The sequence below is a fragment of the Vulgatibacter sp. genome, assembly GCF_041687135.1.
Lineage (GTDB): Bacteria > Myxococcota > Myxococcia > Myxococcales > Vulgatibacteraceae > JAWLCN01.
This window is the reverse complement of the sequence record NZ_JAWLCN010000014.1, coordinates 1-55,132: the sequence shown is the minus strand read 5'-3', so window position 1 is coordinate 55,132 and position 55,132 is coordinate 1. Positions and strand designations below refer to the sequence as shown.

Here is a 55,132-nt window from a genome sequence, read left to right as displayed (position 1 = left end):
ATCAGGCGCAAGCTCTTCGGGACCGATGGCGTCCGCGGCGTTGCGAACGTCTACCCGATGACGGCGGAGATCGCGCTGCAGCTCGGGCGCGCGCTGGCCTATTCGATCCGGAACGGCAAGCACCGCCACCGGGTGGTGATCGGCAAGGACACGCGGCTCTCGGGCTACATGCTCGAAGGCGCGCTGATGAGCGGTCTCTGCTCGATGGGCGTGGATGCGCTGTTGGTGGGGCCGATGCCGACGCCCGGCATCTCCTACCTCGTCCAGTCGATGCGCGCGGACGCCGGCGCGGTGATCAGCGCCTCCCACAATCCCTACCAGGACAACGGGATCAAATTCTTCGGTCGCGACGGCTTCAAGCTGCCCGACGAGACCGAGGCGCAGCTCGAGTCGCTGATCTTCGATCAGGCGATCGATCACCTGCGCCCCACCGCCACCAAGGTGGGCAAGGCCTTCCGCATCGACGACGCCGGTGGCCGCTACGTGGTCTACCTCAAGTCGATCTTCCCCAAGGAGCTCACGCTCGAGGGGGTAACCGTCGTGCTCGATTGCGCCAACGGCGCCGCCTATAAGGTGGCGCCGATGGTCTTCGAGGAGCTCGGCGCCAAGGTCATCCGCCTCGGCGTGAGCCCCGACGGCAAGAACATCAACCAGGGCGCCGGCGCGCTCCACCCCGAGCGCATGTGCAAGGCGGTGGTGAAGCACGGCGCGCAGCTGGGCCTCGCCCTCGACGGCGACGCCGACCGCCTGATCGTCTGCGACGAGAAGGGCAACGTCGTCGACGGCGACGCGATCATGGCGATCTGCGGCCGCCACCTGCTGGCGAAGCGGCAGCTCGCGAAGAAGACCGTGGTCGCCACGGTGATGAGCAACATGGGCCTCGACCTCGCGATGAGCGAGGTGGGCGGCAAGGTGGTCCGCACCGCGGTGGGCGATCGCTACGTGGTAGAGCGCATGCGCAAGCAGGGGCTCAACTTCGGCGGCGAGCAGTCCGGCCACCTGATCTTCCTCGATCACGCCACCACCGGCGACGGCATGGTGGCGGGCCTCTCGCTGCTGGCGGTGATGCTCCAGGCCGGCAAGCCGATGAGCGAGCTCGCCTCCTGCTTCAGCCCGGTGCCGCAGACGCTGCTCAACGTGAAGGTGAAGGAGCGGCGCGAGCTCGACGAGCTGCCCACCGTGCTCAAGACGATCAAGGGCGTGGAGCTGAAGCTCGGCACCGACGGTCGCGTGCTGGTGCGCTTCTCCGGCACGGAGGCCAAGGCCCGGGTGCTGGTCGAGGGGCCGGACGCCAGGCGGAACCAGAGCTACGCGCAGGAGATCGGCGAGGCGCTCACCAGGGCGCTGGAATAGCCCGAGCGCACCTGCGTGACGAGAACGAAGCGCCGCCCGCCTCCGCGTGGCGGCGCTTTGCATATTGGCCCTCAGGGGCCGCTGCGCCAGAGGCCGGCGGTGGGGCCTGCTGCCCAGAGCGCGCCGTCCGGCGTGAAGTGGAAGCGCCAGGCGTCCTCCTCCCGGGCGCCCTGCGGCAGCATCGTCTGCAGGGGCACCCAGCTCACGCCCACACGCTCGTAGAAGACATTGCCCATGCGGCCGAGGAGCGTACCGTCGCCCGCCACCAGCTCGCTCGGCTCCGGGCCGAAGGGTCCGTAGCTCCACGCCGCCGCCCCCGGCGCCAGGTGGTAGGTGCCCTCACGCGTACGGGCCCAGGCGGTGCCGTCCGCGCTGAAGATGAGCTGCTCGACCGCAGGCGGTGGGCCACCGCTACCGATGGTCCCCAGCGCGACCCACGACCCGAGGTCTGGATCCCACCGGAGCACGGCGCCTTCTCCGTCGAGCAGGAGCAGCTCTCCCTGCGGTCCGGCGGCGATCTCGGCTACCTGCTGCACAGCGCCCAGCGGCTCCCACGCCCCGTCGCGGCGGCGAAGGACCTGGCCGTTCTGCGCCACGACGGGATCCCCGGCGCTGTCGATGGCGAGTGCCTGGAAGGGATGGTCGCTAGCTGCCGGGATGCGCAGGTGATCCGGCGCAGCGCCGATGCCGAAAGCGTCGCTGCTGGTGGAGAGCCACGTGGTTCCGTCGCCGGCTACGGCGGCCTTTGTCACCGCACCGTCCACCACCCCGGGGGCATAGGGCGCGAAGCGGCCCCCTTCGTCGGCGAGGAAGAGGTTGCCCCGGCCATGGACGACAAGCTCGCGTTGCTGCAGCCGACGAGCAGCCGCCCCTGCAGATCGGTGAGGAGATCGGGCGGGGGCAGACCACGATCGGCAAAGGGCCTCCACCCTTCGTAGGGTGGATCGAGGCGATGACCCGTCCCGGAAATCACCGTGCCATCGCGGCGGACGTCGAAATACCCGAGGCCGGTCAGGGCTTCCGCGACCGGGGTGAAGGTGCCGGCCGCATCGGAGTGGAGCTGCCCGGTTGCGTGCCCGCCTGCAGAGGCGAAGAGCACGCCACCGGGACCGACCGCCAGGTTGCTCACCGTTTGGTCGAGGCCCGTGGAGCGATCGGTCCAGGTCCCTTCGTCTGCAGCGAGCTCCCAGACCCCGGGTCCCCAGGCGAAGACACGATCGCCGCTGGCGAGCAGGTTCACGTCCGCCTGCACCGGCGAGGGGAGCGGGATCCACGCCTCGGAGGGCGCACGCCAACCCCAGGTCGTCGTCGACCGATCCGCCTCGCGCCCCGTGACGACGAGGCTTCCGTCCGCGCGTTGTGCTGCGGCCCAGGGGACGAAGCCCGCCGGGAGCAGCGGGCCCACCGGATCCCAGGTGCGGCCCGCCGCACCACGCCGCAAGACCCGGCCGACGCCGTTCTCCTCGGAGAGGAGCAACACGCTGCCATCCTCGTTTTCGAATGAGCGCCCCTCCGGCGGCAGCGCTTCGGCGATCCATGTGCCGTTGCCTTCGTCCCAGCACCACATCGCGGTCTGGTTGGAGACGAAACACGGCTGTGCCCCGGGGCCCGACGTGAGCCAGGGGTTCTCGAGCGAGGGCGCAGGCGCCACCGCCTCCCAGCTCGCGTCCGCCTCGTTCCAGCGGAGCAAGCCCTTGTCGAACCAGGAGAGCGCCCAGAGGGTGTCGTCCGGTGCGAGCCAATACCGGTAGGCGCTGGTCCCCGCCTGCCGGATGAAGGGGGGAAGCGAGCGCACCGCGGGCGCTGCAATCACTTCCACCTGCACCTCGTCGGAGAGGCCGTTCGCCTCGGAGACCCGGAGGGTGTACCGACCCGGCAGATCCTTGGAGAAACGTACCGCCTTGCCCGCTGGGTCTTCGGCCACGCCGTCGTTCCAGCGATAGACGTCGGGGTAGCCCGGCCGCAGGTTGGCCACGCGGAAGCGTTGCTCCACCCCTGCCACCAGCACCGCACCCCGCGGCTCGATCCGGGGCGTGACGGGGTCGGTTTCCACCCGGACCTCGGCGGAGGCGCTGGCGAAAGCGTTCCCTGCGTAGAGGACGAACCGAGTCCAACCGTCGACGCGGACGTTCAGCGACTGGCGGCCCGCGACGTCGATCGCCGCGCCCGTCGGTCCCGGGCGGCCATCCGGCCCCGGCGCGTAGTGGGGCGTGATGCGGAGCGCGAGCGGCGCGGCGCCGCGCACCGCCCAGCTGAGCTGGACCTCGTCACCGGGCTCCACGTCCCAATCGTCGACGGTGAAGGAGAGGATCTCCGGCGCTCCCTGGTCGGCGACGCGGTGGAGAAGAAGCGTCGCGACGCCCTCGTTGCCCGCGGCATCGAGGGCGCCGACGCGAACCGCGTTGGGGCCGAGCTGGAGCGGTACCTCGAGCTCCAGGGGAACCTCCTCGCCAGGCGGGATCCGCAACGGCTGCGGGGCGCCGTCGTTCACGGCCCAGTGGACGGCAACGACGCCGACCTCGTCCGTGAGCAGCGCCTGCAGCGGGGTGGACGAGGTGGTGAAGGCATCGCCATCCGCCGGGCGAAGGATCTCGACGAGGGGCGGCGTCGTGTCGGGCTGCGGCTGCGCCGAACCGCCGCCACCGCCGGCGCCACCCGCACCACCGGCGCCAGCCCCCTGCACGGCAGCCGGTTGGGTCCCGCCGCAGGCTGCGAGGGCGATGATCCATGCGAAGACGAGCGCCAGCTTCTTCATCGATGCCTCGTATCGGTGTGGTTGCTGCAGTCCCCGCAAGCCCAGCGCTGCCGCCCGGGCCGAACGATTGCATCTCGTCCTTGCATGTCGCCCGTGCAGCCGCCGGATCAGAAGAGGCTCGCCTGCAGCGGCGGGTAGGTCGGCACCAGGCCCCGGGGCAGCAGGTTGGGGTGGCGCTGGTGGGGCAGGGCGGTCCGGGGATCGATCGCGTGGACCACCTCCACCCCCCGGAGCACGAGCGCGTCGCAGAGCAGCAGCCGGTGGCAGCCTGCAGGCGCCGCCTCGGCACACATGAAGGCGGTCGGCAGCCTGCCCCCCAGCTCGATCAGCCGCTCGATCCCGGCGGCGAAGGCGGGGGTCGCCATCCACGCGGCGTAGCCCCGCATCGCCGGCTCCTTGAGCCCCGCGACCTCCGGCAGGTCGGCCTCCGCCCGCCCGCCGCCGAGGCTGTCGCCCATCCACTCGTAGGCGAAGCCCTCCGCCCGCATCGCCGCCGCGAAGGGCTGCCGGTTGAACCAGGGCTGCCTGCCGCTGGCGGGGATCGCCCGGACGTCGATGACCCCGCGGATGCCGTGGGCCCGGAGGAGCTCGAAAAAGAGGGGCAGGGTGCGCGTCGAGTGACCGATGCTGAAGAGGCGCATGGCCGGCACCCTACCATCCGGCCGCCTGCCCGACCCCGGGGAAAGGTTTGCCCGGGCGCGCTGGGAGACCGTATAAACACGCTGGGATTCTGCTCGAACGGAGTCGACGGACGTGATGCCCGAGCATGAAGGTCGAATCGTGCGGGAGGACGGCTTCACCGCCGTGGGGGGCATCCGCATCCACTACGAGGCGTGGGGTGCGGGAGATCCCGTGGTGCTCGTCCATGGACTGGGCGCCTCGGCCGCTGCCTGGCGCCGGGTGGCGCCCCAGCTCGCCGAGGCGGGCTACCGCGTCCTCGCGCTGGACCTGAAGGGCTGTGGCCTCTCCGCCAGGCCCCCCGGGGACTATTCGCGCAAGGCGCTCGCGGCGCTGGTCTGCGGCTTCATGGACAACCTCGGCGTGCGCCGCGCCCGCGCGGTGGTGGGCCACTCGATGGGCGGCGCCATCGCCCTCGAGATCGCCGCCACCCGCCCCGAGCGCACCGACCTCGTGGCGGTGATCGACGGGCAGGGGATCGCGAGCCAGCCCTGGCTCCTCCAGGCCGCCGCGCCGATGACGCCGCTGGTGGGAACCCTCGCCTCCAGCGTCACCGCCCTGAGTCCGGTGGCGCCGCGGCGCTTCTTCGCCCGCATCTACCTCAAGCGGATCTTCTGCGATCCCGCCGCGGTGACCGAGGAGCTGGTGGAGACCTACGCCGCCTCCGCCGACGCCGGCTACCAGCGCGCGATGTTCGCGATGCTCCAGCACATCGGCAATACCGACGACCTCGCCCGGGCGATCCGCACCTTGCAGGCGCCGGCGCTCCTCGTCTGGGGCAAGCAGGATCCGGTCTGCCCGGTGGCCCTCGGCCAGGAGCTCTACGGGGCGCTCCCCGACGCCGAGCTCCACACCCTCGACTTCTGCGGCCACTGCCCGCCGGAGGAGAGGCCCGCCGAGACTGCGAGCCTCCTCGTCGACTTCTTCGCCCGCCGCGGACCGCGGCCCGCACGTCGCGAGGAGGGCCGGGGCGGGGACCTGAACCGGCAGCTCGCCTCGCTCCATCTCTCTGCCTCCGAGCTGGCGGAGGCGACCCGTGAGGCGGAGCAGCGCCTCGAGAAGGCGAGCCGCGCAGCCCGGCCGCGCAAGAGCAGGAAGCGCGGGCCCGGCGGCGAGAACCTCCACTGAAATCGCCTGCGGGGCCCCGCTGCCCCGTGGGAGGGGACACATCGATGGCTTTGGCACCTTGCCGGCTCGGCGTGAACGTCGACCACGTGGCGACGATCCGCCAGGCGCGGCGCGCGACCTACCCCGATCCCGTCGCTGCCGCGACCTTCTCCGAGCTCGGCGGCGCCGACCAGATCACCGTGCACCTGCGCGAGGATCGGCGGCACATCCAGGATCGCGACGTGCGGGTGCTCAAGGAGACCTGCCGCACCCTCCTCAACCTCGAGATGGGCGCCACCGAGGAGATGGTGGGGATCGCGCTGGAGTTGAAGCCCGATCTCGTCACCCTCGTTCCGGAGAAGCGCGAGGAGCTCACGACCGAGGGCGGTCTCGACGTGGCCGGCGCCCGCGCCCACCTCGCGAAGGCGGTGGAGCGGCTCCGCGCTGCTGGGATCGAGGTCTCGATGTTCATCGATCCCGATCGCGCGCAGGTCGACGCCACGAACGCGGTCGGCGCCGACCGCGTCGAGTTCCACACCGGCCGCTACTGCGACCTGCCCCACCCCGAGCGGGCCGAGGCATTCGCCCGGCTGCAGCAGGCCTGCACCCACGCGAAGACCGCGGGGCTCGTGGTCGCAGCGGGACACGGTCTCAACTACGAGAACGTCATCCCCGTCGCTGCGATCCCCGAGATGGAGGAGCTGAACATCGGGCACGCCATCGTGGCGCGGGCGGTGCTCGTCGGCATGGAGCGCGCGGTGCGCGACATGGTCGAGCTGATCCGCTTCGCGCGCAGGTGAAGACGATGCGCGTGCTGGACGCAGCAGAGGCCCGCGAGGTCGACGCGGCGGCGATCGAGACGTTCGGCATCCCGGGCTTGCTCTTGATGGAGCACGCGGCCCGCGCCGTTGCCGACGCGGTGCGCGAGTGGCTCGCGCCGCGCGGCAGGGTGGTGGTGGTGGCAGGCGCCGGCAACAACGCCGGCGACGGCTACGCCGCGGCGCGGCTTCTCCAGGTGGCGGCGGCGTCCGTGCGGATCGTCTCGCTCGTGGAGCAGGAGCGACTGCGGGGCGACGCAGCCACCAACGCCGGGATCTGGGAGCGGCTCGGCGGCACGACGGAGGATTTCTCCGAGCAGGCGCTCGACGACGTCGGCCCTGGCGACGTGGTCGTCGACGCGATCTTCGGCACGGGCCTGCGCCGCGAGCCGGAAGGGGATTTCGCCGCGGCGATCGACGCGGTGAACCACGCCCGCAGCCGCGGCGCCCGGGTGGTGGCGGTGGATCTGCCCAGCGGCCTCTCCGCCGACACCGGCGTGCCGCCCGGCGCCGTGGTGCAGGCGGACTGCACCGTGACCTTCGGGACGCTGAAGCGCGGCCACGTCCTCCAGCCCGGCGCCGATCTCTCCGGCGAGGTGCGGGTCGCCGACATCTCCATCCCGCCGGATGCGCTGCTGGGGATCGGGCCGCCGGTTCGGCTCCTCGACAAGGCCTTCGTGCAGGGGCTCGTGCCTCGGCGCAGCGCCGATTCGCACAAGGGCAACTACGGCCACTGCCTGGTGATCGCGGGATCGTCCGGCAAGAGCGGCGCCGCCGCTCTCGCCGTGCGGGGGGCACTCGTCGGCGGCGCCGGGCTGGTCAGCGTCGCCTCGCGCCCCGAGGTGATCCCGCAGGTCCTCGGCCACGCGATGGAGGCGATGGGGATCGCGCTCCCGGGCGACGGCCCGCTCGGCCTCACCGACGTCGACGCGCTCCTCGAGGCGGCGCAGGGCAAGGCCGCGATCCTCGCGGGCCCGGGGATTCCCCGTGGCGAGGAGACCGGCGCCCTGGTGGCGCGGCTCCTCGCCGAGGCCGCCTGCCCGGTGGTCCTCGACGCCGACGCGCTCAACGCGGTGGCCAAAGCGACCGACTGCTTCCTCGATGCGAACACCGAGGTGGTGATCACCCCGCATCCCGGCGAGATGGCGCGCCTCGCCGGGATCCCGACGGCGGCGGTGCAGGCCGATCGGATCGGCGTGGCGCAGCGTTTCGCCAGGGGGCACCGCTGCACCGTGGTGCTCAAGGGCGCGCGCACGGTGATCGCCGATCCGGACGGCGCGGTGGCGATCTGCCCCACGGGCAACGCGGGGATGGCGACCGGCGGCAGCGGTGACGTGCTCGGGGGACTGGTGGCGGCGCTGCTCGCGCAGGGGCTCGCAGCCTTCGCTGCGGCGCGGGCCGGTGTCTACGTGCACGGCCTCGCTGGCGACAGGCGCGCAGCGGCGCGGGGCGAGATGGGCCTCGTCGCCGGCGACATCCTCGACGGCATCGCAGAGGTGTGGGCCACGTGGAAACGGTGAAGGCGAGCTTGCGCTTCTCCAGCCCGCAGCAGACGCGGGCCTTCGGCGCGAAGCTCGCGTCCCTGCTCCGGCCCGGCGATTTCGTCGGGCTCCAGGGCGACCTCGGCGCAGGCAAGACGCTGCTGGTGCGGTCGATCGCCGAGGGGGCGGGCGTGCCGAGCGAGCAGATCGCTTCGCCGACCTTCGCCATCGTCCATCCCTACACGGGCGGGCGGATCCCGCTCCACCACGCCGATCTCTACCGGATCGCCGACTACGACGAGCTCTACGCCACCGGCTTCCTCGATCTGGTCGGCGCGGGATCGGCGATGCTGGTCGAGTGGATCGACAACGTGCCCGACGCCGCGCCGCGCGAATGGCTGCGGATCGATCTGCGCCACGCGGGGCTGCGCACCCGCGAGATGGATCTCACCGGCTACGGGGCGCGGGGCGCAGCGCTGGTGGCGGCGCTCACCGCGGCTTAGGCGGCAGACGAGTCGCTGCGCTTCCGCCAATTGCCGAGTTGGAAGCGATGGAGGCGCATCTGTGCGTCCACGCCCACGATGCCGTCCACCGGCACCTCGATCCAGGCGTCCTCGAGGGAGACCCGCTCCGAGGCGATCAGCATGTGGTTGACCTCGGTGCCGGGCGCAGCAGGCGGCGCCTCGCAGGTGGGGCCGAAGCGCGCGCAGGTGCCGCGCTCGGGGCAGCGGGTCTTGTGCGTGGAATACCAGAGGGTGCGGCCCCGCCGGATCGCGAGCATCAAGCTGCCGTTGCCCACGAGGAAGGTGGTGGCCGAGGGCACCGCCGCGTCGGGGTCGGTGATGGCGCTCACCGTTCGCACCGTCTCCGCCAGGGCGCGGGCCGCGGTGGCGAGGGGCACGTCGCTCGTCGGATCGGGGGTGAGCCGCGCCAGCCTGCTGAGGAAGATGCCGAAGCAGCGCGCGCTGTCCGTGTCGCCGATCACCACGTGGGCGAAGGCGGCGTCGATCTCCTGCTCGATCCGCGCCTGGTGGCGGGCGAAGTCGGTCACCGTCCCGTTGTGGGCGAAGAGCCACGGGCCCCAGCGGAAGGGATGGGCGTTGTCGAGGGTGACGGGGCCGACGCTCGCCTTGCGGATGTGGGCGAGCACCGCGTGGGAGCTCACCATCTCCGCGTGGCGGGTGAAGGCCTCCTCGGCGTAGGCGGCGCCGGCGCCGCGGACCAGCTGCGGGGCGGCTCCGTCGTCGCCCCACCAGCCGATCCCCCAGCCGTCGGGGTGTTCACGGCTCTGGACCTGCAGCGCGTTGTTCTCGCGCACCAGGGAGCGATGGACGGCGGAAGGGCCTTGCGATCGAAATCCGAATAAGCGGCACATCTTTCTGCCCAACACGGTAACACCGCCGATCTCTCCCGCGAAGAGCAGGGGGACCCGCGTGAGTCTGTGCGCCCGTGGGGGAGGCAGGCAGGCGTGCGTTCACCTGGTGTGTCAATCATCCGGCGGGCGGACGCCGCGGGCCCGCGGGAAGGACGCCGCGGATCTCGCCGGCGAGGGAGCGGAGCGCGGCGCCGAGGGGGGAGCGCCTGCGCCAGGCCATCGCCAGGGTCCGGTGCGGGACCGGGGGCGCGAAGGGGCGCACGCAGAGCCCCCCGTGTTTCGCCTCGGCCTCCACCGCGATCGCCGGCAGGAGCGTGACGCCGAGGCCGGCGCCGACCATCTGCACGAGGGTGGCGAGGCTGGTGGCGCGGACGTCCGACTCGTCCACGGTCGCCCGGGAGCAGATGGCAAGGGCCTGCTCCCGCAGGCAGTGCCCGTCGTCGAGGAGGAGGATCCGCTCGCCTGCGAGCGACTCGGTGCGGAGCCTGCCGCGCCCCTTCGCCAGGGGATGGCCCGGGGCGGTGGCGAGCACGAAGGGGTCGGCGCCCACCGCCTCGTAGTCGAGGTCGCCGAGATCGGCCTCCAGCGCGAGCAGGGCGCCGTCGAGGGAGCCCTTCGCCAGGCCCTCCACCAGCGTCGGGGTCTTCTCCTCGATCCAGATCACGGTGAGCCGGGGGAAGGCCCTGCGCAGCGCCGGCGCCGCCAGCGGCAGCAGGTAGGGCGCGAGGGTGGGGATGACGCCGATCCGCAGGGTGCCCGCCAGTGGATCGACGAAGCGCCGGGCGGCTTCGGCGAGATCCCCGGTCTCGATCAGGATCCGGCGGGCCCGGGCCACGAGCTCCTGCCCGGCAGCGGTGAGGAGGACCCCGCGGCGGTCGCGTTCGAAGAGGCGCACGCCGAGCGCCCCTTCCGCCTCCGCGATCTGCGCGCTCAAGGAGGGCTGGGAGACGGCGCAGCGCGCTGCAGCGCCGCGGAACGAGGCCTCCTCCGCAACGGCGACCACGTATTGGAGCTGGCGAAGGGTGACCGGCAGGGGAGCGAAACGCATGATAGCTGCATCCTATCGAAGTCATTCGAATGATGTCATCGACGGAAGGGCAGGACGGACGCAAGGTCTCGGTTGTGAGAGAGGGAGGTGGACCGTCTTTCGAGACGGTCCGGGAAGGAATGGAAGCCATGGGTCTCGCAGCCATCGCCGGTATCAGCTCGGGGGCGCTGCACGCCATCGCCGGTCCGGATCACGTGCTCAGCCTCGCGCCGCTCTCGGTGGGGCGGAAGCGGGGCGCCTGGCGGATCGGGCTGCTCTGGGGCCTCGGCCACGCGCTGGGGACCGCCGCTGCAGCGGTGATCCTCTTCCTCGCGGTCTCCGCCGCAGACCTCCACGGCGTCGATTCGTGGGCGGAAGGGATCGCGGGGCTGGCGCTGATCGGCATGGGGATCTGGGGCCTGGTGCGCCGCCACCGCGCGCACCGTGGCTGCGAGGGCGCGATCACCGGCAGGAGCATCTGCACCGTCGGCCTCATCCACGGCTGCACCGGCGCCGCGGCGCTGCTCATGCTGCTCCCCGCTGCGGTGGCCGAGTCGGATCTGGTGCGCCTCGTCTTCCTCGGTGGCTTCTCGCTCGGCAGCACCCTCGCCATGGCGGGGCTCACCGCCGCGATGGCGGCGATGGCCGCACGCCGCGGCAGCCTGGGCGCCCTTCTCCGCGGCAGGCTGCCGGCGCTGGCCTCGGTGGGCTCGATGGCCCTCGGCTCCTTCTGGATCGCCGGGGCGCTCTGACCGATCAGCCGCAGCGCGCCGGCAGGTGGTCGGCGCGGTGCACGACCCTGCCGCCGATCACCACCACCCGCGCATGCGAGGCGGCCATGTGCCAGGCGAGGTGCTCCACCGAGCTCGCGCCGTGGACCACGAGATCCGCGCGGCGTCCCGGCGCGATCTGCCCCCGATCCTCGAGCCCGAGCGCAGCGGCGCCGCCGGCGGTGGCGGCGTAGAACGCCTCCGCGGCGGAGAGCCCGTTGCCGAGGCAGGCGAGGGAGAGCGCGAGCGAGTAGCTCTCGCTCATCGCGCTGCCCGGGTTGCAATTGCTCCCCAGCGCGAGGCGCACGCCGGCGTCGGCCAGGGCGCGCCCCGGCGCGTAGCGCGGGCATTTGAGGTAGAGGGTGGAGACCGGCAGGAGCGTCGCCGTCACACCTGCGGCGGCCATCGCCTCGATCCCCGCCGGCGTGATCTCCTCGAGGTGGTCGGCGGTGGCGGCGCCGAGCTCCGCCGCCAGCTCCGCGCCGCCACCGGCGGTGAGCTGATCGACGTGGAGCCGCACGCCGAGGCCGTGGGCCTTCGCGGCCTTCGCCACCTGCCGCGCTTCGTCGGGGGTGAAGGCGCCCTTCTCCACGAAGACGTCGACGAAGCGGGCGAGACCCTCCTCCACCACGACGGGGAGGAGCTCGGAGAGCATCCGCTCGATCCACGCGGAGCGATCGCCTGCATCCGGCGGCAGCGCGTGGAGGGGAAGGGCGGTGCCGACGAGGCCGATCGGCTGCACGCGTCCCAGGGCACGGACGGCCCGCAGCATCTTCAGCTCGTCGGCAACCGTGAGGCCGTAGCCGCTCTTCACCTCGCAGGTGGTGACACCCTCGGAAAGCAGCCTCGCGAGACGCTGCGCGGCGCCCTGGACCAGCTCCTCCTCGCTGGCGGCGCGGGTGGCCCGCACCGTGGCGAGGATCCCGCCGCCGGCAGCGAGCAGCTCCTGGTAGCTGGCCCCTGCGCAGCGCAGCGAGAATTCGCGGGCCCTGTCGCCGGCGAAGACCACGTGGGTGTGGGCGTCGACGTAGCCCGGCGCCACGAGGCCCCCGGCAGCGTCGATCACCTCGCCACCAGGCAGCAGCTCGACCGATCGATCGAGATCGGCTTCGGGGCCGACCCAGACGATCGAGCCCTCCCGCACGGCGACGGCGCCATCGGGGATCGGGGCGAGGGCGGCGTCGCCGCCGGACGTGCCGGTGCAGGTGATCACCTGCCCGGCGCCACGGAGGATGAGATCGGCGGAAATCACAGGGGCCTTCTACCAAGCCCGCGGCGAAAAATGGATCCCTCCGATAGCGGCAGGTAGCGTTCGCGCGATTGGAGGGCCGCCATGCGCCGCATCGTTTCGCTTCTCGCCATCCTGCTCCTCGTGCTGCCCGTTGGTGCCGGCGCGCAGCTGGGCAACACCCGGGCGCTGCCGAGCGGCTTCCTCTACGTGGGCACCGGCCCGGGCTTCAATTTCGGCGGGCATTCGCTGCCGCGGGCGCTCTACATGGACGCGCTCACCGCCGGTTACGTCTTCTCGAACGGCCTCGACCTCTCCTATTCGCTCTCGGGGATGAACTGGTTCCCCGACGAGAACGACTGGTCGATCACCATGAACCGCTTCGCGGTGGGCTGGCGGCCCTTCATGCGGGACCCGCTCCCGATGATCCAGCCCTACCTCCAGGCCGGCGGCAGCGTCGGCGGCGAGGGGCGCTGGGTCTGCGAGCCGGAGCCGGAGTGTGATCCCTCCCGCAACTCGTGCCGTGACGTCTGCGGCAGGTCGAATTGGGTGGGCGGCTTCTTCGCCGGCGGCGGCTTCGACGTCACCTCGCGGCTCTTCGACGTGGGCAACCAGCAGGTGCTCTTCTACGTCGGCACCCAGCTCCGCTACGAATACGTCGGCAGCCGCTACCACATGGGCGTGATCACCTTCCCGATCGGCCTCAAGCTGCTCTGATCGGGATCAGAAGCTCCAGGTGAAGCCGCCGAGGTATTGCTCCTGCAGGGCGCCGGTGGCGAGGTCCCAGCCCACCGAGGCGTAGCCGTCCAGGGACAGCGACTCGAGCAGGTGGAGCTGCACCAGCGGCAGCGAGCGATCGGCCAGGGTGAGCGCGGAGCCGACCAGCAGCGTCACCCCGGGGCGGGTCGCGTCGATGCGCCAGCCGTCGCTGGCGAAGCGCTGCCCGGCGTTCGCCCCGATGGCGATCGTCGCCACCTCCCCGAGGGTGAGCGTGTAGCCCGCCTGCAGCTGCGGCCGCCAGGCGGCGAAGGCGCTGGTGCCGCCGCGGCTCCAGCTCACCGCAGACTGGATTGCCGCGCCGGCGATCACGCTCTGCCTGCCGCCGAACCAGCGCCTGCCGTCGAAGCTGGCGATGGGCAGCAGCTTGCCGAACCCGCCCTCCGCGGACGACGAGCCGAAGCTGAAGCTGGTGCCGAGGGCGGCGAGGCCTTCCCAGCCGGTCGTCCGATCGCCCAGCCGGAGCGAGAGGCCGGGCCTGGTGATCGAGAGGGTGATCCGCTCGCTGAGGCCCACGCCCAGCGAGAGAGCGAGGCCGGTGTCGCCGCTGGCGGCGCTGGGCTCGGCGAAGAGCAGGCTCGTGTCTTCGTAGACCCGCCCGACGGCGAGGCGCAGCTCCCAATCGCCAGGCGAAAGCGAGGTGGCGCCGTGGGCAGGCGTGCTCCCCTTGGCGGCGAGGGCCGAGGCGCCGACGAGCTGCAGATCCTCCTCGCGGAGCTCCACCTGGCCGCCCGCAGGTAGCGCCACCTCGATGGCGAGCACGCCCGCGTCGGCGCGGCGGCGGACGAGGTAGTCGCCCGGCGGCAGCGCCACCACCGTCTCCCGCTCGCCCGGCGGCAGCTCCACGACCACGAGGCCGGTGTCGAGGCGCACCACCTGCAGCGGTCCCTCCTTCTGCCGCAGCGCGAAGCGGCTCGGGCCTGCTTCGATCCGCGCCAGGGCGAGATCGCGCCTGCCCCGCAGGTTCATCTCGAAGCTCGGCGTCTGCGGCGCGCCGGCGTGGATGGCGCTGTCGCGGATGGTGAGCCGGTGGGCGTATTCGAAGGCCTCGCTCACCGTGACCTCGCCGTCGCCGCTGCGATCTGCAGCGCCCCGCAGGCCAGCGATGAGATGGTGGGTGAAGAACGAGCCGCCGATCACCTCCGCCTCGTGGGCATCCTCGAGGCCGGACGTGGAGGCGACGAGGACCGATCCCTCGCTGCCGAGCGTCATCGGCGCGTGGACCTCGAAGGGCGCGTCGGCGTGGAGCCCCTTGGTGCCCGTCCAGGCGCCGCCGCGGCAGGCGTCGAGGATCCCGAGGCGCACGCTGCCAGCGCGCTCGTCGAGGCGCTCCTTGAGCGCCGCCAGCGAGAGGGCCTTGCCGGCGGGGTAGAGCGCCTCGTTGTCCGCGTGGCCCGAGTAGTAGAAGAGCAGCAGCGATTCCTCGCTGCCCCGGAGCGCGTACGCCACCTCGTCGAGGCGGCGGAGCACCGTGTCGGGCTGGGGATCGAGGAGCACGTGCACGTCGGCGGTCCGGAAGTCGCCGACGTCGACCAGCATCTGGGCGAAGGCCCGGGCGTCCGCATGGGCGTAGCGCAGCGCGGCCCTGCCGGCTGGCGCGCCGTTGGCGCCGACCACCACCGCGATGCGGCGCAGCGCGTGGGCATCGGCTGCCGCGAGGAGCACGAGTAGGAGGAGGGCGGCGCGGATCATCGGGCCGCCTTGGGGATCTCGAGGGTGGTGGTCCAGGCGGCGCCTTCGGGATCGGTGGGCGCCGCGTCCAGGGCCACGTGGATCCGCTCCGGACCCGGGGCGTCGTCGAGCCGCCAGCTCTCCGGAAGCAGGTATTCGACCGCGGGATCGATCCGGGCGTGGTGCAGCGTGCCGAAGCTGCCGTCGGCGGCGCGGGTCGAGACGGCGAGCCAGGCGAAGCCCTCCGGCGCCACCTTGAGCCGGATCCGATCGCCGGGGCGCAAGGGCTCGGTGCCGTTCCACAGGGTGGTGCGTCCGTCGCGCAGCACGTAGAGCGCCACCGAGGGCATTCCCTTCGGCGCCACGTAGGGCGGCGGCTCCACCGGCGCCGGGAGGAGGAGGAGCGTAGCCGCAGCGGTGGCGCCGGCGAGGGCGAAGCCGCCGATCCAGCGGAAGCGGGGGAGGCGGAAGCGACGCGGCGGCGCCTGCCGCGCCCAGGCGGGCAGGGCGGCTTCGGTCGGCTGCACGGAGGCGAGGTGCGCGCTGCAGCGGGGGCAACTCCCGACGTGCGCCTCGACGGCGGCGCTGTACTCGCCGAGCGCGTGGCGATCGAGCTCGAGATACGAAGGATGGTTCACGACGCAGCCTCCGCCCGCAGCAGCGCGAGCCTCTCGTCGAAGCGCTTGAGCACCCGGCGCACCGTGCGGTCGGAGACGTCCGCCACCTTCGCCACCTCCTCCTGCCCCAGCCCGTCGATGCGGTGGAGGATCGCGATGGCCAGCTCGTCCGCCGGCACACCGCCGGCGATCCGCGCCAGCTCCTGCCGTGCCTGCACCAGCCCTTCGAGAGACGCCCCCGGCTCCCGATCGACCGGCGCCTCCACCACGAAGCGCCGCCGGCGGATGAGATCCACCGCGAGGTTCGTGCTCGTCCGGTAGATCCAGGCCGTCACCTGCCGCGGCTCCTCCTCCGCCACGGCGCTCTTCCAGAGCCGCACGAAGGTCTCCTGCGCCACGTCCTGCGCCTCGTCCCCGTCCCCGAGCATGCGGGCGCACTTCTCCCGGATGATCGGAAAGAAGCGGCGGTAGGCAGTCTCCACGCTGCAGCTCAAAAGACGATCCCCAGGGCGCCACGCAACACCGGTAGCCAGCCTACGCTGAGAAGGTGCGCACCGGCGGGATCTTCGCTACCGTCAATCACGCCACCAGCCTGGACCTGTAGGTCGAAGCCGATGGATTGGACCGGCCAGAAGGCGAGATCGAGCGAGGCCACCGGCCCTGTAAGAAACAGCCATTCCGGCGGCTCGTCCTCGTCGGCACGCGGCGCGAACGGGAACGCAGACCACTGGGGCCTCGTCTTGTAGGTCACCACCCGCAGCGAGGGGACGACGTCCAATGTCCACCTGCCGCCCCATGTGCCATCCACGAGCCCCAGCACCCAACCGGCGCGGGCCACGTAATACGGGGCTGCCTCGGAGAGCGGCATGACCGCAAGGCCCGCCTCCAACTCGAGCGGGACGCCGACGCGCACGCCGAGCGACGGACCGAACCCCTCCGGCAGTCCCGCGCCGAGATGGAGCGCACCTCGCACCTCGGCACCCGTACGTGTCGCGACGAGGACGAGGAACACGGCCGCGAACTGCGCGAGAAGGGCGGCGGCTGAGTGCGCGAGCAGTCTCATGCAGGGAGAACGAACGATGCGCGCAAAGCCGGACACGATCGTATCACCACCGGAGGAGGGCAGGATCGGCGGTCCCGCCGACCGGAGGCGGAACCTCCGGCGGGCCGATGAGGTAACCCGCAAGCAGCAGGCCGGCGCCAGTAGCAGCGGAAAGGCCGCCGAGGTAGACCAAGATCAGGTCGTCGAGGTCGGCGTCATCGGCCGCGAGCCGGGCCGTACCGACGGTGCCGTATAGCAAGCCTGCCCCTGCGAAGATCCAGCCTGTGATCCGAAAGGTCTTGCCGCGATCTGGGACGTCGACTTCGGCCCAGCTCGGCACCACGGGGCGACCGTCTTGTACCGCATCCGAGTGCAGCCAGACCGATTCACCGTCGACGTTCCGCGCCGCGACCGTTGGCGCGGCGCCCGCGCGCGCGCGCCGGAGCTGGTCCTCCTGCACGAAGTAGCGCGACGTGCATCCGGAGAGCAGCAGCGAAAGCGTGCACACGAGAAACTGCCGTTCCATCGTTCCGTTCCCCCTTCTCAAAAGAGAGAACGCACGGGACACGCCGATCCGGACAGTGCTCCGTCACGGAGGTGAAATCGAAAGGGCCGCGCCCGACGGCACGGCCCCCTCGGTGAACAGGCAAACGCGCAGTTTAGCGCGTGATGCCGGGGATCGACACCCCGCGCTCCTTCGCCACCGCGATCGCCTCCTCGTAGCCTGCGTCTGCATGCCGCAGCACGCCCATCGCCGGGTCGCCGGCCAGCGTGCGCGAGAGCCGCCGCGCCGCCGCCTCGGTGCCGTCGGCGACGATCACCTGCCCCGCGTGCTGCGAATAGCCGATGCCCACGCCGCCGCCGTGGTGGAGGCTGACCCAGGAGGCGCCATTCACCGCGTTCACCAGCGCATTGAGCAGCGGCCAGTCGGCCACCGCGTCGCTGCCGTCCTTCATCGCCTCGGTCTCGCGGTTGGGCGAGGCCACCGAGCCGCAGTCGAGGTGATCGCGGCCGATGACGATCGGCGCCTTCACCTTGCCGGTGCGCACCAGCTCGTTGAAGAGCAGGCCTGCCTTCTCGCGCTCGCCGTAGCCGAGCCAGCAGATCCGGGCGGGCAGGCCCTGGAACTCGATCCGCTCCTTCGCGAGCTTCAGCCAGCGCTGCAGCCCCTTCTTCTCGGGGAAGAGCTCGGCGATGGCCCGGTCGGTAACGTAGATGTCCTCGGGATCACCCGAGAGCGCCACCCAGCGAAATGGGCCCATGCCCTCGCAGAAGAGCGGCCTGATGTACGCGGGCACGAAGCCCGGGTAGTCGAAGGCGTTCTCGACGCCCACGTCCTTGGCGCCCTGGCGCAGGTTGTTGCCGTAGTCGAAGACGTGGCTGCCGGCCTGCTGCATCTCGAGCATCGCCCGGACCTGCACCGCCATCGACTCCTTGGCCCGGCGGATCACCTGCTGGGGATCGCGCTGCCGCATCGCCTCGAGGTCGGGGCCGCTGATGTCGGTCGGCGCGTAGCCGTTCAAGGGATCGTGGGCGCTGGTCTGATCGGTGACGAGGTCGAACTTCACCCCCCGCCGCACCAGCTCCGGGAAGATCTGCGCGGCGTTGCCGATGAGGCCCACCGAGATCCCCTCGCGCTTCGCCTTCGCCTCCTCGACCAGGCGGATCGCCTCGTCGAGATCGTGGACGAGCAGGTCGAGGTAGCGGGTCTCGAGGCGGCGCTGGGCGCGCCACTCGTCGATCTCCACGCAGAGGCAGGCGGCGCCCGCCATCGCAGCAGCCAGCGGCTGGGCGCCGCCCATGCCGCCGAGCCCCGCGGTGAGCACCGAGCGGCCCGCGAGATCCTCGGTGCCGTAGTGCTTCTTCGCCGCGGCCATGAAGGTCTCGTAGGTGCCCTGCACGATCCCCTGGGTGCCGATGTAGATCCACGAGCCCGCGGTCATCTGGCCGTACATCATCAGCCCGGCCTTCTCGAGCTCCCAGAAGTGCTCCCACGTGGCCCATTTGCCCACGAGGTTCGAGTTGGCGATGAGCACGCGGGGCGCGTCCTCGTGGGTGCGGAGCACGCCGACCGGCTTGCCGCTCTGCACGAGGAGGGTCTCGTCGTCGCCCAGGTTCCGCAGGGTGGCGACGATCCGATCGTAGGAGGGCCAATCCCGCGCCGCCTTGCCGGTGCCGCCGTAGACCACCAGGTCCTGCGGCCGCTCGGCGACCTCCGGATCGAGGTTGTTCATGAGCATGCGCAGGGCGGCTTCCTGCACCCAGCCCTTGCAGCTCTTCTCGCTTCCACGTGGCGCCCGAATCACGCGATCCATCTCGAGGGTTCCTCCCGCAAAAAACGGGCGCAGAATAGGGAAAGGCAGGCCCCCCGTCGACCCCCGCGTTCCACGCCCGGTCTTCGGCGGGGGCCGCGACGTCCGGGGGACCGACACCATGCACGAGGAGCCGTTCGGCGGCGCAGCGCGGGAGGAGGAGCGTTCCGGGTATCTGGAGGCGCTTTCCCATGCTGCACGCATCGTTTCGGCGATGGGGCGCATCGCGGAGGCGGTCGGCCGTGCGTCGGCGCCCGATGCGGTCGCCCGGTCGCTGGTCGACGAGCTGCTCGCACACGGAGCGAGAAGCGCGGTGGTCTACCTCCTCGGTCCCGATGGCAGAACGCTCCGCCTCGCAGCGGAGGCCGGCCTGCCCGGCGGGTTGGTCGGACACCTCGGGACGCTGGCCCTCGAAGCGCCCCATGCGCCCGCCCGGGCAGCCCGGGAGCGGCGCGTCGTCGTGCTCGAGGATACGGCTGATGCGGCGGGGCTGCCCGGCTCCGCGGAAGTCCTCTCCGCCACCGGCGCCCGGAGCGCCGTCGCCGTGCCGCTGGAGATCCGCGGCACGCTCGTCGGCTCGTTGGCCTGGACGTTCGGCATGCCGCACCGGTTCTCGGAGGAGGAGATCGGGGCGGTCGAGACCATCGCCGGGATCTTTGGCGCCGCCCTCGAGCGGGCGCAGGCGATCGAGCGAGAACGCCTGGCAAGGGAGCGCCTCGAAGCGCTGCGGATGGCCAACCTCGCCATCGGCGCGGCATCCGGCGAGCAGGAGGTCGCGCAGGCGGTGGCGGATCAGGCTCGCGGCCTGCTCCAGGCCCGCTGGGCCGCTGTCGGCGTTCTCGACACCAGCAAGAGCGAGGATGTGTTCGAGCCCTGGGCCACCTCGCCCCACGGCCGCCTCTGGCTCCAGCCGCCGCCACCTCCGGTCGACTGGCTGGGCGACGTCGCCAGGTCGGGGCGGCGCCTGCTCGTCACCGATCCGGAAGAGGCGGCGCACCTCGCCGGCATGATCGCGATCGAGGCACCCCCGCGCAGCCTCGTCGCCGTTTCGCTGCACCGGGGCGGCCAGCCCTGCGGCGTGGTCGTGGCGGCGGATCTCCTCCGCGGCGGCTCCCTCGGGCCCGACGAGGAGGCGGCCCTCGATCTCCTCGCGCAGCACGCCTCCCTCGCCCTCTCGCAGGCGCGCGATCGAGCGCAGCTCGTCGCCGCGAACGAGCGCCTCGAAGCGCAGGTGGAGCGCCGCCACCGGGCCGACAGGGAGCGCGAACGCCTCCTCGCCCGGGTCGCCGCGGATCGGCGGCTGCTGCAGCAGGTGCTGGAGGTGGTGCCCACCGGCGTCCTCTTCTTCGAGGACGCGGGCCACGTCCGCGCCAATCCCCGGGCGGAGGAGCTCCTCGGGATGGAGGTGGATCCTGCCACCGGCCCCATCCAATACCTCCACCTCCTCCAGACCGAGGACGGCACGCCCCTGGCGCTCGAGGACCTTCCCGCCCTGCGTGCGATGGAGGGCCTGACGGTGGCGTCGGAGCGCCTGCGGATCGAGCGGCAGGACGGTCCCGCGATCCCGGTCCTCTTCCGTGCAGTGCCCCTCGGCGTGGAGACGGGCGCACGGGGCGCGGTGGTCACCATCGAGGACCTCCGGCCCTTCGAGGAGGCGGAGCGCGTCCGCGAGGAGTGGACCGCGGTGGTGGCCCACGATCTGCGGCAGCCCGTGGCGCTCATCCTCGCCCACGGCGCGCTCCTCGAGCGGGAGGTGCCGCCCGGCAGGCCGGCGGAGCGGGTAGCGCAGATCCGGGCGGCGGCGCGGCATCTCAACCGGATGATCGCCGACCTCCTCGACGTCTCGCGGCTCGAGGCCCACCGCCTCTCCCTCGACCTGCGGGAGGTGGAGCTCGGGCCCTTCTTCCGCGGGGCGTTCGAGCGGGCCGCGGGGATGCCCGGTGGGGAGCGGATCGACGCGAAGGTGGCGGACGATCTCCCCGTCGGGCGGATCGATCCCGACCGGATCGAGCAGGTGATCGGCAACATGCTCTCCAACGCGCTCAAATACGGGGCGCCGGACTCCGCCGTCTGCGTCGGCGTGCGGGCGGAGGAGGGAAGGGTGCATTGCGCCGTCGCGAACCGCGGGATCGGCATCGCACCCGAAGAGCAGGAGCGGCTCTTCTCCCGTTTTCACCGCAGCGCCCGCAGCAGGGAAGCGCGGGTGGGCGGCATCGGCCTCGGGCTCTACATCTGTCGTGGCCTGGTCGAGGCCCACGGCGGCACGATCCGGGCGGCGAGCGACCCGAACGGCTGGACCACCTTCGAGTTCACGCTGCCGCTCGAAGGCCCGCCCGATCAGCCGAGTTCGAAGCGCTCCAGGTAGCCGGGCACCTCGGCAGCCCAGCCGTTCGCCTCGAGCCGCTGGCGCATCGCCTCCAGCGCCGACGGCTCACCATGCACGCAGAAGGTCCGCTGCGGCGGCAGCTCGATCGACGAGAGCCAGCGGTGCACCTCGCTCCGGTCCGCGTGGGCCGAGAAGCCGGCGATGCTCTTGATCTGCGCGCGCACCGGCACGTCGATGCCGTGGATCCGGATGCTCTGCGCCCCCTCGACGAGCTTGCGCCCCCGGGTGCCCTGCGCCTGGTAGCCCACGAAGAGCACGGTGGTCTTCGGATCCGGCAGGCGGTGCTTGAGGTGGTGGAGCACCCGCCCGCCGGAGGCCATGCCGGAGGCGGAGATGACGATCATCGGCCCCTTGCGATCGTTGATCGCCTGCGACTCGCGCACGCCGCGGGTGAAGTCGACCCAGGTCGGATGGATCGGTTTCATCCCCTCGGTGATCAGCCGCACCATCTCCTCGTCGTGCTCCTCGCGGTGCATCAGGTAGAGCGGGGTGGCGTCGATCGCCATCGGGCTGTCCACGAAGACGGGGATGCTCGCCGGGATCTCGCCGGCGAGCTGCAGCTGCCGCAGGTGGTAGAGGATGTCCTGGCAGCGGCCGATGGCGAAGGAAGGGATGATGAGCACGCCCTTGCGCTCGACCACGTCACGCACCACCGCGCCGAGCTCGCCGCGGGGATCGGATTCGAGGTGGTCGCGGTCGCCGTAGGTGCACTCCACCAGCAGCGTCGTGGCACGCTCGATCGCCGCCGGGTCGGTGATGATGGGCATGCCGTAGCGGCCCAGATCGCCGGAGTAGACGAGGGTGTGGCGGTAGCCGGCTGCGCCGTAGAGATCGAGCTGCGCGCTGGCCGATCCGAGGATGTGGCCGGCGCGGTGGAAGGTGAGCACCACCCCGGGGACGATCTCCCGCTGCATCCCGTAGCGCACCGTGTGCACCTGCGGGATGCACCGGTTCGCGTCCTCCTCGGTGTAGAGCGGCAGCGCCGGATCGTGGCGCGAGTAGCGCATCTTGTTGGCGAAGCGCGCCTCTTCCTCGTGGAGCCTGCCGGAGTCCGGGAGCATGATCGCCAGCAGATCCCGCGTGGCCGGGGTGCTGAAGATGGTGCCGGTGAAGCCCTCCTTCACCAGCCGCGGCAGGTAGCCCGAGTGATCGATGTGGGCGTGGGAGAGCACCACCACGTCGATGGAGGAGGGCGGCACGGGAAAGGGATCCCAGTTGCGCCGGCGCCACGCCTTCTCGCCCTGGAAGAGACCGCAGTCGAGGAGGATGCGCTTCCCCTCGTGCTCGAGGAGATGGCGGCTGCCCGTGACGGTTCCGGCTGCGCCGAGAAACTGGATCGAGGCCATGTGGGCGAGCGTATGCCAGGCTCGCCCTGTTGGGAAATTTTCATTTTCTGGTAATTCTCCGCGACATGAAAATCATCCAGGCGCTCCTCCTCCTCGTGACCCTCTCCGTGGCGATGCCCGCCGAAGCGGCGCCGCCCTCCAACCCCAGCCGCTGGGCGCTCGGCTTCATGGTGGGCGAGCCCACCGGCCTCACGCTCAAGAAGTGGCTGGGTGGTCCCAACGCCTTCGACATCGGGGTCGGCACCGGCCCGGGCCTGCGGCTCCACGCCGACTACCTCTTCGGCCTCGCGCGCCTGGCGCGCGAGTCGAGCATGAACCTCGATCTCTACGTGGGCGTCGGCGGCGTGGTCGGCGTCAACCGCGGCTACTGCGGCTGGATCCACGGCGACCGCTTCTGCCACCGGGGCGACGACGCCTTCGGCGGCGTGCGCGTCCCCTTCGGCCTCGACTTCGTCTTCAAGAGCGCGCCCCTCGAGCTCGGCCTCGAGATCGCCCCGGGCATCTGGGTGAGCCGGCCGGTCTACGTCGGATTGATGGACGCCAACCTCTTCGTCCGTTTCCTGCTCTGACGCAGCTTGGAGAGCGGGCGCCGCCCGGCTATCCTCGGCTTCCTTCTCTCGCGGAGCGAACGATGGCGCGCAGGCAGGTACGTGTGGTGGGAGCGATGATCGAGCGGAACGGCCGCTACCTGATCACCCAACGTCCGCCCACCGCGTCGCTCCCCCTCCTCTGGGAGTTCCCCGGCGGCAGGGTGGAGGAGGGCGAGAGCGACGAAGAGGCCCTGAAGCGCGAGCTCCGGGAGGAGATGGCCATCGAGGTCGAGGTGGGCGAGCGCACCATGCACGTGAGCCACGCCTACCCCGACTACGACATCGACTTCCGCGTGTTCCGCTGCAAGCTGCTCTCCGACGAGGACGAGATCCGCCACGTCAAGGTCTACACCCACCGTTGGGTGCTCCCCGGTGAGCTCGACGAATACGAGTTCCCGGCTGCGGATCAGAAGACCCTCGAGCGCCTGCTGAACATCCAGTAGCGCCCCCCCGGACGCCCCGAACCGGTCGGCGAACCTGCCGGACTGCCGTGCCCCCGATTCATTCCCGCTCCCTGTACCGGTGCGCCTGTCGCGAGGTCGCGCGGGTGCCTTGCTAGCGCCCGCATCGGGTACCTAGCTTCCTGCGTTCAGCTTCGTTGGCGCGCCTCGAGGATCGATTCGGATCCGGCGGGCAGTGCGGCGGGCGTGGGGTTCATCGGCGAGGGCGAAAGGAGCGCGAAGGCATGGCCACCAAGCCGGCACAGACTCCGCGGGGAGGCGGCGGCAACAAGAAGCAGCCCAATCCCCCCGGGCCGGAAACACCGAAGTTCCGCTTTGGGTCCCCCTTGGGGATCATCCTGCTTCTGATCGCCGGCTTCTTCCTGTTCCGGGGATTCTTCGAGAACATCGGCGTCACCCGCGTTCCCTACTCGGAATTCGTCAACGCCGTGGAGGGCGAGCGCTTCCACCGCGTGGTGATCGGCGAAGGTTGGGTGAAGGGCTACCTCACCGCCGACGCAATGGGGCAGCCGCCGCCCGCTGGCGCGGAGGAGCCCATCGTCGGCGGCGACGCCGGTTCGCTGCCCTGGATGGCGAACCTCGTCCCCGGCACCGAGGATCGGCTGGTCGAGACGCTGCAGGACCAGGGGATCGAGTACGAGGCGGTGCGCTCGTCCAACTTCGGCGAGCTGATGCTGATCTGGATGGTGCCCATCCTCCTCGCGCTCCTCTTCTGGAGCTGGATGATGCGGCGGGTCGGCTCGCAGATGGGGCAGGGGCCGCCGGGGGTGATGACCTTCGGCAAGACCCGGGCGAAGCTCCACATGGAGAACGACACCGGCGTCGGCTTCAAGGACGTGGCCGGCATCGAGGAGGCGGTCGAGGAACTCAAGGAGATCGTCGACTTCCTCAAGTCGCCGGAGAAGTTCCGGCGCCTCGGCGGCAAGATCCCCAAGGGCGTGATGCTGGTGGGACCGCCGGGCACCGGCAAGACGCTGCTCGCCAGGGCGGTGGCAGGCGAGGCCGGCGTCCCCTTCTTCAGCCTCTCCGGCTCGGAATTCGTCGAGATGTTCGTCGGCGTGGGCGCCGCCCGCGTGCGCGATCTCTTCCAGCAGGCGCAGGGCAAGGCGCCGTGCATCATCTTCATCGACGAGCTCGACGCCATCGGCAAGAGCCGCAACAGCGGCATCATGGGCCACGACGAGCGGGAGCAGACCCTCAACCAGCTCCTCGCGGAGATGGACGGCTTCGACAGCCGCGTGGGGCTGATCATCATCGCCGCCACCAACCGGCCCGAGATCCTCGATCCCGCGCTGATGCGCCCGGGCCGCTTCGACCGCCAGGTGCTGGTCGATCGCCCGGACAAGAAGGGACGCGAGAAGATCCTCGAGATCCACGCCAAGGAGGTGAAGCTCGCCCGCGACGTGGACCTGCGCAACCTCGCCGCCCGCACCCCCGGCTTCGTCGGCGCCGATCTCGCCAACATCATGAACGAGGGCGCGCTCCTCGCCGCCCGGCGCGGCAAGGACGAGGTGACGCGCTCCGAGCTCGAGGAGGCGATCGAGCGCGTGGTGGCGGGCCTCGAGAAGAAGAGCCGCCGGATCAACGAGCGCGAGAAGGAGATCGTCGCCTACCACGAGTCCGGGCACACGATCGTCGGCTGGATGCTCCCGCGGACCGAGCGGGTGCAGAAGGTCTCGATCATCCCGCGCGGCGTGGCGGCCCTCGGCTACACCATGCAGATGCCCCTCGAGGACCGGTACCTGATGACGCTCCCCGAGCTGCAGGACAAGATCGCCGCGTTGCTCGGCGGGCGCGTCGCCGAGGAGCTCATCGTCGGCGAGATCTCCACCGGCGCCGCCAACGATCTCCAGCAGGCGACGGACATCGCTGCGGCGATGGTGCGCGAGTACGGGATGAGCGAGGCGGTGGGCCCCGTCGCCCTCGGCGACAGGCAGCGGGCGGTCTTCCTCCAGCAGCGGGGGCAGGGCGCCGGTGAGCTGCGCGGTCACTCGGAGCACCTCCACCGTATCGTCGACGCCGAGATCCAGCGGATCGTCGAGCAGGGGCTCGAGACCGCACGCCAGGTGGTCCGGACCCACCGCGAGAAGCTCGAACAGGTCGCAGCGCGCCTCCTTCAGCAGGAGGTGGTCGAGGAGGAGGAGCTCGAGCGCATCCTCGGCCCGAAGGCCGGCTACCACCCGCGCGACGAGCACCGCGAGGTGGTCTCCCCGGCGCCTGCGCCCACCGCGATGATGAGCGCGGAGGCGACCCAGGTCGGCGAGGAGAAGAACTAGGCAGGCCCGCCACCGCCCGTCCCTCCGCCCGGAGGGACGGGCGGTTTTCGTTTTCGGCCTTACATTCACGAAAGAGCCCGGTCCCACGTGGGAAGGGCAGCGAAAGGAGGCCGGGATGGATCCCAAGATCGGTAAGAGCCACCTCGCCCGCAAGGAGCTCTTCCGGAAGGGAGTCCGCAAGGGCTTTCTCACCGTGGAGGAGATCGAGGGCGCGCTGCCGCCGGGTACGCTCGCCGCTGCAGAGCGCTGGCTGCTCTACTACTCGCTGCGCGCGGCGGAGATCGAGATCATCGGCGACGAGAGCGAGAGCGTGGACCGCGCCGCCTTCGACGAGGAGAGCGAGGAGGCGGGGGAGCCCGTCTGACGCCCGGCTGGGTTGACAGCCCGCTCTCCGGCTTTAGCTTGCGGCCACCATGGACGAGCGTTCCGACCCGACCCAGAACCAGACCGCATCCGAAGACGTAGCGCCCGCCGACGAGCTCGAGGCGCTGCGCACCCAACTCGAGAGCCAGGGCCGCCGCCTCGACGAGGTGAGCCGCGCCTACGCCGAGGTGCTGAACGAGCGCGACGCCTTCCGCAGGCGGGTCGAGCGCGACCGCGATCGCCAGGTCGAGGGGGCGCGGGCCGACGTGGCCACCGTGCTACTCGACGCCATCGACGATCTGCGCCGCGCCCTCCAGAGCAGCGGGCAGGATGCAGCCGGCGTGCTCGAAGGCGTGCGGCTGATCACCGAGGGGCTGCACCGCCTGGTGGAGGGCATGGGCCTCACCGCGGTGGAGACGGTGGGCCATCGCTTCGATCCCAACGTCCACGAGGCGGTGGATCTCGTGCCCGTGCCGGACCCCGACGCGGACGGCAAGGTGATCGAGGAGGTGCGCTCCGGCTGGAAGGCGGGCGAGCGGGTGGTTCGCGCCGCCCGGGTCCGCGTGGCGCGCCACGTCCCCTCCGCCGACGGCACCGAGAGTTTGTGAAGCACGCTCCGAGCCGCCGCTGCAGTAGCAGGCAGGTGGTCGGCGGGAATACGACCGCCGCCCGATCGTTCCCCTGGCGTGGCATGCCGGCCCCGGGCCGCCTCTCGTGGGCCGTGCGTTCTAGAGCGAATGCGAGGTCCGCCCCATGTCCTTCAAGCGTGGTGTTCTCGTCGGGGTTGCAACCAGCGTGGCGATCGCCGCCTCGGTTGCCGCGACCACCCCGGTCTCCTTCGATGGTTCCGTCGCCGAGGCGAAGAGCGCCCCGGCTCTCTGGCACGAGCGGAACGACAGCCCGCAGCCGGTGCTGGCCAACGGCTTCTCGCCGCTTCCCTCGCTGGCGCCGCTGATCAAGGACCTGAAGCCCGCCGTGGTCAGCGTCTCCACCTCGAGCGTGGTGCGCAGGCGGCGCGGCGTCGATCCCTTCGAGGAGTTCTTCCGGCCCTACATGGGCAACGATCCGCGGAACGGCCAGTCGCGGGTGGTGCCGCGGGGACAGGGCTCCGGCTTCGTGATCCACGAAAGCGGCCTCGTCCTCACCAACAACCACGTGATCGACGGCGCCGACCGCATCGACGTGAAGCTGGCCGACGGCCGCGAGTTCGAGGGCAAGGTGGTCGGCCGCGATCCGAAGACCGACGTGGCGCTGCTGCGTCTCGAGAACGCCAGGAACCTCCCCACCGTCTACCTCGGCGACTCGGACAAGGCCGACGTGGGCGATTGGGTGGTGGCGATCGGAAATCCCTTCGGCCTCTCGCACTCGGTGTCGGTCGGGATCGTCTCCGCGAAGGAGCGCTTCATCGGCGCCGGGCCCTACGACGACTTCATCCAGACCGACGCCGCCATCAACCCGGGCAATTCGGGCGGCCCGCTCTTCAATGCCCGCGGCGAGGTGATCGGAATCAACACCGCCATCGCCGCCCACGGGCAGGGGATCGGCTTCGCCGTGCCGATCAACCTGGTCAAGGTGCTGGTGCCGCAGCTCGAGGAGACGGGCACCGTCGCCCGCGGCTGGCTCGGGGTGGCGATCCAGGATCTCACCCCGGAGCTGGCGAGGAGCCTGAAGCTTCCGCAGAAGAGCAAGGGCGCCCTGATCGCCGACGTGGTGGCCGGCGGCCCGGCGGAGCGGGCGGGGCTGCAGCACGGCGACCTGGTGGTGTCGGTCGACGGCAGGGAGATCGACGACTACGCCCAGCTCTCGCGGACCATCGCGCTGCTGCCGCCCGGCAAGGCGATCCGGCTCGGGGTGCTCCGCGACGGGAAGCGGACCGACGTCGACGTGGCGGTTGCGGCCCGGGACGATCAGGGCCGGGTGCTCGATGCGAAGGCCGAGCGCCGCGACGGGCCCGGCAGCGAAGCGGGGCCGCTGGGGATCTCGGTGCGCGAGGTGACCCCCGAGGTGGCGCGTTCGATGCGGCTCGCCCGGCCGATGGGGGTGCTGGTCGCCGGCGTGGCGAGCGACGGGCCCGCTGCCCGCGCCGGGATCAACGAGGGCGATCTCATCCTCGAGGTGAACCGGCGGCCGGTGCGGAGCCTGCGCGACTGGCGGGATCTGGTCGGGTCGGTCTCCGCCGGCGAGATGGTCCTGCTCCGGCTCCAGCGGGGGGAGAGCGCGATCTACGTGGCGGTCCGCAACGGCTGACACGTGTGGTGCCTGCGAGCGCCGCCGGACCCGTCGGGTTGGCGGCGCTCTTTCGATCAGGCGTGCATGCGGCTCTTCTGCTTCGGCTTGCGAGGCGGCTTCTTGTAGAACTCCTCGGGATTGTCCCTGCCGGGGCGTCCTTCGAAGTCGCCGCTTCTGCCGTCCGCTGGGGCGGAGGCAGGCTCCACCTCGAGGGGCACGAGCCTCGTCCGGGTGGGGGTGGTCGCCTCGGCGCCCGCCGTGCTCGCCGGGCCCTGTGCCGGCGCCGTCGCCACCACCAGGCCCAGGACCAGCACCGGGGCCAGACAGATTCCTCGCAAGAGCTCTCCCATCGCCGCCGCCCTCGGCAGCCCGCCCCTCCTGCGGCGCGGGCCATTTCGGTTTCTCCCCGAAAGCTATGCATCCGAACGTGGGGCGAGCCCCTGCTCCTTTCCCACAGGTGGGTCGTGGTCGGGATTTTGGTTACCTTGTCCTACATCGGTACCTTGGTGCCTGCAGGGGCCTGCCGCCCCCAACAGGTGAAGACATGAGCCAGTCCACCGCAGCCGAACGGCGCCGCTCTTCGCGATTCGACAAGGCCTTTCCCGTCTATCTCAGCTCCCATGAGGGGATCTGGCGGGGCATCGCCCGCAACATCTCCGAGGGCGGGATCTTCATCGAGACCCGGGATCCGCACCCGCTCAAGGGGCAGCTCACGATCTGCTTCGCCGACGAGCGCGCGGGGATCGAGATGTCGGCGAAGGCCGAGGTCCGGTACCAGTGCGTGCTCGAGTACGGCGCCCGCAACGGTACCGCCGCGCTCCGCGGCATGGGCCTGCGCTTCCTCGGCTTCCTCGACGAGGGCGAGTCGGTCTTCGCCGCTCCCGTTCCCGCAGCGGCGCTGCCGCACTGATCCGGCTGCGCCTCGCAGGGCGCTCCGGGGTCCAATGTCAGACCCCTGCGCTAGGCTCCCCGGGTGTCGACGCCTCCGGCCCTTCCGGCCGGAGGAACCGCTCGCGAAGGAGCCCGCCATGGTCCGTTCCACCGCTCTCGCCCTCTGCCCCGCCACCGCTGCCTGGGGCGCTCTCCTCGACATCGCCGCCTCCGTGCAGGAGCTGCCCGACGCAGGCGCTGCCCTCGCGCTCGCGCGTTCGGTGGTGCCCCAACGCGCCAGGCGGCAGGCTCGGCGCGGACGGGGCTTCGCCGTTCCCGCGGGAACGATCGTCGAGGTCCTCCCCGGGCCGCGGCGTGGTGCGCCCCTCCTCGTGCCGGCGACCGGGGCGGTGCCCGGCGTCGACGAGGAGCGGCAGGGCCTCGCGGTCTATCGGGTGCAGTCCGCCGGGCGGATCGACGGGCGGCTGGTCCGCGAGGGGGCGCGGGTCGTCCTCTCCCGGCGCAGGGCGGAGCGGGGCGAGCTGGTGGCGGTGGTGGACCGCCGCTCGATCCGCCTCTGCGTGGAGGGCGGCGCGGGCCTTGCCGGCGTGCCGGAGGACGGGCGGATCCTCGGGGTGGTGGAGGCGGTGATCGCCGACGGCGCGTCCCGTCGCTGCGCGTGAGCCCGGAGGCGGGGCCGTCGACGGCGCAGGAACGGGAAGGCCCCGCTGCCTTGCGGCGCGCGGGGCCTTCGGTCCTGCATCGTGCACCGCCGCGGAGGCGGCGGGGCGGTGGGCTACTGCGAGAAGCCCTCGATGAGGTAGTGGGCCTCGATCCGCTTGAGGGCGAGGACCATGGCGGCGGTGCGGGCGGGGAGCTGCTTGCCCACCACGAAGCCGCGCGAATCGAACTCGGGGGTCTTCCGCGGACGGTTGAGCGCGATGTCCTGGATGATCCGGTAGTTCGACTTGATGGCGAACTCGAGCCGGGCGTTGACCTCTGCCTCGGTCCAGTGCTCCATCCGCTTGTTCTGGATCCACTCGTAGTACGAGACGGTCACACCGCCGGCGTTGGCGATGATGTCCGGGATCAGATCGATGCCGCGGGAGGCGAGGATCTCGTCGCCCTCGGGCGAGGTCGGGTGGTTCGCGCCCTCGGCCACGAGCTTCGCCTTGATCTTCGAGGCGACGTCCGCGTCGATGGCGTTGCCCAGCGCGCAGGGGAGGACGACCTCGCAGTCGACGGCCCAGAAATCCGACTTGGAGATCTCCTGGGCGCCGGGGAAGCCACCCACCGACTTCTTGAGGTTGTCCTTGTTGGCGTAGACGTACTCGGTGAGCGCAGCGACGTCGATGCCGTCCGGGTTGTAGATGGTGCCGTCGGCGTCCTGCACCGCGACGATCCGCGCGCCCATGGCGACGAGGATCTCGGAGGCCGCCTGGCCCACGTTGCCGAAGCCCTGGACGATCATCCGGGAGCCCTTGATCGGCAGCTGCTTGTCCTTGAACCACTCCTCGACGCAGTAGGCGAGGCCCTGGCCCGTGGCCTTCACGCGGCCTTCGGAGCCGCCGATGCGGGTGTCCTTGCCGGTGACGATGCCGCGCATCGTGTGGCGCTCGCGCTCACCGTCGGAGAACTGGCGGAACATCCACGCCATGACCTCCCCGTTGGTGCCGACGTCCGGCGCCGGGATGTCGACGTCGGGGCCGATCAGCTGCTTCATCTTGTACATGTAGCGGAGCGTGATCGCCTCGAGCTCGTCGCTGCTGTACTGGCGGGGATCGATCTTGATGCCGCCCTTGCCGCCGCCGAAGGGAACGTTGGCGATCGCCGTCTTCCAGGTCATCTCGGAGGCGAGAACCTTGAAGAGGTCGAGCGAGACGTCCTTGTGGTAGCGGATGCCGCCCTTGTACGGGCCGCGCGCCTGGTTGTGCTGGACGCGGTAGGCCTTGAAGCGCTTGGCCTGGCCCTCCTCGATGCGGAAGAGGCCCTTCTCGCCAAGGCGGATCACGCCGTTCTCGACGTGGAGGTCGGCGCCACGGAGGGCGTCGTGCCGCAGGATGAACTTGCCGTCGTAGAGCGGCGTCAGGCCTGCAGGGTTGCGGATCTGCGACGAGGCGAGCTTCTCGTAGCGAGCGTGCTCGCTCTTCGGCAGCGGCGCGAGGCGATCGTTCAGCGTCGCCGTGACGTAGAAGATGTGCTCGTAGTCGGGCTCCTCGAGCTCCAGACGAACGCGGCGGTCGAGCCCAATGAGGTCAGCGGCAGCGTGGAAGACTTCCATCGCCTCCGTGTAGACGGTCTTCCGCTTCTCGGTGGACGGCACTCTCATGATTCCGTTTTCCGTGTCCTTGCGGATCAAGCTTCGCACGGAGAATCCCGTGTCGAAGGCGCGGGCATCCTAGGCCCGTACCCCCCCGTAAGCAAGCGTGGAAGCCGTGTGATAACCGCGTGTTGCGATGCGTCGAGATCGCTTGGTTCACCAAGGGGGAAGACAAGCCGCCGCCGAAACTGGAGAAACGTGTCGCGTCGGTCTCGGTGGCCCGATCCCGGACTGCCCGTGCGTGCACGCGCGGCGCTCACCCGAGGCGGCGCCGGCGCCACGCAGCGAGCGCGATTCCGGCGAGCGCCAGGCCGCTCGGGCCGGTGCCGGCAGCTGCCGCGCAGCCATCGCCCCCATCGCCGCCGCCGCTTCCGGGGGCCGGGGCGCAGGTTCCGTCGACGCACTGCGATCCGGTGGGGCAGCCGCCGCCGCATCCCGCTGCCAGCCTGCAGCTGCCGTCGACGCAGCGCTCGCCCGTGCCGCAGATCCGGTCGCCGCAGGCCTCGCCGTCGAGCGGGACGCAGGCGCCCGCCTCGCAGCGCTCGGTGGCGCCGCAGCTGACGCCGTCACACGGGTCGCCGGGGACGCAGGCCCCCTCGACACAGCGCTCGCCCTCGGCACAATCGATCCCCGCGCAGGGATCCGCCGGGACGCAGTTTCGGGTCTCGACGTCGCAGGTGGTGCCGGCTTCGCAGTCGCCGCAGGGCGAGATGCACGCGCCGCCTGCGCAGCTCCAGCCCTCGGGGCAGGTCACGCCGTCGCAGGGATCGACGCAGGCGCCCTCGGTGCAGATAAGGGGCTCGGCGCAGCTCACGCCGTCGCAGGGGTCGATGGCGGAGGTGGGGACGCACATCGTCCCGCCGGCCCCGTCGTCCATGCACCGGGCGTCGAGGCCGCAATCCGCGTCGACGGCGCAGTCGCAGGTGCAGCGGTTCCCGTTCTCGGTCCTGGCGCAGATCCCGCTGCCGCAATGGTCGTCGGTGAGGCAGCGATCCCACAGGCCCGGGCAGCTCGGGGCCCCGGCGGCGTCGCAGACGTACTCGTCCGGGCAGAGCGCGGTGGTGCTGGGAGCGAAGCAGAACTGGCTGCCGTCGGTGAAGGTCCTGCAGAAGGAGTCGCCGTCGCAGTCGGCGTTCGACGCGCACGTCCTGGTGCAGGCGCCGACGCCGCTTCCGTCGAGGTCGACGCAGAGGTAGGCGTCGCCGCCGCAATCGGCGGAGCTGGCGCAGGTCGCGCAGATCGAGCAGGTGGCGGGGTCGCGGATGCAGCTGCCGTCGTTGCAGACCTGGCCTGCGTCGCATTCGCCGTCCGCCTTGCAGCCGGGGGTGCAGCTCCCCTTCCAGCAGAAGGCGCCGGCGCTGCATTCGGCGCTGTCGGTGCACGGCTGGGCGACGCAGGTGCCGGCGTCGCAGATCTCGCCGGTGATGCAGTCGCCGTCGCCGGTGCAGCCACCGCAGGAGGCGGGGTAGAGCGCGCAGACGCCGTCGATGTCGTCCTGCGTGAGCGTCCGCTCCGCGGTGCCGTTGGAGTAGTAGGGCAGCATCGTGCCGCCGGTGGCGTTGGTGTGATCGAGGCCGAGCCAGTGGCCGAACTCGTGGGTGGCGATCGACTGCAGGTCGGTGACCCTGCCGTCGTTGCGGAAGGTGAAGCCCACCGCGTTGAAGACCATGTCGGCCTGCACCAGGGTGCAATTCGACATCGCCACCGGGATGGTCACGGCGATGGTGGAGGTGACCGCGCCGAACTCACGCGGCCAGCTTCCGTCTTCGAACTCGACCACGTTGGCGGCGTTCTGCTCCATCGCCGAGGTCGTGGTCGTGCCCAGATATTGGTGCTGGAAGGCCGAGCAGCAGGGAGCGGCCCAGGTGTCCATCGCATCCTCGAGCACCGTCTCCACGTCGGCGACCGGCATCCCCGCGTAGCCGCTCTGCTCCAGGTACCAGCGCGAGGGACCGTTGAGCAGATTCCAGGCGGCACCGTGGTTCGGGGCGCACCCCCCCTCGAAGATGAAGGCGTAGGCAGCGGCGGGGAACGGCGCTGCGAGCAGCGCCAGCGTCACCAGCGAAAGGAGCCACCGGTACCGTCCTGCGCTCATGGCTTCACTTCCCCTGCATGATGGTGGCGAGGGTCTTCTCGAAGAGCTCGAGGGAGACTGGCGCCTCGTCGCCCGGCTCGACGACGAGTCCGTCCTCGCCCATGGCGAAGGCGAGGCCATCGAAGTTGCGCTGCACCCAGGCGCCCGAGCGATCCCGCGTCACGTTGTACTTCGACTGCGCCAGGGCGGTGAGATACGCGAAACCCTTGTCGTCCGTCGCGAGGAAGAGGATCGCCTCCTCCCCCTCCCGAAGCTCGGGATCCCCGGGGATGGCGAGCATGCCCTCGGCGGTGTTGCCGCGCATCTGCCGGACCACGATCTCCTTACCGGGGCCGTAGCCGCCCTTGTAGGTCTCGACGATGGTGTAGCGCCGATCGGTCCGCGGCCTGCCGTCCTTCTCGCTGGTGGTGGTGCTGGCGTTGCCCGCGCGGACCCGCACGATCAGCTGCGAGAGGCCGATGTGCTCCTCCATCGAGAGGAAGCGGACCACGGTAGCGCCTGCCGGCAACGCGAGGCCGAGCAGCGCGAGAAGAACCAGCGGGAAGAAGCCTCGGGTGCAGAACGCCTTCATGTTGTCGTCTCCGGAACGCTTGGCGAGGGCGGCATGCTACGGCCGGCACGAAGGGCGGGCAACTATGTGGAACAGCAAGATCCGCAGGAGCCGGGACAGCCCCTCGCTGGCTGAAATCCACCTGTGTTCACGCAGAGTTGCCAGCTTCACATGCAGTCGTTGTCGACGGCGCCGTTGCTACCACTGGTACGTGGCCCGGGTGTGATAGTGGGCGGTTTTGTCGGGGGGGGTGGGGTGGCCGGCGCTGCCCCGCCCACGGGGGCGCCTACCTCGACGAGGGGGGACCGGCGTCGGCGTCGAAGGGCTCGATGCAGTCCGCCCCCTCGTGCTTCGGATCGTTCACGGCAGGGTTCACCGGCACCGCCTCCCAGGCGTCCGTGTCGAAGGGGAGGGCGAGGCTCGCGCCGTCCGGATCCGCCGCGGGATCGAGCCAGGGGCCGAGCTCGTCGGGCCGCAGGGCCACGGGCATCCGGTCGTGGAGCTGCGCCACCGGTCCCGCTGCGGGGCGGGTGAGCAGGGTGCAGCTCTCGACCGGCCCGGTGGGGCCGCGCCATCGCTCCCAGAGGCCGGCGATGCCGAAGACGGCGCCGTCCCGCCGGCGCACGAGGTAGGGCAGCTTGCGCTTCCCCTCCTTGCGCCATTCGTAGAAGCCGGTGGCGGGCACCACGCAGCGCCGGTGCCGGAAGGCGTCGCGGAAGGCGGGCTTCTCGGCCACCGACTCCGCCCGGGCGTTGATCAGCCGGTGCCCGATCTTCGAATCGTCCGCCCAGCGGGGGATGAGGCCCCAGCGCAGCTCCGCCAGCTCCCTGCCCCCGGGGCCGAGGCGCACCGCCGGCACGGGCTGCGTGGGAGCGATGTTGTAGCGGGGCTCGAGGCGGACCTGCGAGGCGAGCGCGAAGGCTGCCTCGAGCTCGGCTGCGTCGACGGCGAGGGTGAAGCGGCCACACATGCGAGGGAGCGTAACGCATCCGCTCAGGCGCGGCTCGGACCTGCTTCGTGCCGCATGGCGATCGAGGCGGGATCCTTCGTCGGATCGACGGGGCCGCGCTCCTTCCGCTCGCTGTAGCGATCGACGAGGTAGTCGGAGCGGTCGCGAACGAGCAGGGTGAATTTGACGAGCTCCTCCATGACGTCCACGACCCGGTCGTAATAGGGCGACGGTTTCATGCGCCCGTCCTCGTCGAACTCCTGCCAGGCCTTCGGCACCGAGGATTGGTTGGGGATCGTCACCATCCGCATCCAGCGCCCGAGGACGCGGAGCGCGTTGACGGTGTTGAAGGATTGCGAGCCGCCGGAGACCTGCATGACCGCCAGGGTCCTCCCCTGGGTCGGCCGCACGCCGCCGGCCTCCAGCGGCAGCCAGTCGATCTGCCCCTTGAGCACGCTGGTCAGCGTCCCGTGTCGCTCCGGAGAACACCAGACCTGCCCCTCCGACCAGAGCGAGAGCCTCCGCAGCTCGGCGACCTTCGGATGGTCGGCAGGGGCACCATCCGGCTGCGGGAGGCCCCGCGGGTCGAAGACGCGGGTCTCGGCGCCGAAGTGGCGGAGCAAGCGCTCCGCCTCGAGCACCAGCAACCGGCTGTAGGACCGTTCGCGGACCGATCCGTAGAGGAGCAGGATCCGGGGCGGATGGGTCGAGACACGGCGGGGCGCCAACGCCGACAGCGAAGGCACGTCGAGATGGCGGGGAGAAGCGTGGGGAAGGTCGGTCATGGCGAGGGTTCCTTCGTTGTAATTGGTTGATTTGATCAACCATTGGGCCGCAAAAACCGGCCGCCGGTAGGCAGCGCGCGCTACGAGCGTTCGATTTGGCGGATGGCGCTGCCGAGCAGGCGCAGCCCTTCCAGCACCGACGCGCGCCGGGCGGGATCGATGCTGGCGAGTAGCGCCTGTCGCCGCGGCAGGGTCTCCGCATCGATGCGCTGGAGCAGCCGCTCCCCGCCGGGCGTGAGCCGCAGGCAGCAGAAGCGGCCGTCGTCGTGCTGGCCCCGCTCGCGGCGCACGTAGCCCTTGCGCTCCAGCCGGTCGACGATGCGGGTCGCCCCGCTCTTGCTCACCCCGAGCGCGTCGACCACGTCCTGGATCGCCGGCAAGCCGCGGGCTTGGACGACCCGGAGCGCGCGGTAGTCGGAGAGGGTGATGTCGTGGCAGCAGATCCGCTCTTCGTCACCGGCGCCGATCGCCTCCACCAGCGTCGTCAGCAGCTCGTCCAGCTCCCGCGCCGCTGCCTCCGGGATGCCCGTGGCATTCCCTTTTGGTCCCAGCACTTTGGTTGACATGGGCAACCAATAGGGGCGGCGCCCCATCCTGTCAACCGATGCAGTCGCGTGGCGTCGCTTCACTTCGCCCACGCGGCCCGACCGCTGCCACGATAGCATCGCCGGATGGCCCACCCTGAAGCAGGCTACCGGTTGCCGCGGGAGATCGTTCCCCAGGCCTATGCGATCGATCTCACCACCACGCCCCGGCGCAAGGGCTTCTCGGGATCGGTCGCGATCGAGGTGTGCCTCGCGGCTGCCACCGACTCGATCGTGCTCCACGCCCGGGGCCTCAAGCTCGGCGAGGTGGCGGCGCGCGTGGGCCGCAAGCGGATCCCGGCAACCGTGCGCTACCAGCACGCCCGCGAGACCGCATCCCTCCACTTCGATCGCGAGCTGCCCCAGGGCGACCTCACCCTCGAGCTCACCTTCGCCGGCAGGCTCGACCCGCGCATGCACGGTCTCTACCTGGCGCGCAGCGGCCCGGAGGTCGCGGTGGCGAGCCAGTGCGAGGCGGCAGACGCCCGGGCGATCTTCCCCTGCTTCGACGAGCCGGACCGCAAGGCGACCTTCACCTGGACGGTGCGTACCGACCCCGGCCTCACCGTGATCACCAACGGCGTGCCGAAGGGCAGCCGCAAGGATCCGAAGACCGGCCTCGCCGTCCACCGCTTCGAGCCCACGCCGGTGCTGCCGACCTATCTCGCGGCGGTCGCCGTCGGGCGCTTCGACGCGACGCAGGTGCGGCACGTTCGCGGCGTCCCCTGCCGTGTCGTCGTCCCCGAGGGCAAGCTCGCGCAGGCGGAGTTCGCGGAAGAGGTCACCGACGCGGTGCTGCCGTGGTTCACCACCTACTTCGCCCAGCGCTACCATTACGCGAAGATCGATCAGGTGGCGGTGCCGGGCTTCGACGCGGGGGCGATGGAGAACGCGGGCGCGATCTTCTACCGGCAGCAGCTCCTCCTCCTCGACGAGGCCACCGCCTCCTGGCACGGCCGCAAACAGATCGCCGAGACCATCGCCCACGAGATCGCGCACCAGTGGTTCGGCAACCGCGTCACCATGCATTGGTGGGACGATCTCTGGCTCAACGAGGCCTTCGCCACCTGGATCAGCCACAAGGCCGTGGACGGGTGGCGCCCCGACTGGCGGATCTGGGACGACTTCCTCGTCCTCCGCCGCGCCGCCATGGGGCTCGACGCGCTGGAGAGCACCCACCCGATCTACGCGCCGGTGGAGAGCCCGGCGCAGGCCACGGAGATGTTCGACGCCATCACCTATTACAAGGGGTGCTGCGTCCTCCGGCAGCTCGAGGCGTGGATCGGCGAGGGCCCCTTCCGCGAGGGCCTGCGCTCGTACATGCGGCGCTACAAGGATCGCAACGCCGCCGGCGCCGATCTCTGGCACGCCATCGGCGTCGCCGCCGACATCGACGTCGACACGGTGGCGCAGAGCTGGACCGAGCAGGCGGGCTTTCCCGTGGTCCACTTCGAAGCATCGGAGCGGGCGGGGCGCACCGTCCTCCACGTGGCGCAGCGGCGCTTCTTCGCCCGCCACGATCTCCGCGACACCGGCAACGTCCGCTGGTTTCTGCCGCTGCAGATCCGCTGGAGCGACGGCAAGCGCACCCACGTGCACCGCGCGCTGGTGCGGGAGCGCGAGGAGGCGATCGAGCTGCCGGGCAGGGCGGTCTGGGTTCACGGCAACGCCGACTCGATCGGCTTCTACCGGGTCGAACTCTCCGAAAAGCTCCTCGATGCGGTCGCCGGCGCGGTGCGCGAGCTCACGCCCGCCGAGCGGCAGGCGCTGCTCGACGACGTCTGGGCGCTGGTGCTCGCCGGGGCACAGCCCATCGATCGCTTCCTCGACCTGCTCGCCGCCTTCCGCGGCGACGCCGACTACGTGGTGGTGGAGGCGATGGCCGCCCGGGCGGCGGTCCTCCTCCATCGCCTCGCCGACGAGGCCACGGTCCCCGCGCTCCGGCGCTTCCTCCACCAGCTCTTCGCGCCGGCGCTGGCGGCGCTCGGCTGGGAGGGAGCCGCGGACGAGGGCCCCGATCGCGCCGTCGCCAGGGCGGAGCTGGTCGGCGTGCTCGGCGAGCTCTGCAGGGACGAGGCGGTCCTCGACCGCGCCACGGCGCTCGCCGAGGTGGAGGCGGCGGATCCGTCGGCCGTCGAGCCGAACCTCGCCGGCGTGGTGGTGCGCCTGTCGGCGATCCGGGCCGACAGGAAGCGCGTCGATCGCCTGGTCGGCGAATACCTCGCCCGCCGCGAGCGCCGCGCCTCCCCGGAGGAGCAGTCGCGCTACCTCCGCGCCCTCGCCGCGGTGGAGAAGAGCGGCCCGCTGCGCGAGGTCCTCTCCCTCACCCTGGGCGAGACCATCCCCCAGGAGCAGCTCGTCTCCGTGCTCCGCGCGCTCTTCGCCCGGCCGACGCAGGCGGTGGCAACCTGGCGCTTCCTCCAGCGCAACTGGGCGGCGGTGGCGGGGCGCACCGGCCCGATGGCGATCTCCCACCTGGTCGAGGCCACGGGACGGCTCCCCGCGAAGCACAAGCGCGAGATCGAGCGCTTCTTCGCGAAGCATCCGGTGGAGGAGGCCCGGCGGGCGCTGCAGCAGGCCCTGGAGGAGATCGATCTCTACGCGGCGCTCCGGAAGCGCGAAGGGCCGCGCCTCTCGGCCTGGCTCGCCCGACACGAAGGGGCGCGCTGAAAGAAGGCCCTTGGCTTGCGGCGCTCAGGGGATAGGTGGGTCCACGAGGTGGTGGACCATGCGCATGCCTGCCCTGTCGACAGCCCTGGCCCTGGTGACCCTCGCCGCGCCGGCGCCGGCCCCCGCCGCGTCGCCCCTCGAGGCGGCGGTGAAGCGGGCCCGGGGCGTGAAGCTCGCGCCCCATTTCCCCTTCGGCTTCACGCCGGTGACCCAGCGCGCCGCCCTGGCGGACGGCCTCGCGCCCTGCCTCGCCGCAGACGCAGCCGGCGGCGAGAGCTGCTGGCTCGCGCCCGACCCGAAGCGCCGGATGGAAGTGGGCGACTTTCATCCGTCCACCTTCGGCGTGCGCTTCACCCCGGCCGCCGGTGACGGTCGCATGGACCTCTACGCCCTCACCGTCTCGATGGAGGGGATCGCCACCTGCCGGGAGATGGCGGCGGCGTTCGAGAGCGCGATCAAGATGGTGCTGGCCAGCTACGGCAAGCCGAAGCGGATCGAGGAGGGGCCCCGCTACGGCAGCAGGCGCTGCAGCGACTACCGGGCCGAAGGCCGGGTCTTCTACCGGGCGCGCTACGACGACTGGCAGCTCACCGTCGACGTCTACCGGGCGCAGGCGGGCGCCTTCACCGTCTACCTGACCTGGCTGCACGAAGGCGGCGCCGAGGCCCACCTCCGCGCCCTCGAGGCGGCGCAGGACTGATCGCCGGCTCCCGTAGCGGGCCGCACCAGGTGGGCGGGGCCTCTTGCTGCGCGACGGCCGCATGGGCATCGACGCCGGTCCTATTCCCCGCCGGGGACGAAAGGGAGACCCGATGCGTACGTGGCTCATTCGCGCAGCCGCTTTGCTCGTTCCATCCCTGATCGCCGCCGGATGCAGCCTGACCCAGCGCGGGGACGACGCCGGCCCGTCCGCAGAGCAGGCCGCCGCGCTGGAGGAGACGGCCCGGCGGCTCCGCGCCAACCTCGAGGCGCGCGGGTACGAGCTCGGCGCCGGTCACGTCCAGCTCTTCCGGATCGAGGACTGCAGATACGCCCATCGAGTCGATCGGCCATTGCCTCGCCAACATCCCGACGGCGCCCTGCATCACCGCCGCCGTTCCACTCTGGCCCGACGAGTTCGTGGACGAGCACCACCGCGACGCGTTCGGCCCTCCGCCGGAGGAGACCTGGGCGACCTTCCGTCTCGACGAGCGCGAGGCGATCGTCGTCCTCGCGCATCTCCCGCCGCCTGCAGGCTACTTCGGGCTGCAGACCTACGTCTTCTCGCGCGCGGGCAGCCTGGATCCGTCGGATCCGATCTACCAGCGGCTCCCGGAGCAGCGGATGCGGGCGATCGTCTTCAGCAAGGCTCCGAATCCCTCGCGTGTGCTCACCTTCGCGACCTTCGGCGACGCGATCAACGACGTCGTCATCGAACGGCAATCCGGCGCTGCCTTCGATCAGGACCGCGCCCTCGTGATCACCCCGGACGCGGTGATGGAGCGGGCGATCGCCGAGGCGCTGGTGCAGTCCGGCCTGCCTTTAGCGGATCGGATCGCCACCGAGCCGGTGTCGTCGGAGGTCGCCCGGATCGGCCTCGGGGAAGAGGCGGACGATTTCATCATCCTCATGCGCTACGCGGAGCCGAAGGACCAGCAGGCCGGCGAGCGATGGCGCACCGAGCTCCCGCTCACCGTCCTCCGCATCCGGGACACGAATCGCGAGCGGCCGACCGAGCCGTATCCGAAAGCCGCTTACGACGAGCGCGCCGGCAAGGACGAGAAGTGGCTGCAGGGTGACCTCTACGGTCTGGTGCGAGCGGTGAAGCAGCAGTGGGCCCAACCCGATGCGCCGTCCAGCCCGCTGCACACCATGGAGACGATGCTCGACCTCTACGGCCAGCATTGCCTGAAGCGCCCGATGAACTGCTTCGGCTACAACCAGGACACCCAGCTGCAGTTCAGCGATTCCTACACGGTCGACGACGGCGAGGTCTTGGCGGTGGTCGGGACCCTCGGCACCGCCACCGGCAACGCGACCTACGTGAGCCTGGCGACCAACCATTTCGAGGTGCTGCAGGGGTGGCGAACGTCTCGGGAAGGAGCTGGAGGGAAGCGCGGCGACTTTCGCGGGCGAGATGGGGAACACGGAGATGCTCTACGTCCACTATCTCGCGCGCGATTGCAGCGGCCTCTCCAACTGCATGACGGTGACCGAGGAGATGATTCCACGCGGCGGCACGATCAAAATGCTGCAGCGCAATTACATCGTGCCGGGGACGATGCGCGGCGCCAGCCCCGAGCTCGTCCTCAATCCGGTCGTCGTCGTCCTCGACGGCATGGCGCGGCCGAAGAGCGAGTAGGGCGCGGCGCTCAGGTGCTCAGGTGCGCGCCAGCCACTCCTCGCGGAGCACCGCGTAGACGCAGCTGTCGACCAGGCGGTCGTGTTCCCAGGCGGCACGCCGCAGCGTTCCCTCGTGGAGGAAACCGCAGCGCTCGGCGACGGCCCGGCTCCGCCCGTTCTCCGGCTCCGCCCGGATCTCGACCCGCTCCACACCGCGCTCCCGGACGAGGTGATCGGTGATCGCGCGCACGCTCCGCGAGACCAGCCCGCGTCCTTCGAACTCGCTCCCGAGCCAGTAGCCGATCGAGGCGCAGCGGTTGGTCACGTCCTTGCGGATCCCCATCGCCCCTGCGAGGTGGCCCTCGCAGACGATGCCGCAGAAGAAGCCCTCGTCCCGCGCCCAGCGCTCCATCGTGCCGGCGATGTACGAGCGCGTCTCGTCCGGCGTGGTCGCCGCCACCTCGGGAATCCAGCGCCGCAGGTGGTCGCGGTTGCGGTCCGCCAGCGCGTAGAACTCGTCCGCATCGGAGAGGTGGAGCAGCCGCAGCGAGAGCTCGGCGTCGACAGGCCAGTGGAACATCTCTTCTCCTCGCGCTGCGGGCGGGCGCGGCTTTTCCCGAGCCGCAGGTGCAGCCCGGGTAGAGTGGGGGCCATCTTCAACCCGACCGAGGATAGGCTCCATGGCCGCGCAGCGCCCCCCGATCGTCCTGCCCCCCGCGCTCTATTTCGCCTGCGGACGCGAGGGCAACGTCTACTTCGACAACCTGGTCCCGGGCTGCGCCGACTCGTACCACTGGAGCGTCTCGGATCTTCCGCTGGGGCGGCTCGAAGCGGAACGCTGGACCTGTGTGCCGCGCGAACCAGGCACCGGGCGAATCGAGTTCTCGATCCACGACAAGGAGACCGGCGCCCTGTGCGCCAGCGCCGGCGCCGACTTCGTGGTGGCCGCCTCCTCCGCCGGGGCTGGTGAGACCCGGTCCTTGCTCTGCATCGGCGACAGCCTCACCGCTGCAGGCGTCGTGACCGAGGAGCTGCTGGAGCTCGCGCGCGGCGATGCGATGGGGCTCACGCTCCTCGGGACCCGGGGCGCTGCGGCCAACCGGCACGAGGGACGCAACGGCTGGACGATCCCGCAGTACTGCGGGAACGACGCTGCGAACCCCTTCTGGATCGATGGCCGCCTCGACTTCTCCGCCTATCTCGGGCGCAACGGCTTCGCCCCGCCGGATTGGGTCTGCATCCTGCTCGGGACGAACGATTGTTTCTCCCGGACCAGCGACGAGGAGACGGTCGCGCTCGCACGCGCGTCGTTCGACCGGCTGGACGATCTGCTCGCATCGATCCGGGCAGCAGGCGGCGGGACGCGCATCGCCCTGCTCACGCCGCCCCCGCCGGCGGCGAGCCAGGATGCCTTCGGTGCGAGCTACGGCAACTTCCCCACCCGCTGGCGGTTCAAGCGGAACATCACGTGTTGGAGCCAGACGCTGATCGACCGCTACCGGGGTCGGGAATCCGCCGGTCTCCACCTCGTGCCCACCCACACGGCGATCGACCCGGTGCACGGCTTCCCGTTCGGCCTGCCGGCGCCGGCCAGCAGCCGCACGGATCGGGCAGTCGCGCGGCAGAACGACGGCGCCCACCCGGCACCCGGCGGCTATCGCCAGCTCGCCGACGTCCTCTGGGCGTTCCTGCAAGCGGGTGGGTGACGAGCGGCCGGTGCGGGAAAAACGAAGGCCCCACGGCGTGAACCGTGGGGCCTCGTCTGGTGCCGGCAGAGGGAATCGAACCCGCGACCTGCGCATTACGAATGCGCTGCTCTACCAACTGAGCTATGCCGGCAAAAAGCTGCGCGGTTTTTGCCACCGGCCACCTTGGCTGTCAAGCGCACATCCCTCCAAAAAAATGCCGCAACCGCTTTCGCTTCCGGCCCTTCCGCCGTGTCCATCCTGCAGGCGCGCCCGTCGGTGCGCCGCGGGAGGCGCGGCTTGCGGAACGCCATCGCCATCGTCGACCATGCGGCCCCCGGCCCGGAAGGGGAGGCGAGGAAGGGATTGGAACGCAAGGGACTCCAGGTCCTCCAGGGCGGCGCCGACCACCACGACGACCTGGCGGCGCTCTACCACCGCTACGGCGGCCAGGTCCTCGGGCGGTGCCGCTACCTCCTTGGCGACGCGGAGGCCGAGGACGCAGCGCAGGAGGTCTTCGCCCGGGCGCTCCTCCACCTCGAGGGCTTCCGCAGCGAGGCCTCGCCGCTCACCTGGCTGCTCAAGATCGCCACCCACCACTGCCTCAACGTGCTGCGGGCCAACCGGGCGCTCTGGAGGGACGAGGTGAAGAAGCTCGCCCTCGTGCGCTCCGAGGCTGACGACGGCGGCGATCAGCGCGCCCTGGTGCGCTCGCTCCTCGCCCGCTTCGACCTCGAGACCCAGGCCTGCGCCGTCCACTACCTCGTCGACGAGATGAGCCAGGACGAGGTGGCGCAGGTGGTCGGACTCTCCGTGCCCACCGTCCGCAAGCGGGTGCGGACCTTCCTCGCCGCAGCCCGGGCCGAGCTGGGGCTGCCTGCGGAGGAGACGCCATGAGGGATCTGCTCGGACCCGCCACCGATTGCCCGGGCCTCGCCCTGCGCCGCCTTCATGCAGGCGAGCTCCAGGGCGCCGCTGCCGCACGCGTCCGCTCCCACCTCGAGCGCTGCGAGCGCTGCACCGCGACCTGGCGCGGCCTCGACGCCGAGCGTGCGGCGCTGCCGCCGCTGGCGAGCTTCCGGCCCGGCGTCGAGCGCCACCTCGAGGCGGCCCGGGCGAAGCCGGCCCCCAAGCACGCGCTGCGCAGGTTGCTTCCTCTGGCTCTCGCCGCGTCCCTCGCCGCCCTCGTCGCGGTGCCGCTGCTCCGGCAGGCGCCCCCCACCGCCACCGAGCGGATCAAGGGCGGCGCCGGCCTCGACGTGCTCGTCGGCGGAGCGGGACAGTCCCGCCTCGCGGCGGAGGGCGAGCGGCTCGGGCCCACCGACCGCGTCCGCCTGCGTGTCCATCCGGGCAACTACGCCTGGGCCCTCGCCCTCTCGGTGGACGACGCCGGCATCGTCACCACGCTCTACGATCACCGGGGAACCAGCCTCGCCGTGCAGAAGGGCAAGCCGCTCTGGCTTCCCGACGCCCTCGCCTTCGAGGGAGAAGGGGCCGAGCGGATCTACCTCTTCCTCTCCGAAGCCCCCCTCGCCACCGCGGAGCTCGCCCGCGCCCTCGCCGTCGCCCACCGCAGCGCAGGCTCCGCCGCGGCGATGGCCACCATCCCCGGCGTCCCCGGCGAGCAGTCGCACCTGCTGGTGAACAAGCCCTGATGCGCTGCCTGCTGCCGCTCCTGCTCGCCCTCGTCCTGCTGCCGCTTCCGGCAGCAGCGGCGGCGCGGCGCATCGCCGTGCTGGTGGCGAACGCCGAGGGCGGCCCGGGCACGAGGCCCCTGCGCTACGCCGAGCGCGACGCCCGCCGGGTGCTCGACGCCCTCGCCCGGCTCGGCGGCGTGGCGGAGGGCGACGCCTTCCTCCTCCTCGGCGGCGACGCAGCGGCGCTGGAGCGAAAGCTTGCCGAGGCCGAGGCCGCCATCGCCCACGCTGCGGCAGCAGGCGCACGCACCGAGCTCGTTTTCTATTACTCCGGCCACGCGAAGGACGGGCAGCTCCACCTCGGGACGACGCCCTATGCGATGGCGACGCTGAAGGAGCGCCTCGCCGCCTCCGGTGCGGCGGTGCGCATCGCCTTCCTCGACGCCTGCCGCTCCGGCGCGATCACCCGCACCAAGGGCGCCCGCCGCGTCCCCGCCTTCGAGGTCGACGCGGGCCCGCGCGCTGCCAAGGGGCTCGTGATCCTCACCTCCTCGTCCACCGACGAGGACTCGCAGGAGAGCGACCGGATCAGCGGCTCCTTCTTCACCCACGCCCTGGTCTCCGGGATGCTCGGCGAGGCCGACGCGTCGGGCGACCGCCGCGTCACCCTCGCCGAGGCCTATGCCTACGCCTACGACCGCACGGTGGCCGGCACGGTGCAGACTAGCGCCGGCCCGCAGCACCCCACCTTCGCCTTCGATCTCGCCGGCAGGGGCGACGTAGTCCTCACCGATCTCCGCGGCCCGGCCGTCTCCTTCCTCGTGCTCCCGGCGGAGCTGGAGGGAGATTTCCTCGTGGTGGAGGAGGGGAGCCGCTTCGTCGCCGCGGAGATCCAGAAGCGCCCCGGCGCCGAGGCCCGCCTGGCCCTGGCCCCCGGCGCCTATCTGGTGAAGACCCGCCTGCCCGACAGGCTCCGCGTCGGCGAGGTGGAGGTGCGCGAGCGCGGCGCGACCCGACTCGATCCCGCGTCGATGTACGACGTCGACTTCGACGACGATCCGGTGAAGGGTGTGGTCGACCTCTGGGCCCGCGCGCCCTCGGTGACGATGGGCGCCCTCGTCGGCTACCAGCACTTCCTCGCAGGCCCGGTACGCGAGGGCTATTTCCCCGACACCGGCCTCCTGGGGATCGAGGCGGAGCTCCGCGACTACCTGCGCCCGGGCTGGAACCTCGGCCTCGATCTCGCCCTCGGCAGCGCCACCGGCACCACCGAGAGCGGCGGCCTCGCCTATGCCTACGCCTTCTCGGCGCTGACCGCAGGGGCGAGCCTCACCGTCGATCTCCTCCACGGTCCCGTGCGTCCCTTCGTCGGCGCCCGCCTCGCCCTGGTCTACTTCGAGCGGCGCTTCGACGAGCCCCTCCTCGAGGATCAGTCGCTCCTCACCACCGCGCCGGGCCTCGTCGCCGGGCTCGGCTGGTACCTCTCCGATTCCTTCGCGCTCACCGCGCGCCTCCGCCCCAGCTGGCTCCTCTACGCCGCCGACGAGAACCGCTCCCTCGGCTTCGTGGACGCGAGCGCCGGGGCGAGGATGGAGTTCTGATCATGCGCCGTCTCGCCATCACCCTCGCGCTCCTCGCCGCCGCCGGCTGCGGCGACATCTCCAACGAGGCCCTCGAGGATCTCTCCTTCGTGCAGGCGCTGCCGCGGGCAGCGGATCTGCACCTCGCAGCGCCGGACGCCGGGGCGCAGGTCCAGGCGCTGGAGGGCGAGGCCACCGGCACGGTGCGGAGCGGCCTGCGGATCTGCAGCAGGCCCGCGCAGCAAGAGCCCTTCTGCGACGGGCACCGGATGGCGCGGAGCATCAACGCCTTCACCGCGCTGGTGCTCGGCACCCTCGACGCGGTCCGCTCCCTCGAGCCCACCGAGCGGGCGGATCACCGCAGGGTCTGGGGCCCCTTCCCCGAGGGGCCGCGGACCGATCGCCAGCGCCGCGAGACGCGGGTGGTGGTGGAGCGGGGCGAGGGAGACGAAGGCTACGAATACCGCTGGGTGGTGGAGATCCGGCCCGCAGCGCGGACGGCGGAGCAGCGGTGGATCCCGCTCCTCGGTGGCAGCTTCGTGCCGGCCTCCGGCGGCAGCGCCTCCCGCGGGGCTGGGTACTTCACCTGGGATCCCACCGAGGCCCGCCTTGCTTCGCTCGAGACGACGGACGACACCCGCCGCCTCGAAATCCGCTACGACCTGCGGCGGGGCGTGCGCCACGTGGAGGCGGACGCCGACTTCGAGCGGGACGATCTGCCGGCGACGATCCGCTTCGTGCAGGAGGCGGATCGGGACGGGGGCGCCTGGCGCTACGAGTTTCCCACCGACATCGACGGGCAGGGCGAGGCGGATCTCGTCGAGGTGCGCGCGCGCTGGCGGGCCGACAGGGCAGGGCGCTCCGACGCGCGGATCACGCTGCGGGGCTCGGCCTTCCCCGGCCCCTTCGGCAACGAGACCTGCTGGGACGGGCGCCTTGAGCGGACCTACTTCTCCAGCGACGACGTGCGGCAGTGCGAGGGCGGCGTCTGTCCCGAGGGGGACGAGGCGAGCTGCGTCTTCCCGCCGCTCTTCGAGTAGGCGCTACGGCGCCGGCGCCTCTGGTGGTGCTTCCGCCTCGGCTGGCGCTTCCGCCTCGGCTGCTGCCGCCGCCTCGGGCTCGGGCGGGCTCTCCGCCGTTGCCGGCTCGGCCACCACGGGGGCCGCCGGGGTTGGTGCCGGCGCCGGTTTGCCGCGCCCGAGCCGCGCCTCGATCTCCACCCGCGCCGCAGCGGCCTGCGCCGCGGAGAGCCGACCCGCCACCTCGAGGCTGCCCACGATCCGCAGCGCCCGCCTGCGCAGCACCGGCGGCTTCGCCCCGGGCGTCCACCGGAGCGGCGCCGGCAGCATCCCCGCCAGGATCGCGCCCTGCGCCGGCGTGAGCGCCGCTGCCGCCACGCCGAAGTGGGCCCGGGCCGCCGCATCGATCCCGTAGATCCCGTGCCCCCACTCGACCACGTTGAGATAGAGCGCGAGGATCCGGCTCTTCTCCAGCTCCTTCTCGAGGCGCCGAGCCAGCACGAGCTCCTTCAGCTTCCGGAGGAGGCTCCTGTCCCCGCTGAGCCAGAGGTTCTTGGCCAGCTGCTGGGTGATGGTCGAGGCGCCCCTGCCGAGCTCCTTCCGCTCCAAGGCCTCTTCGAGCGCGATCTCCAGCTCCACGGTGTCGACGCCCTCGTGCTGCCAGAAGCGCGCGTCCTCCGAAGCGATCACCGCCTGCACCGCAGCCGGCGCCACGGCGGAGAGGGGCACCCAGCGCTGCCGCCGCAGCGGCTTCCTGCCGGCGGCCTCCGCCTCCCGGGCCCGGGCCTCGATCAGCGCCGTGGTCTTCGGGTTCTCCGTCGCCAGCTTCCCGACCGCGGGGAGGGTGGCCCAGGTCACCGCCACCCAGATCAGGAGGAGGCCCGCGAGGACCGCTGCAACCGTCCGCTTTTTCTTGCCGAATCGCGCCATCGGCGCGGACCGTAGGGGGGAGGCGTACGGAGCGTCAAGCCGCCGCCACCGGCTCCCGCGCCACGCCGTTGCAGATCTGCAACGGCTCGCTTCACATCTGCAAAGTCCTCACGCCCCGGGGTGCCGCGAATCGCCGCTCCGGGCGGATCTGGCGTTGGCACCGGACTTGCTCCTTCTCCAGGGCGAAGGGCGCGTCGGCGGCGGTACCCCCCACCAGACTGCCGATGCCCCTTCCATCCCTCCGCCAACCGGCGGTGGGAGGAAAAGTCTGCGGGGACGGTACCCGAGCGAAGATCCCCCCCCACTTCGCCGGTTGCCGTCCCCGCTTTTCTTTTCCGCCCGCCTGCATCGATTCGTTGCGACCCCGCGACGGGGCGCGTAGCCTCCGCTGCGGTAGTGCGTCCGGATCTGGTGACCGGCCCGGTCTTCAAAACCGGTGTGGGGTGCCGAGAGGCGCTTCGGGCGGGTTCGATTCCCGTGCACTACCGCCACGCTGCCCCCACCGGGTCGAGGCCGACCCGGCAGGGGAGGGCGCCAGCGTTTCAGCCGCCCCGATCCGCCATGCGGTCGCCGGGCCTGCGCGAATCCCCGCCGAAGGGGGAGAGCGCCTCGAAGCCCACCTCGTGGGGCATCACCTCCCGCGGCGAGCGGAAGTATTGCATCGGCGAGGAGAAGAGGAAATTGGAGACCCGGCTGGTGTAGAGGCAGGCGTAGTCCTCGACCTGCTCGCCGAACCGGCTGTTCTCGTTCCCCTCCTTGAAGATCAGCCCCCAATAGCGGTTGAACCCGCTCTCCAGCGACTCGGCGAGGTGCCCGACCATCCCGTCGATCTCGCGGACCGCCCTGCGGACCCGCTCGAGATCCCGCTTGGCCTCCTGCCGCATCGCCTCCAGCTCCGCCGGGCTGCGTCCCTCCACGTCGCCGCGCTCGAGCTTGCGGTCCAGCGCGTTGAGCCGCGCCTTCTGCAGGCCGAGCTCGTCCTCCAGCCGGGCCCGGAGCCGCTCCGCCTCCGCCAGGTGGCGCATCTGATCGGCGCTCGCCTCCATGTGGGCCAACTCCTCCTCCAGCTCCTCGACGATCATGCAGGTGCGCCAGAGGGACGTCTTCTTGGACTTGAGGATGTCGCCGTAGATGTGGTCGCCGACGTAGAGGACCCGCTCCCCGCCGAACCCTGCCATCCGCTCGAGGTCGACGAGGTTGCCGCCCTGGTAGATCTTCCCGCGCTCGAGGCTCTGGGCCTCCGCCTGCACCGCCCCCGACTCGTCGAGCTCGACGAAGGGATGGCGCTCGGTGAAGAAGCGCGGCTTGGATCCGCCCACCACCACCAGGTCGAAGTAGTTGCGCCAGGACGGGTACTCGGGGAGTTGCCCGTCGAGGAGGTGGCTCATCACCGCGTCGGTGTAGTCGAAGAGCGAGTTGGTGAGGACGAAGAGCTTCTTGCCGCCGGAGCGGAGCTTGTGCAGCGCAGGGCCCAGCTCCGGATCCCGGAAGACGTAGGCTGGCAGGTCCTTTGTGATCTCGGTCTTGAGCGAGCCGTCGCGATGGACCGTGTCGATCGCCTCGCGGATGTCGTCGTAAAGCTTGCCGTAGTCGACCCTCTCGCCCCGGCCCTCGAGCAGCTCGATCACTTCGGCGTACATCGAGGCCTCGGGCAGGGCGAAGAGGGTGTCGATCCAGGCGTAGCGGGGGGAGGAGAGCCGGATCTTCTCGTCGCGGTAGAGCCGCCGCCACGCCTCCCGGTCGAGGAGCTGCCTGCCGTGGTAGACCCGCCCGACGTGGTTGAAGCGGTCCATCTTGAGGAGGTTGCCCTGCTCCTTGTCGACCACGAGGCCCCGCATCACAAATTGGTGGTCGTAGCGGATCGACTCGACGACCTGCGGGTAGCCGAACTGCCGGACCAGCAGCGCCAGCGTCATGTCGAAGGAGAGCTGCTCGATCCGGCGCATGTGGTAGATGGCCAGGGTGTAGTCCATGTCGAAGCCGATCAGGTCGATCTGGTCCATCCGCAGGTTGCGGTTGACGTAGATGCGGCGGGTCGTGGGGACCTGGCTCTCGTTGGGGCGCTCGAGCAGTCGCAGGAGCTCGGGATCGAGGGAGACGGTCGCTGCATCGCCGGTGCGGATCTGCGGGTGTGCCATTCTTGGTCTTCCGTTCCCGATTCGTGGTGCCCGGCGCATCGGGCCGGGGGCGTCGGATGGCCACTTCGCGTGGCCCTGTCACCCATCGTGTGGCAGAGTCCGCCCGATGGCGACCCGGAATCGGCAGGGAAGGGCGGATCTCGAGGAGCGGATTGCCGCCCTGGAGACGGAGCTGGCTGCGGTCCGGCACAGGCTCGAGCGCCTCGAGGGCGGCGAGGTGCGCGTGCTCCGCGCCGCTCCCTTCGACGGAAGGGCCCGGGCCCGACCTGCCGAGCCGGGCACCCGCTGCCCCGGTTGCAGGCTCGTGCTCGACGAAGCATGCGAGCGATGCCCCTATTGTTCGCTCCCGTTTCACGTATTGCCGCAGCGCCTCCGGCCGGTCTTCGTGGCCCGGCCCGCCCGCCCCGGCAGGCGTCCGGCCCCTGCGAGTCGGACTTCCCGCAAGCAGCGCGGGCGCTGAGAGTTTGTGAAGCAAACTCTCCAGCGAAGCCGAAGGCGGAGCGATCGCAAGGAGGAGCGTTTCACACGCTCGGCCCCTCCAACCTGCTTGACAGCGCAGTGGCGCCTGCGTAGAAGGCGCGGATTCCTGCGACGCCCGACAGGGAACACGTGTCGGTGTGCGAAGGTTTTCATCTGCCGATCGTCGCTTGACAGGGATCTGCCGATCCCTATAATGCGGCGCTCTTTTATGTAGTACTTGACGCCTCCGATTCGCATCGCGCCGGAGGCCAGGATCGAAATGCCGACGATCAACCAGCTCATCCGGAAGGGCCGCCAGGCCATGGAGGCCAAGAACAAGGCCCCGGCGCTCCAGGGCTCGCCCCAGAAGCGTGGCGTGTGCACCCGCGTCTACACCACCACCCCCAAGAAGCCGAACTCGGCGCTTCGGAAGGTGGCTCGTGTTCGCCTCACCAACGGGATCGAGGTCACCTCGTACATCCCCGGCGTGGGTCACAACCTCCAGGAGCACTCCGTGGTGCTCATCCGCGGCGGCCGTGTGAAGGACCTCCCGGGTGTTCGCTACCACATCGTTCGCGGCAGCCTCGACTCCGTCGGCGTGGCCAACCGCAAGCAGAGCCGCTCGAAGTACGGCGCGAAGAAGCCGGGCTAAGCGGACGTTCTGCGAAATAGGGCGCCGCCGCGGGAGCGGCAGGCGCCGACCACCTGATTCTTTCGAAGGTACACTCAGATGCCTCGCCGTCGCGAAGTAGAGAAGCGCAAGATCCTCCCCGATCCTAAGTTCGGTGACCGCCTCGTGGCGAAGTTCATGAACGACGTGATGCGGGACGGCAAGAAGTCGACCGCCGAGCAGATCGTCTACGGTGCGTTCGACATCGTCCAGTCGAAGCTCAACGACGATCCCCTCAAGCTCTTCAAGAAGGCGCTCGACAACGTCAAGCCGGTGCTCGAGGTGAAGAGCCGCCGCGTCGGTGGCGCCACCTACCAGGTCCCCGTGGAGGTCCGCCAGGATCGCCGCGTGGCCCTCGGCATGCGCTGGCTGATCACCTACTCGTCCGCTCGTGGCGAGAAGACCATGGCCGAGAAGCTCGCGGGCGAGATCCTCGACGCTGCCAACAACCGCGGCGCAGCGGTGAAGAAGCGCGAGGACACGCACAAGATGGCCGAGGCCAACAAGGCCTTCGCCCACTACCGCTGGTAATTCGGCAGTACCGCTCTCTGAAAGCTTGGTCGTCGCGCCGCCCCTGACCCGGGCGGCGCTCTGGATTGTCCCCGTGGTGGCTGCAGGCCGCCCGACGTCTCCCCTTCCGGTGGGAGGAAAGGCAAGAGAAACATGGCTCGCCTCTATCCCCTCGAGAGGACGCGGAACATCGGGATCATGGCCCACATCGACGCGGGCAAGACCACGACGACCGAGCGCATCCTTTTCTACACCGGCATCATCCACAAGATCGGTGAGGTCCATGAGGGCGCTGCCACCATGGACTGGATGGAGCAGGAGCGTGAGCGCGGCATCACCATCACCTCCGCCGCGACCACCTGCTTCTGGCGCGAAAACCGCGTCAACATCATCGACACCCCCGGCCACGTCGATTTCACCATCGAGGTGGAGCGCTCGCTCCGCGTCCTCGACGGTGCGGTCGCCGTCTTCTGCGCCGTAGCCGGTGTGCAGCCCCAGTCCGAGACGGTCTGGCGGCAGGCGAACAAGTACCACGTCCCCCGCATCGCCTTCGTCAACAAGATGGACCGCGTCGGTGCCGACTTCCGCCGCGCCATTTCGATGATGGCCGATCGCCTCAAGACCAACGCGCATCCGATCTACCTCCCGATCGGCGCGGAGGAGGCGTTCCACGGGGTGCTCGACGTCATCGAGCGCAAGGCGATCACCTTCGACGACGAGGACCTGGGCGCGAAGTTCGCGGTCGAGGAGCCGACGCCCGAGCAGCTCGAGGAGATCGAGGCGGCCCGGACCGAGCTTCTCGAGGCCCTGGCCGAGTGCGACGACGCGCTGATGGAGAAGTACCTCGGCGGCGAGGAGATCCCCACAGGCGAGATCAAGCGCGTCCTCCGCAAGGCGACCATCGAGCTGAAGGTCACGCCGGTGCTCTGCGGCTCCGCCTTCAAGAACAAGGGCGTCCAGCAGATCCTCGACGCGGTGGTCGACTACCTGCCGGCTCCCACCGACGTCCCCGACGTGACGGGCAAGACGCCCGACGGCGTGGACGACAGCCGCCCGACCTCCGACGACGCGCCTTTCAGCGCGCTGGCCTTCAAGATCATGAACGATCCGTTCGTGGGCCAGCTCACCTTCTTCCGGGTCTACTCCGGCATGCTCGAGTCGGGCCTGACCGTGTGGAACCCGGCGAAGGGCAAGCGCGAGCGCGTCGGCCGCCTCCTGCGCATGCACGCGAACAAGCGCGAGGAGATCAACGAGGTCTACTCCGGCGACATCGCCGCTGCCGTCGGCCTCAAGCTCGCCGTCACCGGCGATACGCTCTGCGACGACAAGCACCCCATCATCCTCGAGAAGATGGAGTTCCCCGAGCCGGTGATCGCCGTGGCGATCGAGCCGAAGACCAAGGCCGACCAGGAGAAGCTGGCGGTCTCGCTCCAGCGGCTGGCCATCGAGGATCCGTCGTTCCGGGTGCGCACCGACGAGGAGAGCGGCCAGACGCTCATCTCGGGCATGGGCGAGCTGCACCTCGAGATCATCGTCGACCGCCTGCAGCGCGAGTTCAAGGTGCAGGCGAACGTCGGCAAGCCCCAGGTCGCCTACCGCGAGACGATCACGACGTCCGCGGAGGCCGAGGGCAAGTACATCCGGCAGACCGGCGGCAAGGGCCAGTTCGGCCACGTTTGGATCCGCCTCTCTCCCAACGAGCCCGGCAAGGGCTTCGAGTTCGTCGACGGCATCACCGGCGGCGTGATCCCGAAGGAGTTCATCGCTCCGGTGGAGAAGGGCATCGCCGAGGCGCTGGACGGGGGCATCCTCGCCGGCTTCCCGGTGGTCGACGTGAAGGCCGAGCTCTTCGACGGCAGCTACCACGACGTCGATTCGAGCGAGATCGCCTTCAAGATTGCGGGCTCGATGGCGTTCAAGGAAGCGGCCGAAAAGGCCGGTCCGGTGCTGCTCGAGCCCATCATGGCCTGCGAGATCGAGACGCCCGACGAGTTCATGGGCGACGTCATCGGCGATATCAACTCGCGTCGCGGCCGGATTCAGGGTATGGAGCCGCGCCACGGTCTCCAGGTTGTTCGGGCGGAGGTTCCCTTCGCCCAGATGTTCGGGTACGCGACCGACCTGCGGAGCAAGACGCAGGGAAGGGCGACGTACACCATGCAGTTCGCGCATTACCAGGAAGTGCCGAAGAACCTGGCCGACGAGATCGTCACCAGGATCCGCGGGTACTGAAGACAGGTTGGCCGCCCGGCCAACCGGTCGGCGAAGTTCGGAGGAGCGATGTCCAAAGAGACTTTCAAGCGTACGAAGCCGCACGCGAACATCGGGACGATTGGTCACGTCGATCACGGCAAGACCACTCTGACCGCCGCGATCACCAAGGTTCTGTCGAAGAAGGGCTTTGCCCAGGCGATGGACTACGGTTCGATCGACAAGGCCCCCGAGGAGCGTGAGCGCGGCATCACCATTTCGACCGCGCACGTGGAGTACGAGACGGACAACCGTCACTACGCCCACGTCGACTGCCCCGGCCACGCCGACTACGTGAAGAACATGATCACGGGCGCGGCGCAGATGGACGGCGCCATCCTGGTGGTTTCGGCCGCCGACGGCCCGATGCCCCAGACCCGCGAGCACATCCTTCTCGCTCGCCAGGTCGGCGTCCCCTACATCGTCGTCTTCCTGAACAAGGTCGAC

The 55,132-nt window shown here is 70.9% G+C and carries 53 protein-coding genes and 2 tRNA genes (1 of these 55 cut by a window edge); 30 read left to right on the top strand and 25 right to left on the bottom strand.

Translation table 11 applies throughout. From position 1 onward, the window contains the following. Window positions 1–1,353 carry the 3' portion of a phosphoglucosamine mutase gene (gene glmM, locus ACESMR_RS22065; RefSeq protein WP_373049295.1) on the top strand. Its footprint begins 21 nt before the window's first position, so the window shows 1,353 of its 1,374 coding nt (coding positions 22–1,374); the start codon falls outside the window, past its left edge; the stop codon is at window positions 1,351–1,353. 71 nt (window positions 1,354–1,424) lie between these two features. Here the strand turns inward: glmM and ACESMR_RS22060 are convergent, their stop codons facing one another. The 3 genes from ACESMR_RS22060 to ACESMR_RS22050 all read right to left on the bottom strand — a co-directional run bounded on the left by ACESMR_RS22060 (window position 1,425) and on the right by ACESMR_RS22050 (window position 4,749). Continuing rightward, window positions 1,425–2,105, bottom strand: a complete 681-nt coding sequence (locus ACESMR_RS22060) for a hypothetical protein (protein WP_373049294.1) — start codon at window positions 2,103–2,105, stop codon at window positions 1,425–1,427. After that, on the bottom strand, window positions 2,102–4,108 hold the full coding sequence (locus ACESMR_RS22055) for a hypothetical protein (protein ID WP_373049293.1): 2,007 nt from the start codon (window positions 4,106–4,108) through the stop codon (window positions 2,102–2,104). The genes ACESMR_RS22060 and ACESMR_RS22055 overlap by 4 nt, the downstream gene beginning before the upstream one ends. Before the next feature lie 107 nt (window positions 4,109–4,215). Next, window positions 4,216–4,749, bottom strand: coding sequence for a DUF488 family protein (locus ACESMR_RS22050; protein WP_373049292.1), 534 nt, complete (start codon window positions 4,747–4,749; stop codon window positions 4,216–4,218). Between the two features lie 115 nt (window positions 4,750–4,864). Here ACESMR_RS22050 and ACESMR_RS22045 point away from each other — a divergent pair, with 115 nt between their 5' ends. The 4 genes from ACESMR_RS22045 to tsaE are packed head-to-tail and all read left to right on the top strand — an operon-like array spanning window position 4,865 to window position 8,695. After that, window positions 4,865–5,914: an alpha/beta fold hydrolase gene (locus ACESMR_RS22045; RefSeq protein ID WP_373049291.1), complete on the top strand. Its 1,050-nt coding sequence runs from the start codon at window positions 4,865–4,867 to the stop codon at window positions 5,912–5,914. 44 nt (window positions 5,915–5,958) lie between these two features. Then, window positions 5,959–6,693, top strand: a complete 735-nt coding sequence (locus ACESMR_RS22040) for a pyridoxine 5'-phosphate synthase (RefSeq protein ID WP_373049290.1) — start codon at window positions 5,959–5,961, stop codon at window positions 6,691–6,693. 5 nt (window positions 6,694–6,698) lie between these two features. Beyond that, window positions 6,699–8,231: an NAD(P)H-hydrate dehydratase gene (locus ACESMR_RS22035; RefSeq protein WP_373049289.1), complete on the top strand. Its 1,533-nt coding sequence runs from the start codon at window positions 6,699–6,701 to the stop codon at window positions 8,229–8,231. After that, window positions 8,210–8,695 (top strand): tRNA (adenosine(37)-N6)-threonylcarbamoyltransferase complex ATPase subunit type 1 TsaE, encoded by a 486-nt coding sequence (tsaE, locus tag ACESMR_RS22030; protein WP_373049288.1) that lies wholly within the window; start codon window positions 8,210–8,212, stop codon window positions 8,693–8,695. Before ACESMR_RS22035 ends, tsaE begins: the two co-directional genes overlap by 22 nt. Here the strand turns inward: tsaE and ACESMR_RS22025 are convergent. Continuing rightward, entirely contained in the window at window positions 8,692–9,567 is an 876-nt protein-coding gene (locus ACESMR_RS22025) for a class II glutamine amidotransferase (RefSeq protein ID WP_373049287.1), read from the bottom strand. The genes tsaE and ACESMR_RS22025 overlap by 4 nt on opposite strands. Before the next feature lie 115 nt (window positions 9,568–9,682). Continuing rightward, window positions 9,683–10,615, bottom strand: a complete 933-nt coding sequence (locus ACESMR_RS22020; protein WP_373049286.1) for a LysR substrate-binding domain-containing protein — start codon at window positions 10,613–10,615, stop codon at window positions 9,683–9,685. Between the two features lie 128 nt (window positions 10,616–10,743). On the opposite strand from ACESMR_RS22020, the gene ACESMR_RS22015 reads away from it, so the two are divergent. Next, window positions 10,744–11,346, top strand: a complete 603-nt coding sequence (locus ACESMR_RS22015) for a hypothetical protein (RefSeq protein ID WP_373049285.1) — start codon at window positions 10,744–10,746, stop codon at window positions 11,344–11,346. Window positions 11,347–11,350: 4 nt separating this feature from the next. Here ACESMR_RS22015 and hutI read toward each other — a convergent pair whose 3' ends face one another. Then, window positions 11,351–12,616, bottom strand: a complete 1,266-nt coding sequence (gene hutI, locus ACESMR_RS22010) for an imidazolonepropionase (RefSeq protein WP_373049284.1) — start codon at window positions 12,614–12,616, stop codon at window positions 11,351–11,353. Between the two features lie 81 nt (window positions 12,617–12,697). On the opposite strand from hutI, the gene ACESMR_RS22005 reads away from it, so the two are divergent. Beyond that, window positions 12,698–13,309, top strand: coding sequence for a hypothetical protein (locus ACESMR_RS22005; protein WP_373049283.1), 612 nt, complete (start codon window positions 12,698–12,700; stop codon window positions 13,307–13,309). A gap of 6 nt (window positions 13,310–13,315) precedes the next feature. Here the strand turns inward: ACESMR_RS22005 and ACESMR_RS22000 are convergent, their stop codons facing one another. The 6 genes from ACESMR_RS22000 to hutU form a co-directional block, all read right to left on the bottom strand. After that, entirely contained in the window at window positions 13,316–15,061 is a 1,746-nt protein-coding gene (locus ACESMR_RS22000; RefSeq protein WP_373049282.1) for a caspase domain-containing protein, read from the bottom strand. Further along, window positions 15,058–15,678, bottom strand: a complete 621-nt coding sequence (locus ACESMR_RS21995) for a hypothetical protein (RefSeq protein ID WP_373049281.1) — start codon at window positions 15,676–15,678, stop codon at window positions 15,058–15,060. The genes ACESMR_RS22000 and ACESMR_RS21995 overlap by 4 nt, the downstream gene beginning before the upstream one ends. Then, window positions 15,675–16,139, bottom strand: coding sequence for an RNA polymerase sigma factor (locus ACESMR_RS21990; protein ID WP_373049280.1), 465 nt, complete (start codon window positions 16,137–16,139; stop codon window positions 15,675–15,677). Before ACESMR_RS21990 ends, ACESMR_RS21995 begins: the two co-directional genes overlap by 4 nt. Before the next feature lie 8 nt (window positions 16,140–16,147). After that, window positions 16,148–16,720 carry a hypothetical protein gene (locus tag ACESMR_RS21985; protein ID WP_373049279.1) on the bottom strand — a complete coding sequence of 191 codons (573 nt, stop codon included), beginning with the start codon at window positions 16,718–16,720 and terminating at the stop codon, window positions 16,148–16,150. A gap of 43 nt (window positions 16,721–16,763) precedes the next feature. Further along, on the bottom strand, window positions 16,764–17,225 hold the full coding sequence (locus ACESMR_RS21980) for a hypothetical protein (RefSeq protein WP_373049278.1): 462 nt from the start codon (window positions 17,223–17,225) through the stop codon (window positions 16,764–16,766). A gap of 133 nt (window positions 17,226–17,358) precedes the next feature. After that, a complete protein-coding gene (gene hutU, locus ACESMR_RS21975) occupies window positions 17,359–19,014 on the bottom strand; it encodes a urocanate hydratase (RefSeq protein WP_373049277.1) in 1,656 nt (551 codons plus the stop codon). Window positions 19,015–19,132: 118 nt separating this feature from the next. Here hutU and ACESMR_RS21970 point away from each other — a divergent pair, with 118 nt between their 5' ends. Then, complete coding sequence (locus ACESMR_RS21970; protein WP_373049276.1) at window positions 19,133–21,376, top strand: ATP-binding protein; 2,244 nt, start codon at window positions 19,133–19,135, stop codon at window positions 21,374–21,376. Here the strand turns inward: ACESMR_RS21970 and ACESMR_RS21965 are convergent. Then, window positions 21,349–22,743, bottom strand: a complete 1,395-nt coding sequence (locus ACESMR_RS21965) for an MBL fold metallo-hydrolase RNA specificity domain-containing protein (RefSeq protein WP_373049275.1) — start codon at window positions 22,741–22,743, stop codon at window positions 21,349–21,351. The genes ACESMR_RS21970 and ACESMR_RS21965 overlap by 28 nt on opposite strands. 65 nt (window positions 22,744–22,808) lie before the next feature. Between ACESMR_RS21965 and ACESMR_RS21960 the strand changes: the two genes are divergently transcribed. The 6 genes from ACESMR_RS21960 (at window position 22,809) to ACESMR_RS21935 (ending at window position 28,680) form a co-directional block, all read left to right on the top strand. Beyond that, complete coding sequence (locus ACESMR_RS21960; protein ID WP_373049274.1) at window positions 22,809–23,312, top strand: hypothetical protein; 504 nt, start codon at window positions 22,809–22,811, stop codon at window positions 23,310–23,312. Between the two features lie 62 nt (window positions 23,313–23,374). Next, complete coding sequence (locus ACESMR_RS21955) at window positions 23,375–23,776, top strand: (deoxy)nucleoside triphosphate pyrophosphohydrolase (protein WP_373049273.1); 402 nt, start codon at window positions 23,375–23,377, stop codon at window positions 23,774–23,776. A gap of 242 nt (window positions 23,777–24,018) precedes the next feature. Beyond that, window positions 24,019–26,070, top strand: a complete 2,052-nt coding sequence (gene ftsH, locus ACESMR_RS21950; RefSeq protein ID WP_373049272.1) for an ATP-dependent zinc metalloprotease FtsH — start codon at window positions 24,019–24,021, stop codon at window positions 26,068–26,070. 115 nt (window positions 26,071–26,185) lie between these two features. After that, window positions 26,186–26,434, top strand: a complete 249-nt coding sequence (locus ACESMR_RS21945; protein ID WP_373049271.1) for an RNA polymerase sigma factor region1.1 domain-containing protein — start codon at window positions 26,186–26,188, stop codon at window positions 26,432–26,434. A 49-nt stretch (window positions 26,435–26,483) separates the two neighbouring features. Beyond that, window positions 26,484–27,041, top strand: a complete 558-nt coding sequence (gene grpE / locus ACESMR_RS21940) for a nucleotide exchange factor GrpE (protein ID WP_373049270.1) — start codon at window positions 26,484–26,486, stop codon at window positions 27,039–27,041. Window positions 27,042–27,186: 145 nt separating this feature from the next. Beyond that, window positions 27,187–28,680 (top strand): DegQ family serine endoprotease, encoded by a 1,494-nt coding sequence (locus tag ACESMR_RS21935; protein ID WP_373049269.1) that lies wholly within the window; start codon window positions 27,187–27,189, stop codon window positions 28,678–28,680. A gap of 56 nt (window positions 28,681–28,736) precedes the next feature. Here the strand turns inward: ACESMR_RS21935 and ACESMR_RS21930 are convergent, their stop codons facing one another. Next, window positions 28,737–29,000 carry a hypothetical protein gene (locus ACESMR_RS21930; protein ID WP_373049268.1) on the bottom strand — a complete coding sequence of 88 codons (264 nt, stop codon included), beginning with the start codon at window positions 28,998–29,000 and terminating at the stop codon, window positions 28,737–28,739. Between the two features lie 206 nt (window positions 29,001–29,206). Here ACESMR_RS21930 and ACESMR_RS21925 point away from each other — a divergent pair, with 206 nt between their 5' ends. Beyond that, window positions 29,207–29,572 carry a PilZ domain-containing protein gene (locus ACESMR_RS21925; protein ID WP_373049267.1) on the top strand — a complete coding sequence of 122 codons (366 nt, stop codon included), beginning with the start codon at window positions 29,207–29,209 and terminating at the stop codon, window positions 29,570–29,572. Between the two features lie 118 nt (window positions 29,573–29,690). Continuing rightward, the gene (locus tag ACESMR_RS21920; RefSeq protein WP_373049266.1) at window positions 29,691–30,215 is read left to right on the top strand and encodes a hypothetical protein; all 525 of its coding nucleotides are present in this window, start codon (window positions 29,691–29,693) and stop codon (window positions 30,213–30,215) included. 113 nt (window positions 30,216–30,328) lie between these two features. On the opposite strand, the gene ACESMR_RS21915 is transcribed toward ACESMR_RS21920, so the two are convergent. The 6 genes from ACESMR_RS21915 to ACESMR_RS21890 form a co-directional block, all read right to left on the bottom strand. Further along, window positions 30,329–31,861 (bottom strand): Glu/Leu/Phe/Val family dehydrogenase, encoded by a 1,533-nt coding sequence (locus ACESMR_RS21915; RefSeq protein WP_373049265.1) that lies wholly within the window; start codon window positions 31,859–31,861, stop codon window positions 30,329–30,331. 247 nt (window positions 31,862–32,108) lie between these two features. Beyond that, window positions 32,109–33,947 (bottom strand): matrixin family metalloprotease, encoded by a 1,839-nt coding sequence (locus ACESMR_RS21910; protein WP_373049264.1) that lies wholly within the window; start codon window positions 33,945–33,947, stop codon window positions 32,109–32,111. A gap of 4 nt (window positions 33,948–33,951) precedes the next feature. After that, on the bottom strand, window positions 33,952–34,518 hold the full coding sequence (locus tag ACESMR_RS21905) for a hypothetical protein (protein ID WP_373049263.1): 567 nt from the start codon (window positions 34,516–34,518) through the stop codon (window positions 33,952–33,954). A 265-nt stretch (window positions 34,519–34,783) separates the two neighbouring features. After that, the gene (locus ACESMR_RS21900; protein WP_373049262.1) at window positions 34,784–35,467 is read right to left on the bottom strand and encodes an SOS response-associated peptidase; all 684 of its coding nucleotides are present in this window, start codon (window positions 35,465–35,467) and stop codon (window positions 34,784–34,786) included. A gap of 23 nt (window positions 35,468–35,490) precedes the next feature. Further along, a complete protein-coding gene (arsH, locus tag ACESMR_RS21895) occupies window positions 35,491–36,231 on the bottom strand; it encodes an arsenical resistance protein ArsH (protein ID WP_373049261.1) in 741 nt (246 codons plus the stop codon). A gap of 80 nt (window positions 36,232–36,311) precedes the next feature. Continuing rightward, window positions 36,312–36,797 carry a MarR family winged helix-turn-helix transcriptional regulator gene (locus tag ACESMR_RS21890; protein ID WP_373049260.1) on the bottom strand — a complete coding sequence of 162 codons (486 nt, stop codon included), beginning with the start codon at window positions 36,795–36,797 and terminating at the stop codon, window positions 36,312–36,314. A gap of 105 nt (window positions 36,798–36,902) precedes the next feature. Here ACESMR_RS21890 and ACESMR_RS21885 point away from each other — a divergent pair, with 105 nt between their 5' ends. Further along, window positions 36,903–39,485 (top strand): M1 family metallopeptidase, encoded by a 2,583-nt coding sequence (locus ACESMR_RS21885; RefSeq protein ID WP_373049259.1) that lies wholly within the window; start codon window positions 36,903–36,905, stop codon window positions 39,483–39,485. A 58-nt stretch (window positions 39,486–39,543) separates the two neighbouring features. Next, on the top strand, window positions 39,544–40,185 hold the full coding sequence (locus ACESMR_RS21880; RefSeq protein ID WP_373049258.1) for a hypothetical protein: 642 nt from the start codon (window positions 39,544–39,546) through the stop codon (window positions 40,183–40,185). A gap of 821 nt (window positions 40,186–41,006) precedes the next feature. Here the strand turns inward: ACESMR_RS21880 and ACESMR_RS21875 are convergent. Continuing rightward, window positions 41,007–41,612: a hypothetical protein gene (locus ACESMR_RS21875; RefSeq protein WP_373049257.1), complete on the bottom strand. Its 606-nt coding sequence runs from the start codon at window positions 41,610–41,612 to the stop codon at window positions 41,007–41,009. A 4-nt stretch (window positions 41,613–41,616) separates the two neighbouring features. Here ACESMR_RS21875 and ACESMR_RS21870 point away from each other — a divergent pair, with 4 nt between their 5' ends. Beyond that, window positions 41,617–41,826, top strand: coding sequence for a hypothetical protein (locus tag ACESMR_RS21870; protein ID WP_373049256.1), 210 nt, complete (start codon window positions 41,617–41,619; stop codon window positions 41,824–41,826). Between the two features lie 18 nt (window positions 41,827–41,844). Here ACESMR_RS21870 and ACESMR_RS21865 read toward each other — a convergent pair whose 3' ends face one another. Then, window positions 41,845–42,387, bottom strand: coding sequence for a GNAT family N-acetyltransferase (locus ACESMR_RS21865; protein WP_373049255.1), 543 nt, complete (start codon window positions 42,385–42,387; stop codon window positions 41,845–41,847). A gap of 100 nt (window positions 42,388–42,487) precedes the next feature. On the opposite strand from ACESMR_RS21865, the gene ACESMR_RS21860 reads away from it, so the two are divergent. Next, complete coding sequence (locus ACESMR_RS21860; protein ID WP_373049254.1) at window positions 42,488–43,513, top strand: SGNH/GDSL hydrolase family protein; 1,026 nt, start codon at window positions 42,488–42,490, stop codon at window positions 43,511–43,513. A 57-nt stretch (window positions 43,514–43,570) separates the two neighbouring features. Here ACESMR_RS21860 and ACESMR_RS21855 read toward each other — a convergent pair. Beyond that, window positions 43,571–43,646, bottom strand: a tRNA-Thr gene (locus tag ACESMR_RS21855). A 146-nt stretch (window positions 43,647–43,792) separates the two neighbouring features. Between ACESMR_RS21855 and ACESMR_RS21850 the strand changes: the two genes are divergently transcribed. From ACESMR_RS21850 to ACESMR_RS21835, 4 genes are read left to right on the top strand one after another with little or no spacing between them, the layout of a single operon-like run. Continuing rightward, window positions 43,793–44,389 carry an RNA polymerase sigma factor gene (locus tag ACESMR_RS21850; RefSeq protein WP_373049253.1) on the top strand — a complete coding sequence of 199 codons (597 nt, stop codon included), beginning with the start codon at window positions 43,793–43,795 and terminating at the stop codon, window positions 44,387–44,389. Next, a complete protein-coding gene (locus tag ACESMR_RS21845; protein WP_373049252.1) occupies window positions 44,386–45,147 on the top strand; it encodes an ACP synthase in 762 nt (253 codons plus the stop codon). The genes ACESMR_RS21850 and ACESMR_RS21845 overlap by 4 nt, the downstream gene beginning before the upstream one ends. Further along, on the top strand, window positions 45,147–46,730 hold the full coding sequence (locus ACESMR_RS21840) for a caspase family protein (protein WP_373049251.1): 1,584 nt from the start codon (window positions 45,147–45,149) through the stop codon (window positions 46,728–46,730). Before ACESMR_RS21845 ends, ACESMR_RS21840 begins: the two co-directional genes overlap by 1 nt. Window positions 46,731–46,732: 2 nt before the next feature. Further along, a complete protein-coding gene (locus tag ACESMR_RS21835) occupies window positions 46,733–47,749 on the top strand; it encodes a hypothetical protein (protein ID WP_373049250.1) in 1,017 nt (338 codons plus the stop codon). 3 nt (window positions 47,750–47,752) lie between these two features. Here the strand turns inward: ACESMR_RS21835 and ACESMR_RS21830 are convergent, their stop codons facing one another. After that, a complete protein-coding gene (locus tag ACESMR_RS21830) occupies window positions 47,753–48,658 on the bottom strand; it encodes a transglycosylase domain-containing protein (RefSeq protein ID WP_373049249.1) in 906 nt (301 codons plus the stop codon). A 392-nt stretch (window positions 48,659–49,050) separates the two neighbouring features. Between ACESMR_RS21830 and ACESMR_RS21825 the strand changes: the two genes are divergently transcribed. Next, window positions 49,051–49,149 (top strand) — tRNA-Sec (locus tag ACESMR_RS21825). A gap of 51 nt (window positions 49,150–49,200) precedes the next feature. Here ACESMR_RS21825 and ACESMR_RS21820 read toward each other — a convergent pair. Beyond that, window positions 49,201–50,796, bottom strand: a complete 1,596-nt coding sequence (locus ACESMR_RS21820) for an HAD-IG family 5'-nucleotidase (protein ID WP_373049248.1) — start codon at window positions 50,794–50,796, stop codon at window positions 49,201–49,203. Between the two features lie 106 nt (window positions 50,797–50,902). Between ACESMR_RS21820 and ACESMR_RS21815 the strand changes: the two genes are divergently transcribed. The 5 genes from ACESMR_RS21815 to ACESMR_RS21795 all read left to right on the top strand — a co-directional run. Further along, window positions 50,903–51,256, top strand: coding sequence for a hypothetical protein (locus tag ACESMR_RS21815; protein ID WP_373049247.1), 354 nt, complete (start codon window positions 50,903–50,905; stop codon window positions 51,254–51,256). A gap of 279 nt (window positions 51,257–51,535) precedes the next feature. Further along, window positions 51,536–51,907, top strand: coding sequence for a 30S ribosomal protein S12 (gene rpsL, locus ACESMR_RS21810; protein WP_373049246.1), 372 nt, complete (start codon window positions 51,536–51,538; stop codon window positions 51,905–51,907). A gap of 78 nt (window positions 51,908–51,985) precedes the next feature. Continuing rightward, on the top strand, window positions 51,986–52,456 hold the full coding sequence (gene rpsG / locus ACESMR_RS21805; protein ID WP_373049245.1) for a 30S ribosomal protein S7: 471 nt from the start codon (window positions 51,986–51,988) through the stop codon (window positions 52,454–52,456). Between the two features lie 132 nt (window positions 52,457–52,588). Next, on the top strand, window positions 52,589–54,667 hold the full coding sequence (gene fusA / locus ACESMR_RS21800) for an elongation factor G (protein ID WP_373049244.1): 2,079 nt from the start codon (window positions 52,589–52,591) through the stop codon (window positions 54,665–54,667). Between the two features lie 48 nt (window positions 54,668–54,715). Further along, window positions 54,716–55,132: GTP-binding protein (locus ACESMR_RS21795; RefSeq protein ID WP_373049243.1), on the top strand; the 417-nt coding region annotated here is incomplete at its 3' end.

Coding starts and splice junctions, on each gene's coding strand:
- ACESMR_RS22050 (WP_373049292.1), bottom strand. CDS start 4,749: ATGCGCCTCTTCAGCATCGGTCACTCGACGCGCACCCTGCCCCTCTTT.
- ACESMR_RS21860 (WP_373049254.1), top strand. CDS start 42,488: ATGGCCGCGCAGCGCCCCCCGATCGTCCTGCCCCCCGCGCTCTATTTC.
- ACESMR_RS21880 (WP_373049258.1), top strand. CDS start 39,544: ATGCGCATGCCTGCCCTGTCGACAGCCCTGGCCCTGGTGACCCTCGCC.
- ACESMR_RS22000 (WP_373049282.1), bottom strand. CDS start 15,061: ATGATCCGCGCCGCCCTCCTCCTACTCGTGCTCCTCGCGGCAGCCGAT.
- ACESMR_RS21820 (WP_373049248.1), bottom strand. CDS start 50,796: ATGGCACACCCGCAGATCCGCACCGGCGATGCAGCGACCGTCTCCCTC.
- ACESMR_RS22055 (WP_373049293.1), bottom strand. CDS start 4,108: ATGAAGAAGCTGGCGCTCGTCTTCGCATGGATCATCGCCCTCGCAGCC.
- ACESMR_RS21905 (WP_373049263.1), bottom strand. CDS start 34,518: ATGAAGGCGTTCTGCACCCGAGGCTTCTTCCCGCTGGTTCTTCTCGCG.
- ftsH (WP_373049272.1), top strand. CDS start 24,019: ATGGCCACCAAGCCGGCACAGACTCCGCGGGGAGGCGGCGGCAACAAG.
- ACESMR_RS21845 (WP_373049252.1), top strand. CDS start 44,386: ATGAGGGATCTGCTCGGACCCGCCACCGATTGCCCGGGCCTCGCCCTG.
- ACESMR_RS21885 (WP_373049259.1), top strand. CDS start 36,903: ATGGCCCACCCTGAAGCAGGCTACCGGTTGCCGCGGGAGATCGTTCCC.
- rpsG (WP_373049245.1), top strand. CDS start 51,986: ATGCCTCGCCGTCGCGAAGTAGAGAAGCGCAAGATCCTCCCCGATCCT.
- ACESMR_RS21815 (WP_373049247.1), top strand. CDS start 50,903: ATGGCGACCCGGAATCGGCAGGGAAGGGCGGATCTCGAGGAGCGGATT.
- ACESMR_RS21980 (WP_373049278.1), bottom strand. CDS start 17,225: ATGGAACGGCAGTTTCTCGTGTGCACGCTTTCGCTGCTGCTCTCCGGA.
- grpE (WP_373049270.1), top strand. CDS start 26,484: ATGGACGAGCGTTCCGACCCGACCCAGAACCAGACCGCATCCGAAGAC.
- ACESMR_RS21920 (WP_373049266.1), top strand. CDS start 29,691: ATGGTCCGTTCCACCGCTCTCGCCCTCTGCCCCGCCACCGCTGCCTGG.
- fusA (WP_373049244.1), top strand. CDS start 52,589: ATGGCTCGCCTCTATCCCCTCGAGAGGACGCGGAACATCGGGATCATG.
- ACESMR_RS21915 (WP_373049265.1), bottom strand. CDS start 31,861: ATGAGAGTGCCGTCCACCGAGAAGCGGAAGACCGTCTACACGGAGGCG.
- ACESMR_RS21935 (WP_373049269.1), top strand. CDS start 27,187: ATGTCCTTCAAGCGTGGTGTTCTCGTCGGGGTTGCAACCAGCGTGGCG.
- ACESMR_RS21865 (WP_373049255.1), bottom strand. CDS start 42,387: ATGTTCCACTGGCCTGTCGACGCCGAGCTCTCGCTGCGGCTGCTCCAC.
- ACESMR_RS21955 (WP_373049273.1), top strand. CDS start 23,375: ATGGCGCGCAGGCAGGTACGTGTGGTGGGAGCGATGATCGAGCGGAAC.
- ACESMR_RS21960 (WP_373049274.1), top strand. CDS start 22,809: ATGAAAATCATCCAGGCGCTCCTCCTCCTCGTGACCCTCTCCGTGGCG.
- ACESMR_RS22025 (WP_373049287.1), bottom strand. CDS start 9,567: ATGTGCCGCTTATTCGGATTTCGATCGCAAGGCCCTTCCGCCGTCCAT.
- ACESMR_RS21835 (WP_373049250.1), top strand. CDS start 46,733: ATGCGCCGTCTCGCCATCACCCTCGCGCTCCTCGCCGCCGCCGGCTGC.
- ACESMR_RS21890 (WP_373049260.1), bottom strand. CDS start 36,797: ATGTCAACCAAAGTGCTGGGACCAAAAGGGAATGCCACGGGCATCCCG.
- rpsL (WP_373049246.1), top strand. CDS start 51,536: ATGCCGACGATCAACCAGCTCATCCGGAAGGGCCGCCAGGCCATGGAG.
- ACESMR_RS21925 (WP_373049267.1), top strand. CDS start 29,207: ATGAGCCAGTCCACCGCAGCCGAACGGCGCCGCTCTTCGCGATTCGAC.
- ACESMR_RS21840 (WP_373049251.1), top strand. CDS start 45,147: ATGCGCTGCCTGCTGCCGCTCCTGCTCGCCCTCGTCCTGCTGCCGCTT.
- ACESMR_RS21830 (WP_373049249.1), bottom strand. CDS start 48,658: ATGGCGCGATTCGGCAAGAAAAAGCGGACGGTTGCAGCGGTCCTCGCG.
- ACESMR_RS22035 (WP_373049289.1), top strand. CDS start 6,699: ATGCGCGTGCTGGACGCAGCAGAGGCCCGCGAGGTCGACGCGGCGGCG.
- ACESMR_RS21910 (WP_373049264.1), bottom strand. CDS start 33,947: ATGAGCGCAGGACGGTACCGGTGGCTCCTTTCGCTGGTGACGCTGGCG.
- ACESMR_RS22015 (WP_373049285.1), top strand. CDS start 10,744: ATGGGTCTCGCAGCCATCGCCGGTATCAGCTCGGGGGCGCTGCACGCC.
- ACESMR_RS21870 (WP_373049256.1), top strand. CDS start 41,617: ATGCTCTACGTCCACTATCTCGCGCGCGATTGCAGCGGCCTCTCCAAC.
- ACESMR_RS21900 (WP_373049262.1), bottom strand. CDS start 35,467: ATGTGTGGCCGCTTCACCCTCGCCGTCGACGCAGCCGAGCTCGAGGCA.
- ACESMR_RS22020 (WP_373049286.1), bottom strand. CDS start 10,615: ATGCGTTTCGCTCCCCTGCCGGTCACCCTTCGCCAGCTCCAATACGTG.
- ACESMR_RS21965 (WP_373049275.1), bottom strand. CDS start 22,743: ATGGCCTCGATCCAGTTTCTCGGCGCAGCCGGAACCGTCACGGGCAGC.
- ACESMR_RS22045 (WP_373049291.1), top strand. CDS start 4,865: ATGCCCGAGCATGAAGGTCGAATCGTGCGGGAGGACGGCTTCACCGCC.
- ACESMR_RS22005 (WP_373049283.1), top strand. CDS start 12,698: ATGCGCCGCATCGTTTCGCTTCTCGCCATCCTGCTCCTCGTGCTGCCC.
- ACESMR_RS21970 (WP_373049276.1), top strand. CDS start 19,133: ATGCACGAGGAGCCGTTCGGCGGCGCAGCGCGGGAGGAGGAGCGTTCC.
- hutU (WP_373049277.1), bottom strand. CDS start 19,014: ATGGATCGCGTGATTCGGGCGCCACGTGGAAGCGAGAAGAGCTGCAAG.
- ACESMR_RS21945 (WP_373049271.1), top strand. CDS start 26,186: ATGGATCCCAAGATCGGTAAGAGCCACCTCGCCCGCAAGGAGCTCTTC.
- ACESMR_RS21985 (WP_373049279.1), bottom strand. CDS start 16,720: ATGAGACTGCTCGCGCACTCAGCCGCCGCCCTTCTCGCGCAGTTCGCG.
- ACESMR_RS22040 (WP_373049290.1), top strand. CDS start 5,959: ATGGCTTTGGCACCTTGCCGGCTCGGCGTGAACGTCGACCACGTGGCG.
- arsH (WP_373049261.1), bottom strand. CDS start 36,231: ATGACCGACCTTCCCCACGCTTCTCCCCGCCATCTCGACGTGCCTTCG.